The sequence below is a fragment of the Paenibacillus rubinfantis genome, from assembly GCF_001486505.1.
Lineage (GTDB): Bacteria > Bacillota > Bacilli > Paenibacillales > Paenibacillaceae > Fontibacillus > Fontibacillus rubinfantis.
Genome location: NZ_LN909059.1, coordinates 113,721 through 158,767 on the forward strand (window position 1 = coordinate 113,721; position 45,047 = coordinate 158,767).

46 protein-coding genes (1 of these 46 only partly in view) are annotated in these 45,047 nt (G+C 48.0%); 30 read left to right on the forward strand and 16 right to left on the reverse strand.

Annotation, left to right across the window (positions count from 1 at the left end; all coding sequences use genetic code 11):
* The 6 genes from BN3277_RS02265 to BN3277_RS02290 form a co-directional block, all read right to left on the reverse strand.
* Positions 1-432, reverse strand: partial view of an ATP-binding protein gene (locus tag BN3277_RS02265; RefSeq protein WP_059040694.1) — the 5' end (the start) only. The gene continues 2,214 nt to the left of window position 1, outside the view; only the first 432 of its 2,646 coding nucleotides appear in the window; the start codon lies at positions 430-432; its stop codon lies beyond the left edge, outside the window.
* Positions 433-467: 35 nt separating this feature from the next.
* Entirely contained in the window at positions 468-872 is a 405-nt protein-coding gene (locus BN3277_RS02270; protein WP_059040695.1) for a TcpE family conjugal transfer membrane protein, read from the reverse strand.
* On the reverse strand, positions 872-1,183 hold the full coding sequence (locus tag BN3277_RS02275) for a hypothetical protein (RefSeq protein ID WP_059040696.1): 312 nt from the start codon (positions 1,181-1,183) through the stop codon (positions 872-874). The genes BN3277_RS02270 and BN3277_RS02275 overlap by 1 nt, the downstream gene beginning before the upstream one ends.
* Before the next feature lie 21 nt (positions 1,184-1,204).
* Positions 1,205-2,341 (reverse strand): conjugal transfer protein, encoded by a 1,137-nt coding sequence (locus BN3277_RS02280; protein ID WP_059040697.1) that lies wholly within the window; start codon positions 2,339-2,341, stop codon positions 1,205-1,207.
* 21 nt (positions 2,342-2,362) lie between these two features.
* Complete coding sequence (locus BN3277_RS02285) at positions 2,363-2,746, reverse strand: hypothetical protein (protein ID WP_059040698.1); 384 nt, start codon at positions 2,744-2,746, stop codon at positions 2,363-2,365.
* Positions 2,747-2,860: 114 nt separating this feature from the next.
* Positions 2,861-3,850, reverse strand: coding sequence for a replication-relaxation family protein (locus tag BN3277_RS02290; protein ID WP_059040699.1), 990 nt, complete (start codon positions 3,848-3,850; stop codon positions 2,861-2,863).
* A 697-nt stretch (positions 3,851-4,547) separates the two neighbouring features.
* On the opposite strand from BN3277_RS02290, the gene BN3277_RS02295 reads away from it, so the two are divergent.
* Together BN3277_RS02295 and BN3277_RS02300 are read left to right on the forward strand one after the other, a co-directional pair.
* Positions 4,548-4,868 (forward strand): hypothetical protein, encoded by a 321-nt coding sequence (locus BN3277_RS02295; RefSeq protein ID WP_059040700.1) that lies wholly within the window; start codon positions 4,548-4,550, stop codon positions 4,866-4,868.
* Positions 4,869-4,886: 18 nt separating this feature from the next.
* Complete coding sequence (locus BN3277_RS02300) at positions 4,887-6,224, forward strand: FtsZ/tubulin family protein (RefSeq protein WP_059040701.1); 1,338 nt, start codon at positions 4,887-4,889, stop codon at positions 6,222-6,224.
* Positions 6,225-6,445: 221 nt separating this feature from the next.
* Here the strand turns inward: BN3277_RS02300 and BN3277_RS02305 are convergent, their stop codons facing one another.
* On the reverse strand, positions 6,446-7,246 hold the full coding sequence (locus BN3277_RS02305) for a helix-turn-helix domain-containing protein (protein WP_059040702.1): 801 nt from the start codon (positions 7,244-7,246) through the stop codon (positions 6,446-6,448).
* A gap of 580 nt (positions 7,247-7,826) precedes the next feature.
* Here BN3277_RS02305 and BN3277_RS02310 point away from each other — a divergent pair.
* A complete protein-coding gene (locus BN3277_RS02310) occupies positions 7,827-10,316 on the forward strand; it encodes a type IV secretory system conjugative DNA transfer family protein (RefSeq protein ID WP_232436305.1) in 2,490 nt (829 codons plus the stop codon).
* An 8-nt stretch (positions 10,317-10,324) separates the two neighbouring features.
* Here the strand turns inward: BN3277_RS02310 and BN3277_RS02315 are convergent, their stop codons facing one another.
* Positions 10,325-10,639, reverse strand: a complete 315-nt coding sequence (locus BN3277_RS02315) for a hypothetical protein (protein ID WP_059040704.1) — start codon at positions 10,637-10,639, stop codon at positions 10,325-10,327.
* 254 nt (positions 10,640-10,893) lie between these two features.
* Between BN3277_RS02315 and BN3277_RS02320 the strand changes: the two genes are divergently transcribed.
* The 18 genes from BN3277_RS02320 (at position 10,894) to BN3277_RS02405 (ending at position 31,150) form a co-directional block, all read left to right on the forward strand.
* Entirely contained in the window at positions 10,894-11,520 is a 627-nt protein-coding gene (locus BN3277_RS02320) for a hypothetical protein (protein ID WP_059040705.1), read from the forward strand.
* A gap of 109 nt (positions 11,521-11,629) precedes the next feature.
* Positions 11,630-12,109, forward strand: a complete 480-nt coding sequence (locus BN3277_RS02325) for a hypothetical protein (protein WP_059040706.1) — start codon at positions 11,630-11,632, stop codon at positions 12,107-12,109.
* Positions 12,106-12,954 (forward strand): 30S ribosomal protein S1, encoded by an 849-nt coding sequence (locus BN3277_RS02330; RefSeq protein WP_059040707.1) that lies wholly within the window; start codon positions 12,106-12,108, stop codon positions 12,952-12,954. The genes BN3277_RS02325 and BN3277_RS02330 overlap by 4 nt, the downstream gene beginning before the upstream one ends.
* A gap of 11 nt (positions 12,955-12,965) precedes the next feature.
* Positions 12,966-13,874, forward strand: a complete 909-nt coding sequence (locus BN3277_RS02335; protein WP_059040708.1) for a replication-relaxation family protein — start codon at positions 12,966-12,968, stop codon at positions 13,872-13,874.
* A gap of 78 nt (positions 13,875-13,952) precedes the next feature.
* Positions 13,953-15,335, forward strand: coding sequence for a P-loop NTPase family protein (locus tag BN3277_RS25685; protein ID WP_059040709.1), 1,383 nt, complete (start codon positions 13,953-13,955; stop codon positions 15,333-15,335).
* A 15-nt stretch (positions 15,336-15,350) separates the two neighbouring features.
* Positions 15,351-16,493, forward strand: a complete 1,143-nt coding sequence (locus BN3277_RS02345) for an SAF domain-containing protein (protein WP_059040710.1) — start codon at positions 15,351-15,353, stop codon at positions 16,491-16,493.
* Positions 16,494-16,511: 18 nt separating this feature from the next.
* Positions 16,512-17,204 (forward strand): hypothetical protein, encoded by a 693-nt coding sequence (locus BN3277_RS02350; protein WP_059040711.1) that lies wholly within the window; start codon positions 16,512-16,514, stop codon positions 17,202-17,204.
* A 1-nt stretch (position 17,205) separates the two neighbouring features.
* Positions 17,206-18,036, forward strand: coding sequence for a CpaE/TadZ family protein (locus tag BN3277_RS02355; protein ID WP_059040712.1), 831 nt, complete (start codon positions 17,206-17,208; stop codon positions 18,034-18,036).
* Between the two features lie 18 nt (positions 18,037-18,054).
* Positions 18,055-19,947: a pilus assembly protein CpaF gene (locus BN3277_RS02360; RefSeq protein WP_059040713.1), complete on the forward strand. Its 1,893-nt coding sequence runs from the start codon at positions 18,055-18,057 to the stop codon at positions 19,945-19,947.
* Positions 19,944-22,016, forward strand: a complete 2,073-nt coding sequence (locus tag BN3277_RS02365) for a hypothetical protein (protein ID WP_059040714.1) — start codon at positions 19,944-19,946, stop codon at positions 22,014-22,016. The genes BN3277_RS02360 and BN3277_RS02365 overlap by 4 nt, the downstream gene beginning before the upstream one ends.
* A 17-nt stretch (positions 22,017-22,033) precedes the next feature.
* Positions 22,034-22,525: a hypothetical protein gene (locus BN3277_RS02370; RefSeq protein ID WP_059040715.1), complete on the forward strand. Its 492-nt coding sequence runs from the start codon at positions 22,034-22,036 to the stop codon at positions 22,523-22,525.
* A 57-nt stretch (positions 22,526-22,582) separates the two neighbouring features.
* A complete protein-coding gene (locus tag BN3277_RS02375; RefSeq protein ID WP_059040716.1) occupies positions 22,583-22,981 on the forward strand; it encodes a hypothetical protein in 399 nt (132 codons plus the stop codon).
* An 11-nt stretch (positions 22,982-22,992) separates the two neighbouring features.
* A complete protein-coding gene (locus BN3277_RS02380; protein ID WP_316244802.1) occupies positions 22,993-23,544 on the forward strand; it encodes a hypothetical protein in 552 nt (183 codons plus the stop codon).
* The gene (locus BN3277_RS02385; RefSeq protein WP_059040718.1) at positions 23,531-24,559 is read left to right on the forward strand and encodes a hypothetical protein; all 1,029 of its coding nucleotides are present in this window, start codon (positions 23,531-23,533) and stop codon (positions 24,557-24,559) included. Before BN3277_RS02380 ends, BN3277_RS02385 begins: the two co-directional genes overlap by 14 nt.
* Positions 24,560-24,645: 86 nt before the next feature.
* On the forward strand, positions 24,646-25,821 hold the full coding sequence (locus BN3277_RS02390) for an S-layer homology domain-containing protein (protein WP_059040719.1): 1,176 nt from the start codon (positions 24,646-24,648) through the stop codon (positions 25,819-25,821).
* Between the two features lie 13 nt (positions 25,822-25,834).
* Positions 25,835-29,242, forward strand: coding sequence for a DUF5704 domain-containing protein (locus BN3277_RS02395; RefSeq protein ID WP_232436302.1), 3,408 nt, complete (start codon positions 25,835-25,837; stop codon positions 29,240-29,242).
* A 70-nt stretch (positions 29,243-29,312) separates the two neighbouring features.
* Entirely contained in the window at positions 29,313-30,482 is a 1,170-nt protein-coding gene (locus BN3277_RS02400; RefSeq protein ID WP_059040721.1) for a GGDEF domain-containing protein, read from the forward strand.
* Positions 30,482-31,150, forward strand: a complete 669-nt coding sequence (locus tag BN3277_RS02405; RefSeq protein ID WP_059040722.1) for an HD-GYP domain-containing protein — start codon at positions 30,482-30,484, stop codon at positions 31,148-31,150. Before BN3277_RS02400 ends, BN3277_RS02405 begins: the two co-directional genes overlap by 1 nt.
* 89 nt (positions 31,151-31,239) lie before the next feature.
* On the opposite strand, the gene BN3277_RS02410 is transcribed toward BN3277_RS02405, so the two are convergent.
* Entirely contained in the window at positions 31,240-32,406 is a 1,167-nt protein-coding gene (locus BN3277_RS02410) for an IS110 family RNA-guided transposase (RefSeq protein ID WP_059040723.1), read from the reverse strand.
* Between the two features lie 284 nt (positions 32,407-32,690).
* Between BN3277_RS02410 and BN3277_RS02415 the strand changes: the two genes are divergently transcribed.
* The 9 genes from BN3277_RS02415 (at position 32,691) to BN3277_RS02460 (ending at position 40,056) form a co-directional block, all read left to right on the forward strand.
* The gene (locus tag BN3277_RS02415) at positions 32,691-33,314 is read left to right on the forward strand and encodes a sigma-70 family RNA polymerase sigma factor (protein ID WP_059040724.1); all 624 of its coding nucleotides are present in this window, start codon (positions 32,691-32,693) and stop codon (positions 33,312-33,314) included.
* 10 nt (positions 33,315-33,324) lie between these two features.
* Positions 33,325-33,771 (forward strand): PilZ domain-containing protein, encoded by a 447-nt coding sequence (locus tag BN3277_RS02420; protein WP_059040725.1) that lies wholly within the window; start codon positions 33,325-33,327, stop codon positions 33,769-33,771.
* 308 nt (positions 33,772-34,079) lie between these two features.
* A complete protein-coding gene (locus tag BN3277_RS02430; RefSeq protein WP_059040727.1) occupies positions 34,080-34,541 on the forward strand; it encodes a hypothetical protein in 462 nt (153 codons plus the stop codon).
* Between the two features lie 10 nt (positions 34,542-34,551).
* On the forward strand, positions 34,552-34,821 hold the full coding sequence (locus BN3277_RS02435; RefSeq protein WP_082691271.1) for a DUF1294 domain-containing protein: 270 nt from the start codon (positions 34,552-34,554) through the stop codon (positions 34,819-34,821).
* 24 nt (positions 34,822-34,845) lie between these two features.
* The gene (locus BN3277_RS02440; RefSeq protein ID WP_059040728.1) at positions 34,846-35,865 is read left to right on the forward strand and encodes a nuclease-related domain-containing protein; all 1,020 of its coding nucleotides are present in this window, start codon (positions 34,846-34,848) and stop codon (positions 35,863-35,865) included.
* 26 nt (positions 35,866-35,891) lie between these two features.
* On the forward strand, positions 35,892-37,025 hold the full coding sequence (locus BN3277_RS02445; protein WP_059040729.1) for a DUF1173 family protein: 1,134 nt from the start codon (positions 35,892-35,894) through the stop codon (positions 37,023-37,025).
* A 22-nt stretch (positions 37,026-37,047) separates the two neighbouring features.
* Positions 37,048-39,312, forward strand: coding sequence for an OmpL47-type beta-barrel domain-containing protein (locus BN3277_RS02450; RefSeq protein ID WP_059040730.1), 2,265 nt, complete (start codon positions 37,048-37,050; stop codon positions 39,310-39,312).
* A 3-nt stretch (positions 39,313-39,315) separates the two neighbouring features.
* Positions 39,316-39,834 carry a hypothetical protein gene (locus BN3277_RS02455; RefSeq protein WP_059040731.1) on the forward strand — a complete coding sequence of 173 codons (519 nt, stop codon included), beginning with the start codon at positions 39,316-39,318 and terminating at the stop codon, positions 39,832-39,834.
* 24 nt (positions 39,835-39,858) lie between these two features.
* Positions 39,859-40,056: a hypothetical protein gene (locus BN3277_RS02460; protein WP_059040732.1), complete on the forward strand. Its 198-nt coding sequence runs from the start codon at positions 39,859-39,861 to the stop codon at positions 40,054-40,056.
* Between the two features lie 68 nt (positions 40,057-40,124).
* Here the strand turns inward: BN3277_RS02460 and BN3277_RS02465 are convergent, their stop codons facing one another.
* The 7 genes from BN3277_RS02465 to BN3277_RS02495 all read right to left on the reverse strand — a co-directional run bounded on the left by BN3277_RS02465 (position 40,125) and on the right by BN3277_RS02495 (position 44,998).
* Complete coding sequence (locus tag BN3277_RS02465; protein ID WP_059040733.1) at positions 40,125-40,976, reverse strand: Shedu anti-phage system protein SduA domain-containing protein; 852 nt, start codon at positions 40,974-40,976, stop codon at positions 40,125-40,127.
* The gene (locus BN3277_RS02470) at positions 40,969-41,223 is read right to left on the reverse strand and encodes a YolD-like family protein (RefSeq protein WP_059040734.1); all 255 of its coding nucleotides are present in this window, start codon (positions 41,221-41,223) and stop codon (positions 40,969-40,971) included. Before BN3277_RS02470 ends, BN3277_RS02465 begins: the two co-directional genes overlap by 8 nt.
* A gap of 87 nt (positions 41,224-41,310) precedes the next feature.
* Positions 41,311-42,264, reverse strand: coding sequence for a tyrosine-type recombinase/integrase (locus BN3277_RS02475; RefSeq protein ID WP_232436303.1), 954 nt, complete (start codon positions 42,262-42,264; stop codon positions 41,311-41,313).
* 125 nt (positions 42,265-42,389) lie between these two features.
* Complete coding sequence (locus BN3277_RS02480; protein ID WP_059040735.1) at positions 42,390-42,620, reverse strand: type II toxin-antitoxin system HicB family antitoxin; 231 nt, start codon at positions 42,618-42,620, stop codon at positions 42,390-42,392.
* 75 nt (positions 42,621-42,695) lie between these two features.
* Complete coding sequence (locus BN3277_RS02485; RefSeq protein ID WP_059040736.1) at positions 42,696-43,022, reverse strand: YolD-like family protein; 327 nt, start codon at positions 43,020-43,022, stop codon at positions 42,696-42,698.
* Positions 43,019-43,444 carry a DinB/UmuC family translesion DNA polymerase gene (locus BN3277_RS02490; protein ID WP_222860909.1) on the reverse strand — a complete coding sequence of 142 codons (426 nt, stop codon included), beginning with the start codon at positions 43,442-43,444 and terminating at the stop codon, positions 43,019-43,021. Before BN3277_RS02490 ends, BN3277_RS02485 begins: the two co-directional genes overlap by 4 nt.
* Positions 43,445-43,848: 404 nt before the next feature.
* A protein-coding gene (locus BN3277_RS02495; protein WP_089153297.1) for an IS3 family transposase occupies positions 43,849-44,998 on the reverse strand; the annotation gives its coding sequence in 2 pieces (ribosomal slippage) (positions 43,849-44,725 and positions 44,724-44,998; 1,152 coding nt in all).
* Positions 44,999-45,047 lie beyond the last annotated feature (49 nt).

Here is a 45,047-nt window from a genome sequence, read left to right on the forward strand (position 1 = left end):
CTCGACAAGGTCTTTATCGTCGCTCTTTGGGATATAGACGATGACGTAGGGACGATACTCCGCGTTGTTGGAACCATCTGTGGTGTTATAGAGCTCATCGAGGTGTTCTTCCAGTGCAGAGACGTAACGATTACCCCATTTCTTGAGCGGACCGCTATTTCGGGTGCGTAGCTGCTCGTGATGTTTGGCTATGTCGTGGGACTTCGGAAGCCAGAGAATGTGGAATTGATCGGTCAACATGCTCAAGAATGACGTCTGCGCGATTAGGCGATCAATCTTCTGTTGATCACTTTGATGATCGTACACGAACGGCTCTAGCTCGTAGATCGCCCACACTTGCTTATTGTGGTTAAAGAATAGATTGCCTTCAAAATATGCGATTGGAAACTCAATCTGAATCTTGTTTACCTTACTTGGAACGGAAACACTCAAGGATCAACCCTCCTCATTAAACAAAAGGAGCGCGGCTATGCGCGCTCCCGTTGAGTGCGATACACCACTTTGCTACCGTAGGCATAACGCTTCGTATGCTGAATTTGCCGATATCTGCGCAGGTGTTTCGGCCGCATCCAATGAAAGATCATGGACAGCAGCCATTTGTGCGGTGCTTTACCATCGAGCTTTTGCTTCATGATCAGCCAGGTAGATGCAAACGGAAGGACTCCGTAGACATACCCATCGGGGATGAAAAATAGAATCTGTCCGACGATCGCCCAAAAGATCAAGCATGCGAAGAATGTACCCACTGCACGAACGTTGGCGGGTACCGGCAGCTTCTTACCCTCGAATGCATAAATGACCCAATCCCACGTCCAAATCTTCGTGTAGTTGGATACGGTGACACGAGGGGATTCGTGCTGCTTCTCGGCCATCAAATGCTTCCCCCGAATACCTGGTCAAAGAGATACTCACCGAGTTTCTTTACGTCATTCCAGTTGAGCAGAATGGCTACAACAAGTGCAATGCCGACAAAGCTCATCAACTTCATCCAATCTCGTTTAATCAGATGATAGCCGCCAATAAGCGCAAGGATACCGGGAATAACTCCGCCTACGTTTTCCGACAACCAGTCCCCCAACTTTTTGCCAGGCCCATCAGCTGCAAATACTGGGGTAGCGATGCTCATGAGAACGACGGACAGTAAAAGTGCACGAAGTACGATATCCTTTTTCAAAAATTTCATAGAGTTAATCTCCCTTCATCATCAATTCGTATTTTCCGCGGGAGCGGGTTGTTGTGTCGACGCCGGCGACGGGGTGTTCTGTGAATCTGTATTGGCCTCGGCCGGCAAGATCTCCTCACTTTGTGGGGATTTCAGAACATAGAGACGACCGTCTTTCTCGACTACATCGAATGACCATGCGTTTGTGAACGATTCTTCGATATCGCTTTTGACGATTACCGATGCAGTGATGCGCATTACCTCACTTTGTCCTTCCACTCGATGCAATCTGAGATCTTCGACAGAGTCGAATACGAAATCGGATTTGATCAGCGTAGTAGGCGCATCGTTCGCATTGTCGTAGAAGTACCGGAGCTGACTGACATTTCCTTCGTACCAAGCACGCAGGAAGCTGCTGGCTAATTCGGTTGCCATCTCTACCGTCGGAGCATCGGAAACGGATGGTCCAATCGTCGGATCGGTTGCATCGGCTTTCGGTGGTTCGGTAACGAAACGGGGGTACGAACGGATAACCATGCCTTTGTCGGTAACCGTAACCGGCACCACCATGTAAGCCTTCTTGATTGCTATGCCGTTGACCGGCGCTGAAATTGGCGTTGCGATCACTGCATCATTTCCGGTCGCAGAAGAAGCGTCATTCGAAGCCGGAGGGATCTCCACTTCTCTTCGAACCATGACCGTTACCTCAACCCTGTTATCACTCAGTTGCTTCGCGTCATACACTTCGGTTGAAAGTACGCGGCTTGAACCTTTAATATCGAGAGACTTTAACCCCACATCAGAATCAATTCCTGAGACGAAAGGAGCCAGTCTCTCCGACCGTTCAGAGAAACTGTTCTTTGACCAGGTGAAATATTCGGATGCAAAGTCTGCAGCAAAACCTTTCACCTGTTCCTCGATCACCGGAGCGGTGTTCCCTTCAATGATCGTTTGGTTGATTACCCGCTCCCCTCGCACGTATTCCATGCACCCTTTCGCGAATATAAAGCAGGCGAACACCCAAAAGCATGTTCGGATTACTTTCAAGCCCGCTCTCGGTTTGGGGGCTCTCTCTTTAATGGACTTGTCAGACTTCGGCTTTTTGGCGGTCTGCTTGTCCGTTAGTTCAGCGGCTGCGTCCCCCACTTCAGCCGGTTTACGTTTTGAAAAAAGACCCAAAGCAATATTCACCTCCTAACCCTAACGATGATTGGAATTGTTGCGATTCTTCGGATTAAAGACAACGCCAATGAAGAAGAACCCGACGAGAATGATGATAATGGCGTGTTCAGTCTTGAACCCCATGAACCACTCGCCCCACGAAACGAGTTTGTCCCACCAACCCGGAGCCCGTTCCGCAATCGCGGCAGTTGCATCGTCAATGACCTTCCCAATTCTTTCATGGGAATCGTCGTATCCGCCTGTCGCCGTAGGAGCGGGATCGGGGGCCACGGGCTCCGTTATCGCCGGGGGGCTTTCCGTAGGCTCAACCTCTTTCGTTGGACTACGGAATAAGATGACGGATGCGATCAGAAGTAGGAGCACCCCAACGCTTACCAGGACGACCTTTTTGTTCTTGGTCAACAACATCACCCCTAACACTTGTATATTAGTTAATCAATAATCTAACAAACCAATATATTATTTAATATACAACAATGGGAGCGGGAGTTGGCAACATTTTCTTGAATCTCTCTCTCAACCATTAGAGGACGATGCGATATCCGAATATGCGATAAGAATATCTTCTATGCCCCGTCCGGTAAGAACACGATGCCCCTTCCCAAATACTTTATCGGCCGCCTTGGTGATATTGTTCAATCTGGTCTTATACACAGCATCCGGAATGACGAAAGAAATGATCGCATTTCGGATGACTGTATTGGTGGATGTCTTAATCACGTCTCTGTACCGCTCCAGCTTTTTCTGGATGGAGACCTGCTCCGTATAAAAGGGAGACCTCTGCACCGGCTCGGTAGATCGGTCCAACTCAATGAAGAACAGCTGCTCCCCTATCCGTAAGATCGCGTCGGGACGAACTTCCATGACCCCGTTGTCTCCCCATACACTTTCGGATGGATACCAGTCCCAGTCGATGAACTGTTTCAAGTCAGAGAACTGTACCATCCATTTGTAACGGAGATCGAGGTATAGTCTCCCAAGCTCCCAATAGTGGTCTTTCTTTGCCCGCTCCATATCCACTTCCACTTTAGATAGCCTAGATTCCTCGGGAACCTCAAGCCGTTTCTCTACGATCCGCATCCCTCTTTGCGAGAGATAGTACCATGTCTCACCCGTAACACGACCTCTACGATGCGCCGGCATATCGATCAAATCAGGTAGGACGGATGTGGTTTCTACGAGCCCCCGTTGTTTCAGCCGTTTGAATGTCCGCCGCGCTTTTAAGACGGCCCTGTTCCGGTTTTTTTCTTCCATGGAGCGTCTTCCCACTTCGTCGGCTCTGGCGTATTCCGTGTAGTACAGTTCCGGTGTGTCCAAGAAGTAGGTGTCTACCACGACAGATTGAGGAAAGCAACGACACTTGTATAGGTCTACCAATAAGCGCCATTCCCTCTCCGTAAGCAGGTCAATCGTTTCCCCGATGGAGTAGTCTCCCCCTCCCCGCCTCCGTTTTCTGCCGCTTTCTTCTGACGGGTCGCTTCGATCGGAATAAACATTGTCGGCCATTATTATCAGCTCCTTCGTAGCCCATGAGTGGGTTTGGGTTGATTGCCCCCTTCAGGGGTATTAGTCGGGAATTCGTCATGCAGCGGACATGACGCCGCACGCGAACTTTTGGCTTCATAAAGCCGATTGTCACGGTCAATGTGCAAAGTGATTGATGAATAGATAGAAATTCATATAAATGGACAGCAAAAAAGACGATGAACGAAAGGTAATACGACCGATAAACGAACACATTGAAGCATGATGAATGAACACGGTGAACAAAAAATAAAGGACTCGTTTTGGAGACCCCTCCCTCCACTATTAGACCGCTCCCAATCACCTTTTATAGTAAAACACAGCCAAGAAGGAGATCAATTTTTTGGCGCTAGGTAGGCAGCTTCCGTCCCATTCTTGCTATCCTATGCCATCTTGATAGCTTGACAGGAAACAATAACCTCCTCAATAATTATAAGGCGGCGTAACGCAACGCTAATTTCACCATAAATGATTCCGGAAAATACTAGAATCATGCAGGATTTTTAACCCGTCGAGTCAAATAATATAGATAACGCAACGTAAGGATGCGTAAAATTTGCCCAGAGAAGCAATATTGACGCTGCGTTAAGACGCGTTAAATAAGCCCGTATTTATGCGGTTTTCTCGTAGAGCAGCTACGATAACGTAACGTTACGCGGCGTAAAAGGGGGTGAGTTGCTTGAATACCAATGGGGTATCTTATCCTGAAGATTTGTTGGAGTTTATCGCCAGGCGAATCCCACAAGAAATGACCGCTGTGTTTGCAGAAGTATGGAACCATAAAAGCGAAGGCGGCATCACGTGGACGAACCTAGTAAACAAAATTGGGGACCGCTATCTAGTTGAAAAGGCGCTGTTACTCCTTGAAACAAATGGGTTCGTGAATGTAGAGACCTCCCCTCTTGATCGACGGCAGAAAAAATACATACCCGATGAAATTCGAGGGCGGCAACTTGCGAGAACCTTGCGAAATCTCAAGGAACACCAAAATGAAGCATAGTATAAGGAGGCGTAACGTATGGAAATGAACCTTGGATTTATCACGTTGGAAGGCTTTATGCGGAGGAATGACGGTAACCGCAAGAAACTGAAGTTTTGTTTTATTGCTTGCGGTCAATTCGGCGGCCGGCAAGGCGATGAGTTTGCACGACTGGGACATAAGGTCTTTGCTCTCAATACCTCTGAGTCGGACCTTGCGGATCTAAAGGTCGTCGATAAGGAGAATATCCTCAAGCTGGACGGTTACAACGGGGCTGTCAAGGATATCGAGCGTGGACAAGCAGCTGTAAAGGATAACCGGGAGAAAGTGCTTGGGCTCCTCAATAACCCAGACGTTGTTGACGCTGATTTCGTATTTGTGATCGCCGGTATGGGTGGCGGAACCGGGAATGCAGCTGCACCTATTCTCCTTAGCAATCTCAGCCGAGTACGGAAACCGTTCAACGGTAAGCCTTCATTTGGGGCGATCGTTTCTGTTCCGGGGGCATGGGAAAAGCGAGGCATCAAGAAGAATGCTCGATGGGGGCTATCACATATCGACGACCTCATCAAAAAGAACGCTTGCGGTTCTGTCACGATCATCGATAACGATAAGCTGTTTAACATGACGGAAGGGATCCTCAGCGATACGGACACGAAGCTCGAATGGACAGATTACGGCAATAGCACACTCGCGGCACTGCTGACGGAAGTCGCTTTCCTTACCTCCCTCCCATCCAGTAAAACCTTTGACGAGGACGAGCTTCTTGACGTATTGAGCACGCCGGGGTATTTTTCGTCGGGCAAGTGCTATATCCATGAAGATGATCCCATGGAGGTTAACAGCTTGACGTCCCTGATCGCAAAGAGCTTCCGGGAATCACCGACTGCGAACGATTACGATTACGAACTGGATGCTGTTAATGGGTTCGTTGCTGTTGTACATCCGAAGCACAAGAACCCAATCGTCTCTGATTCGGAATTTCGGACGTTAGAGGAACGCTTTGGCCGGTATATCGCGAATGCGGAAAAGCCGCACTCCGGTTTGATTGAGAACAGCAACTGGGGAACGATTACGAGCCGCGGAAGAGTTCAGGAACCCGAAACTAATAAAGCCATCCTTTATACAGGAGTCGTTTGTTCCGCGCTCCCAGAACGGATTGCCAGAATGCTGCAGGAGATCGATCAGGAGGAACAGGAACTGGAGGCGAAGAAAAGCGAACGGAAAAACAAGCCGTCTTTGGATCTCTCCGCATTCAAGACGATTGCTAAGACTGAAGTGGCTGCAACGCGAGAGCCAGTAAACAGCGACTTCGATCTATTTGCCGAGACCGGCAAAGCAAACACTGCTGATGATGACGACAATTTCAAACTGTAAAGACGAAAACCCTCTCCCCTACCAATGGGAGAGGGTTTTCGTTTGTATGATAACGCAACGTAACGCATCGTAAATTGGCGACTACTGTAATACTCAAGAACCCAGTAATATCAAGGTTTTCGGTGAATGAGACCACCAGATTTGATACGTAAAGACGCGTTACGTCACGTAACGCGTCGTTAATTTTAGAGCATAAAAAAGCGGGGTACTTCATTCCCCCGCTAGTCTCCCCCACCAAATAATCCAAAAAATCCTCGTTTCTTCTTCTTTGCGAGCCCCCCAAGTTCATTACGCGAAATTACAGCCCACTCGCTCATTTGGTCCTTCATTTGCTGTTGGATCTCGCTCTTTGCTGAAGCCATAAGCTCTTCCAACTGCTCTTTCGCACCGGCGCTGGATGCCGCGACATGAGATTTCAGCTCTTCTTTGATGCTTTGTACGTTCTGGACAATCTGTTCTTGTTCTACATTGAGTTTTTCTTGGATTTTTGTCTCGATTTCATGAATAATTTTTTCGTCGCGCTGATCCTGGCTTGCTTTTAACGATTCGATTTCCGATCGAACGAATTCTTGAGTGCTCTCAGCGTGCTTTTGCAGTACCTGATCCAGCTGACCAAAGAATTGCTGCATTCGTTGTTCCATTCCAACGACTAACTGCTGCATTTCTTGGAGTTGGATGGCTTGTCCACCCGACTGGGAGACCGCTACAAGAGAGTTGGACCCCCCTTCCCCATCCGTGGGAGGGCTGAAACTACGTGTTGTCGGCCCCGCTTCCTGCATATGGAGAAGCATCTGTTTTATCTGGGTAAAGCTCAATTCGTACTCAGAATCACGCCATTTTTGAATTAGCCGCACCAGCTCCAGATGGCGGTCAGTATAAAAGCGGTTCTCGTGCGGATCGCGCGGCACCACAAAGGCTTCTCCGAGCTTCTCTTCCCAATTCCTAAGCGTATTTTGGGGCACTCCAGTCAATTCGCTAAATTCCTTGATCGTATACGCCTTTTCGTAAATAGATTCGTCCACTTTCTCCCTCCTTTCCTCTCCAATTCTATTGGAGACCCCCTCTCAAATCGTTGAGAGACGCATCCGAATAGCCAAGGACATACCTCTATGTTGAATTATATCTCACTCCTACTGCCGCGGGAAGTCTATTCTTTATAGGGGGAGAGCAATGCAAGAGCTTGAGAGAGGTATATATGCATAATAAGAGAGTGGTACACCTATATTGATAGAGTGGTATATGATTATTATTGGAGAGAGATACCTCTATTGTAAATACACCTACATGGTAAAGTGAAGAAGTGTATTTCCGTACGTGGATAGGGTCTCTCATAGGGTTGGAGGGGGCGATTCTGGACTTAGAGGGGGTCTACAATAGAGTGGGAGGGGGCTGATTTGGGGTTTGGAGGTACGGATCGCATCAGTTTAATACTATTTTCCGAGTGGGAGTGGTCTCCAATAGTGGGGGGAGTACCTTAAAGGTGCTGCCGATCTACTTCATTATCAAGCCAAGTAGGAAGAGTTGATGACAAGATGGGATTTCTGATTGTAATATATCAATTAAGTAATATACAAGAATGGAGGCGATTCATGTTTGAAGTACGTGGGCTTGGTCTTAGGTGGGATCTTCTCGGCGATCGGGCACATGCTGGGTTTCATCTTCAAGAACATATACATAGCCATTCGCCGATTTACCCTTGATCCTGCGAACAAAAACGTAATATGGAACATTCAGGCGTTCTCGTTGCTCTTTTTCCTTATATTGATTTTTTTATGGTTGGTTGGACGATACCAGGATGTGATATATGGAGCAGCGGAGCCCGTATTTTTTCGAGCAATACCTTTGCTTGTTGCCTGCTTTCTGGGACATACGATATATTCATGTCCAGCTTTATTCCAAAATCAGTACGCGAAACCGGTAATTCAAACATTTTTGAATGCTTTCAGCGCCCTCGCGTTGGGGCAGATAATCCTTTGTTATGTGGAGAGGACCCCGGGACTTATCATTGCAGCGTTCTTGCTCGTCCTGGCAGTGTACCTGACACTCCACTACACACTGAAGATGAATGTAAATGCAACGATATTTAGCAAACTTACCGCTACCGCGGAACAAGCAGCTGCCAATGCAAACGTGCAAAAGCAGAAGGCTCCAAAGAAAGGGGACGCTAATACAGGGGATGACAAGGAGGTAGAAAGCGAATCATTCCCAAGGGAAGGGCTAATGGAGCTCGGGGGGATCGACTTAAATCAACCCGGTTGTCTCAGTCACTTGCGGTACTACTCCGAAGCATGCGAATTGGAGCTCTTCTATACGCGGCCCACGAAGGAAAGACAAAGCCAGCTCATGAAACTTTCACGTAATGACCGACCTCAGCACGGTCAAATCATTGCGGGCACCGGCGCAGGTAAAACACTGTTCGCAACAAACCTTATTACGCAAGACCTCTTGAATGACTTCATGGGGAGCACCATTATTGACCCAAAAGGCTCTTTGATTAAACGCCTGGCGAATTTTTTAGATCGCGTCGGCCGACCGTATCACAGACTTGACCCTCAAACCGATGATTCGGATTGTCTGAATCCTTTCTTTGTTCCGGAAGGAAAGGATATTGAACCGATGATCGAGGCAAACGTCGCTGCTTTCCATGCCTACTTAGGACCGGATGCAGTCCAATACTTCAAGAGCCGCGCAACGCAGTTGTTCAGGGTAGGGGTTAAGGCTCTTAAAATGGTTTACGGAAATGATGTTACGTATAACGAGCTCGACCGTCTTATTCAGCCATTGAATGATGACTTTCGCGCGGAAGTCATCCATCAGCTCACATTGCAAGGCAAAGACAACCAAGTCCCGCTCCTGCTTGAATACACAAGGAACATGGCCGGATCTCCGAAAATGCAGGAGCATGCGATGCAAACTTACTCGAACTTATACGACTATCTATCCGAACTTACCTCGAACAAATACATTCAGAAAATCTTCTGCGGGAAGTCGACTTTCAGCATTGACGAGGCATTAGAAAACGGTGAGATCATTCTATTCAACGGGGCTTATGGTACATTGCAAACTCTGACTTATACAGCCGGTCGGTTGTTCCTTAACCTCATGCGGGCAAGTACGTTCCGTCGAAATCTTGATGGAAAGGTTCGCCCTCATCAACTAACCGTGGACGAGCTGGAGATGTTTGCCGATGAGGAGTTTTCTACTTTCTTGGAGATGGCTCGTGAATTTGAAGTGTACGTAAACGTTATCCACCAGGGCAACGAACAACTTAATGACGTCAGCAAGCGACTTGCTGCGATGATAAAGCAGAACGCTGTCCAGAAATTTATCTTGGCGGGCCTCGATCCGGATGACGCAAAATATTATGCGGATTTGATTGGCGAAGAGTATAAGATCGGGCAGAGCAGCGGTACGGACGAAATGTCCACGACTGGATTCAGAACGCAGATTAAGGAAGAAAAGCGCTACACGGTGATGCCGAAAGAAATTCTAAGCCTAAAAGGGTATAACCCAGAAACGGGAGAGCCGGCCGAATGCTTGTTCCGTGGGGTGCATAACAATGTAAGACTTGAGCCTGTCATTGGACTGATCTATCCGCTCCCAAGAGTATTATTCTCTCCAATCAATCGTCCATCGACTGACTTAGACGATGTTGAGGAGCGTCTGGACGAACAAATCGAACGCGGGACGGAGGTTGTTGTGCAAGTCGATATCGAAGAGACCCCGGCAGCACAAAAGGCTGTTGAAGTTGAAAAGGATGAGGCTCGGCTTGAACGAATAAAGAGAAATGCCCAACAAAGAAAAGAACAGCAGTCGGCAGTCGAGGCAGAACACGCCGGAATGGCACCCGTAGCGATTGCTGAAGAGCAAAGCATTAAGCAGGAAACAATCCGAAATCCCCTGTGGGATGAGCCTCGTGAACCGGGGCAGGAAAACTCCGAGAAAGAGGAGAAAGGAGAGGGGATCGTCTCCCCAAGCGGCGTAACATTTAAGCCGGCCAGCATAGACGACAAGGCACTAAAAATCGCTCAACAAATTAAGCGGGATGCGCAGAATGCCCGTAATGCGAAAGAGAGTAGCAAAACGGAGTAATCCGTTTGCTACTCTTTTTGTTCCTCATTCATTTTATGGAACAGATCATTGAATTCCTCGTACACTTTTTTTCCAAGCGGGGTTAAGCTATACAGCTTCTGCCGACCACTCGTATTGAACTGAACAAAACCCAATGCTTCGATCCAACAGAGAGCATAATTGAGTTCCCCGCGGCGCACTCTACTTTCAATCGATAGATCTTCTTTATTGTAGTCCTTATTAGATAACGCCTGCATGATAAGTTTGGGCGCATTTGGTAGTTTAGAGATCATGGACTCCAAATATGGCTTTAACTGCATGGACAGGTCAAAATCTTGAGCCATTTTTACTTCACCGAACCTTTCGGGATACTAGTATATATATTAACACACAGTATAACTAAATAATATATATCAATTAGAGCAATTACTTACCAAATGTTGACTGCATATGGAGCATCAATCTTCCTAGTACATTCTACCTAATTTTAACCTCAATTTATAGAGGGGGATAATAAAGTTTATCAAAAATTTTGTGCTTCAGGGTCTTGGTATTATAATAAGTTTTACAGTAAGGCACTGGAAGGGAGGGCGGCGTAATGCACCACTTTATCGATCCTTCAATCAAACCAATTGTGGTAACCAACATTGACGGCCAGGTACTTTATATACGAACAAATGGCCTTACTCACTATGGTTACCCGGATCTATACCTTGAAGGCACAATAGCAGACTACGAGATGCTTTTCTACTCGATCCTTGATCGGATCTATTCTCTCGATTTTGACGTACAGGGAGTATGGGTTTTTAATGGTCGTTTACTGCGGTTTGAAGTAGACGAAGTGGAAAACGTCGCCCGTATTGTATTCCCAAAAGCCGATGACGTTAGGATTGTTACCATCAACAATCCCGTATCAGAAAAACCAGTCAAATATATGACCAAGGGCCTGACGGAGCTCTTTAACCATCCGGAAGCCTATATTGCCGCCGATGTCCCCTTTGCGAGAGGAATCCTGTTGCACCTTATTGAGCAGGTCGCTGGGGGAGAAGCGTTTGATGCTGATTCGTATATTGTTTACGAAGACTTTGAATATTCGGTTGTGCCGGAGACCGACCGTTATGGCGATGTGATGCTTAATCTCAGGTTCACAGAAAAGCCGAAGGTAAAGCCGGTGACTCAAATCCGAGCCAAAGGATCATCATCACATTTAAGAAGGGTCAAATAAATGCCCTTCATTTTTTTACCATGCTATTGTAGTATATTGATAGATATATATACTAATTAACTAACCAATATACAAGAGAAAGGAGTCCCATGATGAAAGGAGCATTCGATTGGTTGATGAAAAGCTAATCAGCGAATTGGAATTCGTCTTAACTCACCCTTCCTGCAGCGTAGAGAGGATCGAGAACTTTTACAACAACTGCCTCATGTTAAACGAATCGGTCCCAATCTACGCTTTCGTAACAGTGATGAAGCGAATCAATCCCGGCATCTTGCAGGAGTGGTCGAACCGAAATGCAACTATCCGCATGGCCCTTGACGACTTGGGGGTTCAGTTTGATGAACTCGATAAGCCGGAATCATACTCCATTCATATCCAAATTGACTTGTCGCGATACTCGCCGTCTCGTGGTTTATACAAGATTACGTGGCAGTCTGAAATGGACGAGAAGACGGTTAATCGAATGTTTAAGAGAAGGGCGATCAAGGTCACTGACAGGAAGCAAGGAGTTTTGGAGCTCGTTGGTTTCCGAGCTGTGACCGATCAAAAATACACGCTCTATATCAAGGCCAAGGAGGAATCCGCATGATTAACGAAGCGCTGGTCACCAATCCGATGCAAGAATATCGCACGTCACTGCGTCGGAGACAAATCCATCAAGGAGTTGTAATGGGGGTCGAAGTGCACGAGCCGCACGGCAAGAAAATGCAATGTGCACTTGTCCGACTCAATAACGGTCTGAAAGGCTTGATTTATGAGGATCAGTTTGACCGCCACAAGTTCCGATCGCTAGTCGGCTTTATCGATCACACGATCGACTTTATGGTTCTCGATGTACAGAAGATGGGGCTGGACCCCGATAAGGTCCAAGTGTTTGATGAGGAGAAAGGGATCGTCCTCTTATCCCGTATTCAGGCACTTGAAGAACTGCAGGAGGAGTTTTGGGAGACTGCACAGGAAGATCATGTCGTAACCGGTACGGTTTCCGGATGGGAAGATGAGCGACTATATCTCCTTGTGAAAGGCGTGACATGCGTCCTTGCTGTTCAGGATTATGAATACGACTGGACGCCGACTGCCCGGAATCTTGTTCCTCTTGGAACGTCGCTGACCGTCAAGATCAAAAAGATCGACAGGGAGAAAAAGCAGGTTCGCGTTTCTCGAAAAGAGCTGCTTGAAGATCCATGGAATCGTGTACGTGAAAATTACGGAGTCAACAACTACTATTCGGGCGTGATCACGAGCGTCGTGGAAAATGTCGGCATCTTCGTAAAGCTGCAACCTGGAGTAGAAGCGCTGGCATGGTTCCCGCCTAAGTCTCCGCCGCACGGCACGCTGGTAGGGAAGAGCGTGAGCCTCCGCATTAAGAATATCGACATTGAGAAAAGGCGCATCCGGGCAAGAATTATTAAATTCCCTCACGAAGTTTACTAGGGGGATTTGAGATGGAATATCATGTGTCACCGTTGATTAAAACGGAGGACCAACCGACGCTTCAGCCAAAACCTGTGTGGGACGATCCTTATGCCTACATTACGGGTATGGATCCGCTGACACGCCACGAGTTTTACTACATCGAAGAGAAAATTAAGCAAGGTTGGATCACCGACAGAGACATTGAACTCGTTCGATTTTTATTTGTTCATCGGTGGGTAACTCTACCGCAAATCCAGCGCCTTTTCTTCCCAGACGCGGAACGGGAAGAGACGGCGAAGAAGAGGGTTCGTAAACTGCTCAAGCACGGATTGATTCGCAGGATTCAATGGAAAAGCTACTCGAATCCGAACGAAAATCGGCAGAGCTATTATGAACTCGGCGCGAGCGGAGCGGACATTCTGAAATTTCGATACGGCGTATTCTTGGGGCACCGCGATCCGAGAGCGACGCGTCCCACGACAATGCTATACCGTATGAAGTATGTCGTTACAAACGAGCTTTATATTCAGCTCCGCGATAACTTTGACATGACGCACTTCGAATTTCATCCCATTCTAAGCTTAAAAGAAGAGCAACAAATCCCGACTGCTCGATACATTCTCCGGACGCCCAAAGGAAAGGCACTCACGTTCTATTTGGTCGTTCACCGAGAAGATGAGAAGTGGATGAAGACTCTTCGTTACCAGGCGCAGTTCTATAAGCAATACCTGGGCAGTGTAGAGCGGGATGCAATTCTTGTCTTTCTCGTTTCAACCGAGGATAAGGCACGTCTTGCAAACAAAATATTGCTCCAGGAAGGGGCTGCGCAGTCGTCGTGGTTCATTACAGACGAGGATTTATATAATCCCGATATGAGCCTCAAGACGAGCTTTTTTACTTACGAGAATGACAATAGACGGTATTACGACCTGAATTGACGGGTTGGTTTCAGTTGATTCTTGTATATTAACTAATATATTGATATGCAAGAATTAAAGGAGACAAGGGGGGCAAATATGAATCGTATATTTTTGGCCACCCCGGATAGGGACGAAGCAGAATGGTTTGCGGATGAACTTAATGATAGCGGACGCATCGTAAGGACGATCGATTCCCTCGATTTCTTTGTTCCACAGTGGGAATCCGTAGAAGCGAACGTCGTGATTTTCATGGAGAGCATCATTCAATCCGAGGAATCATTCCAACGTTTGATCACGAAAATCCGGGATGATCGTCCGGGCGTTGCCATTATGTTGGTGTATCACCGAGACGAAGACGACTTCATCAGAACATTACTCGATGACGGGATAACCTGTCTAAATTATATGGATTTGGAGCCTGGGATCGTCGAAGTCAGAATGCTTGGGGCACTCGGGGTCGCTGCACCGGTTCATATTCGTCAACCCGAAAGTAATGGTGAAGGTGAGAAGAATGAACAAGTGTACGAGGATGATTGGCGGGCGACGGATAGCGAAGTAGTGGAAGCGGCCGTTGAGACGGTAGTCGACGACCATCAAAACGAAGAAGAGCATTCATCGGAACGGGCGGCATTTAATCTCGGGGAAAGGGCAAGGGAGTTCGGGAGGCATATCTCTGCGACGAGCATTAAGCTATTCTCCAAGATCGAGGAGAAGAAGAAACAAATTACGGAAAGCAAAAAGCAGGCGGCAATAGATACGATACGCACGGAAGATTACGATTTCGAACCGGTCACCAAAGGTAACAACAGAAGGAAGAAGGATCGGTTTGTAGGGGGAACAGCGGTAATTGCGGTTACCGGAGTTAATCAGGGAGTTGGCTGCACGCATACAGCCATAATGATCGCCAATTATCTGGCGAGGGATAATTACCCGGTGCTTCTTATTGAAGCGAATGATTCCAACGACTTTGTTGAAATTGAGGCTGCATACGAGGGCGTTGTAAATCCATCAACACTTAAAAATCCAACATTTACGATTCACGGTGTCAGATACCTTAAAGCAGTAAAAGAACTCAATCTGTATCAGCATCTTTCCGGTAATTACGCTTTTATCATCTTGGATTTAGGTTCGTATTCGACGACGGACTGGTATGAAGAGTTTCTGCGAGCCAATATTTCTATCGTCGTTGGCTCGGGGAGCGATTGGAAGCAGAAAGATATCCTGCGGTTTTTCCGGGAACAAATTCATCTTGATCAGAGCAGGTGGAAGTTGTGCGTTCCAATGGCTACGAAACAGACGATTGGAGATATAAGGAAAAGTCTGCCGAAGCGGAAGATTCACGCGCTGCCTTATCAACCGGATCCATACAAAGCAGATAAAGCACTGAATGCCGTCTTGGAGGACGTGCTAAGGCTTCATCAACACCAAAGATTGTCGGTTCTCAAGAAAAAGATGCAGGCGTACTTCCATGATAACTAAGGAAAGAGAGGGAGAATGGTGTCCTCCATAAGACAACGCACGAAGCACTTAATTTATGCGGGAGTAACCGGCGTTCTTGTCAGCTCGCTTCTGTTCGCCTCGCTTGGTCTGTATGGCTATCAGCAATTGGGCAAGCAGCAGGATGTCATCGTCGAACAATACGAAGCAAAGCTGCGCGAGGCGGAAGAATTCAAGAGAGAGCAAATGAAACAAAAAGCGAAGGTACTACTCGCTTCGCAGGATATTAAAGCCGGCGAAACTTTAACTGCCGAAATGTTTACGGTTGGTGAACTCCCGGCAGAGAATGTTCCTGACAATATTATTTCTGACGTTAATGAAGTGGTCGGGAAAGTCACAAAAATCGAGATCAGCAAGAACGGCACCGTTATCCCTACCATGCTTTACGAAGAGGGCAGAACACCGAGGGATATGCGGGCCGCCGAATACACGATCATCTCGCTTCCAAGCAAGCTGCAGAAGGATGACTACATCGACGTCCGGATTAACTTCCCGACGGGTCAAGATTATACGGTGCTGGGAAAAAAACGGGTGCAAGACTTGGCCGCCGGCACAGTATGGTTGGATGTGAATGAACAGGAGATTCTCACCATGTCGAGCGCAACGGTGGACGCGTACCTTAACGACGGGAAGATTTACGCCCTCGTTTATAAGGATCCGCAAATGCAGGACGCGCCTGTCGTCAATTACCCTGTAAATCTCAAAGTGCTTGACCTCATGCTCGAAAACCCGAATCTAATACGAAACGCGAAACAGACGTTGAGCAGAAATGCAAGGACGTTGCTGGAGAACGATATCAAGGAAATGTCTGCTGAGGAACGGCAAAAAGTCACCACAGGCCGGGCGGCGGAAGTTTCGCCAATCACAAGTGGCGTAGACGGATCGGACGCGGCATCTGAATCGGCTTCGACAACGCAGCATTCCCAGCCGCTTCTATCGCCAAACGGAATTACGCCTGGTAATTCGCAACAACAACCAAGCACGGGTACGTCGCAGAGCGGAAACACGCCGGCAGGGAACACGACGGTCCCGCTCCCGCCCGCAGATGCGGCGCCGGCAACGAGTGAGAGTTCTACAACAACGCAGCAGAAAGAAGAGGCAATTTATCAAGAATCGATCGACGGGGCAATACAGCCATAAGTAAAGGGGGTGCATAGCATGAAGCATCTATTGTTTCTAGGATCGGTTGATAAATCCGATTTCGTGATGTATCTATGCAAAATGCTCACCGCGGCGGGGAGTAAGGTTCTTCTCAACGACGCGACAAAAAATCATTGGTCCACGTTCTACCTGAGTTCGATGGACAATGATCTGATGGAATTCGAGGGATTCGATGTCTATCGGAACGAAAAGTCGTTTGCGCATCTCGTTTCGGGTCAGGTCGCAACCGGCTACGACTTCATCGTAACGGATACGGACCGAGAAGACCACGTTACATTCGAACAATTCCGTTTGGCGGACAAACGATTTCTTGTTACGACATACGAACGGTCAGTTTTGATGATGAACCAGCAAATAATCAAGCGCATCTATTCTACTGTGGAAAAACCGAATCAGCTTGAAGTCGAACGGATCATCCTATCCGCGGTCGAAAGTAACAGCATCGACGAGGAGTACATGAACCTGTTATTCGAGGATATCCTCATCATTTGGCCGGACGAGTCCATTGAAATTCCGGTGGACGAGGTAGACCATGCAATCAAAGTTGAGAATCAGCACAATCATCGGCTGCTTCTAAAAAGACTGTCTCGTCGTTACCGGTCGGCTTTGACTGGCATCTGCCAAGAAGTGACGGAGACCGACCGCCGAACGATGAAGACTGTCTGGAAAACTGCTTTAAGGAGGGCTTGATATGCCGCAAATTGCATTTTGGGGGCCCCTTCACGGACAAGTCGGCACCACAAGCAACACGATTGCCGCGGCCGCTACTTTAGGCACGGTAACGACGCTGAAAACCTTGATTTCGCATACGCATTGGGCGCATTCAACGCTGGAGCGGGCGTTTCTAAAGAACGTTTCCCTCTTCGACAGCAACTTCATCAATTTTACGGACGTCGGCCTGGACGCCTTGGCACGTTTCGCAAAAAGCCGGAAGTTGGAACCGGATATGGTGAAGGATTATACCCATCCGATCATTAAGGACCGGCTCGATCTTCTGTACGGCACCACTAAGAGCGACGAAACCGTTGGCGAGCTCATTCACGTCATCAATGACATTCTTACCAATGCAAGCAGATATTACGACCTAACCCTTGTTGACGTAAATAGCGGAGCGTTTAATTCGCTTACAAGAGCGGTCGTTCAAAATTCCGATTTGGTCGTGATCTGCTTGAATCAGAACAACTCTATATTGGAGCGGTATTTTGGGGGCGAGTGGGATGATTTCTTAGGCGACAAGCCGCGCCTTCTGGTGCTCGGGCAGTACGACAGAGACGTTCACAATACCTACTCCAATATATCGCGGAAGTTCAAGTATAAGGCACCGATCTATACGGTTCCACGGTGCGCCGCGTTTTTGAACGCATATAACGAAAGCGCGATAATGGAGTTCTTCATGCGCAATCGGCATGTGACGAAGCGGGACGAAAACTACTTTTTCTTTGAGGAAGTGCGCCGGCTCGCGCAAGGAATCTGCAATCAAGGCGGTATCAACTGGAAGATGTACAGCGAACGGGGGGCATGATCTAACGTGAATGTCCCAATGCTCATCAACTACGTCTTTATCGCATTTATCGTATTGAGCTCGACTGCGCTGCTTTTTCTTCGATTTGCGGCAAAGAAGGACGAGCCTGACAAGACGGAGGAAATCGACGAAAAGAAGTTCAGTATCGAATCGATTACCGAATATGTCAAAAACACCCTCAACGAAATCACAAATAGCAATTTGTACGATCTTGGATTGTCGGAAGAAGAGTTCCGCCGTAGGGCGCGGAAGAGGGCGGAACTGAAACGCGCATTGAAAGAATGTTCGCTCGGTGATATCCACAATAAAGCCTATGTGAAAGCCTTCATCTATGACCTTCTTCGGCAGACTTACGGATTTAACGAACAGAATATTAACTATGTTATCCATTTTGAAGAGTCGCCGCGGCTGAGCAGCCAAGACAAGTTCGAGATTCTGCTACACGTATTGCAGAAGAAGCATAAGTACAATGCGCTCGACTACATGTTCAAGAAATATCAGCTGGACGAACTGAAGACCGTGACTGAAGGCGAAGAGAGCCCTTCGTATATCGTTACGGCCGACGAAATCGACCATGTGTACCGGAAAGAAGTCAAAGGGCTGACGTTTGAAGACAAGCTCTGGATCATCGTCCAACGGGTTTACCAGCAATATAAAGGCTTCGGAGTGATCGACGAGATCAGGGACATGAATATCGACGGTGTGTCCGGCGGCGTCAGCGGCATACCCGCTTCCAGCGTTTACTTCGGGGAGGATGGCGATATCTATACCGAACAAATGAGCAAGGTCACCATTCCGAAGGATTATGATAGCGTTTGGGTTTTCTATAAGGGAAAGTCAGTTCACCTGTCGTTCCTGTCCTTCGGCTCCGAGTTGGAGTTGAAGCGGGTTTGCCAGAACATCTATAAATTCAATAACCCTGGCCAGTTAACGGAGGTTAACGGCTACAAGGTAAACGAGATGAAAGACGGCTCCCGCGTCGTGGTCGTTCGACCAAACATGGCGGAAACGTGGGCTTTTTTCGTCCGGAAATTTGATATCCCGAATGCAAGCCTTGAAATTTTGATCGATGACGCGAAATTCGGGAATGCGTCCATGGTAAGAAAACTCCTCATCTACTTGATGAAGGGTTGCCGGGTGACTGCCTTTACCGGGGCGCAGGGATCGGGCAAAACAACGCTCATGATGGCAGTCGTGAAGTACATTGCCGCAACGCTCCCGCTTCGGATTCAGGAGATGGCCTTCGAATTGCACCTCCGGAAGATTTATCCGTGGCGGAACATTCTCTCCTTTAGGGAGACCGATACTGTGAGCGGGCAAGAAGGACTGGACCTGCAAAAGAAGACAGACGGTTCGGTCAATATTCTTGGCGAAGTCGCGACGGATCCGGTTGCAGCTTGGATGATCCAAATGGCGCAGGTGGCGAGTCTGTTCACAATCTTCTCGCACCACGCCAAAACATTCCCCGATCTCGTCGAGGCTCTGCGCAATTCGCTGCTGAAAGAACGGATCTTCTCAGACGAAAAGATTGCCGAACTTCAGGTCGTTCGGGTTATTAACTTTGACGTTCACTTGGTCAGGGATTACGACGGGAAACGATACATTGAGCGTATTACCGAATGTATTCCATTGGCGCGAGATGAAGAGTATCCGACGGATTTTACCGAAGCAAAAAGTTTCAAGGAGATATTCAGACTCTTCGCCATGACGATGGCCGAATACTTCAGACGGCGAACCGACCGGAAGACATACGAGTACCGCGATATCATCCGTTACGTGGACGGAAATTATGTGTGGGTCAATGACCTTTCCGAGCACAACCGGGAAGAAATGAAGAAGCATATGTCTGCTACGGATCGACGGGAGTTCGAGGAGTTCCTTGCCTCTCATGCTAAGGGGGATGCGGCATGATTCAAATTGCAGCTATTGTCTTACTGCTGACCCTCCTTGGAGCGCTCGTCCTTTACGTTATGGCTAAACGGGCAGAGAGGAAAGAGGAGTCGGCCGTCGGGCCGGTCTTAGCGACCCGGGCGGAGCTAACACCAATGAAAAAAGGGCGTCAATATTGGAATAACGTCCTCCAGCAGTCGTACATCCGTGCCGTGCGACTTCCGTTCCTGCAAGGGTACGTCATGAAAATCCGAAAGCGCTTGTCCACCTTACAATCATACGATGAATACACGATGAGAAGGGAGACTATGCGAATCACCTTCCTCGCACTGGGCGGGCTCGGGATCGGTACGATAGTGCTCATCCTCTTGACGCGGGACTGGACGTATTTCTTCTTCATCGTCATAACAGCGTTGATCATCAACGGCTCCCTCATTGACGTCTTCGTCAACCGTGTGGAGGACCGGCTGCTTTACCAACAGACCGAATCCATGGCTGATATTCGTCACTATTTTCATCAACATGGCATGGTGGACGAAGCGATTTATGAGGCGGCCGAGATTGCTCCCTACGAGATTTCGTTGCATCTAAAAAAGATTCACGAAATCCTGACGTCCAATAATCCGCAGGAGCAGCTCGACGCTTACTATGAGGTCGCACCAAACCGCTACCTGAAGATATTCGCCGGAATTTCCTATCTGGTGAAAGAGTATGGTGACCGGGTGCTTGAAAAGGGCTCTATGTTCCTCAACTCGCTGAACCGGTTGAAAAACGATATCTTCACCGAGATTCTGCGGAGAAAGAAATTGAGCTACAAGCTGAAAGGTCTCTCGGCTATGGCGGTCATTCCCATTTTTTTTATTAAACCGATTGAGAACTGGGCATCCAATTACTTCCCGCTACTGGCGGATTACTATGTAAGCAAAATCGGATTTTTAACGAAAGTCCTAATCTTCCTGGTCGTCCTTGTTAGTTACACCTTACTACGGAAGATGCAAGAGAATGACGATATCCGATACGTCGCCCAAATATCCAAGCATAGATGGAAGAAAGCTCTCTATCAAAAAGCGTACGTCAAGTGGATCGTTGACCGCTTCGTTCCTGCGAAAAACACGAAGGACTTTTTCAAAATGACGAAGCTGCTCAAGGACACCAATTCTACCTTGACGGTGGAATGGTTCACGATGAACCGTTTGATATATTTCATCCTGGCCACCATCACAGCATTATCCATTTTTATCTATCAGCATTCCGCCGAAATCAATCGAACGCTCAACGCCAACATGACCCCGCTTACGATGTTTGGCAAGCCGACCGCGGAGGAGGCGCTTGCTATTGAGCAGACGAACGATTTCGATCGTGAAGTCATTAAGCAGTTGAAGGGGGTGACAGCGAATTTATCCGACAGAATTGCCGCGATCGTAAACGAGGCGTCCGACGGGGATGCAGACCCATCCGAGATCACCGCAGCGGTAGCCCGGATCGCAGCAAAAGTTGACGCGATCAACTCCGAATATCTGAAGTGGTGGGAGGTAGTGATAAGCCTTGCGGCCGGATTTACAGCTTATTTCGCGCCGCTTTGGATTTTGAATTTCCAGCGACGGCTACGCGAAATGGAAATGAAGCTCGAAGTGGATCAGATGCACACGATCATCGCGATGCTTTCTGAAAATGAACGAGCTTCGGTAGAAATGACCCTTGAATGGATGGAACGGTACGCCATCATTTTCAAGCAACCGTTAAAAACGTGCTTATTGAACTACGAGTCCGGCGCCTATGCAGCGCTTGAAGAACTCAAAATTGATGCACCGTTTACGCCGTTCGTGCGGACAGTCGAACGCCTTCAAAACGCACTTGAGAGAGTACCGCTGAAGGAGGCATTCGATGATCTGGAAACCGACCGGAATTTCTACCAAGAGGAACGCAAGCAGGAGAACGAAAAGACAATCGACGGCAAGAGCAGCTGGGGGAACATCCTTGGATTCGCCCCAATGATGTCAATCGTTATGCTCTATCTTGTAGTACCATTCATAGTCACAAGCGTTATGAACATGAACACCTATTACAAACAGATTCAAATGATTAGTTAAAAGGAGATGGACAGAACATGCCAGGACAAAGCTCCTCGGAAGGATTGAAATTTGGTGCTAATCTGTTTCTTACGGTCGCATTCATCACCCTTTGCGTAATGGTCTTCTTAATCGCGCAGGACGGCTCCAAGTCCGCAACGGCCAAGTTCTCCGGCTTGAACACGGAGCTGTCCCAATCGGAATTCGTCGTATATCAAGGCTCCACCGTGTCCGGCAGCCAAGTATTGAACGCGATCCGGAAATACACAGGGGAAAATAAAGAGTTCGGGGTATCCGTGAAAACGGGAAAAGCACCGACGCCCGTATGGTATGGCCGAACGGTTAACAATACGGTAGCTGCCGGGACGGCCGGATACGGCTCTGTAATGGGACCCGGGACGGGAAACCTTGTCAATGCGCAAGCTGAGACGCACAACGATTATGTAAACCCCAACGGAACGTTTACGTCTAATATCATCAAAGACGAGAACAACATGGTCCGTGGGATCGTCTTCGTGCAAACCAACTAATCCGAACATGGATGTGCCTCTCTTTGAGAGGGGCACATCACCCACACGGGGGATACCATGAGAAAAAATACCCTGGACGTGCTTATCTTTATGGCGATGGCTTTTATGTTCGTCGGTGCGCTGACGAACGGAATCCTCCAATACAATCAAACCTCAAGGACGCTGGATTTAACTTACGATACCGGTCAGAAGTTCGATCGGAACGTCTCAACGACCCGAAAAATAACGCCGGAATACACCGTTACTGGTGCGCAGGTCCTCCAATCCATCAACCTAATTGCAGATATTGGCTGCAACATTATCGTTAGGAGCGGGGCAAGCCAAGCGACGTTTTTACCGACGTTAGACATACATAATACGAACGTTTCGATTGTAAATCTCTCGCGGACCTATAAACCGACTTATAACCGCGGAGCGGACGGATCATTGACAAGTATAGTTTTTGTGATGCAGTAAGGGGGAGCATGATGAACTACTTCGGAAAGGTCTATGTCGCAATCCTCGCTGCGTTGGTTCTGTATCTATGGCCGGCATCCGAGACGTATGAGAGGCAGGATGATGTTTCGTATATGCTTGCCTTCAAAGCCGTAACGAATTTCGTGGATGCTGCCCGCGACAAAGGGTATATTACGCCCCAGGCATACAACGACTTCATTAACGAGCTCCTGCTGACCGGAAACAGCTACGATGTTCAGTTAGAGCATTATCATAAAAGGTACAATCCGGTTTATACGGATCCGGCGAATCCGGCGACATTCCAGAACAAATTTAACGTTGATTATGAGGGTTTCTATACCAATCAGATTATGGCCATTCTTTTTCCAAAAAACACGTTACCCAAAAATTCAGAAGCACGGAAGTACAAAATGTCGGTCGGCGATTATTTCAGTGTCAAGGTGACCAACAAAAACAGGACGAATGCAACGATCATCCGAGATATGCTTAATTTCGGGGACTCGGCTTCAAATACTCGAATCTATGTTCCATATGGGGGAATGGTGATGAATGAAGATTACTAATTTCATCATTATTTTCGTTGTCATTATGCTCCCATTCCAATACATCAACAACCACAAGACGAATTCGGCGAGACTGACGCTTGAAAAGCAGGTTCTTTACGACGCGGCCATAGACGCTGCAGTACGGGATGCGGCAAGGGCTTTGGATTTCAATGTAAATCAAAATTATGAAGTCCAGTATCAATCCCGAAAAAACATCAGGGTCAACCCGAGTGAGGCGATTAAAGCCTTCTGGAACACTCTTTTCCTCAACTTCGAGATCAAGGACGATCGGGTTATGCAGGGAGTTCTAAAGCGTTACGTGCCGGCTTTGGTCATTATTGGCTACGACGGTTCCTATTCCTATGCCATGGAACGGTATCGGAATGCGGCAAACGTGACGGAAATGGAGCACCTGCTTCAGCCGAAGAAGCCGTATGCCTATTCCGACTCAGCTGGAAACAGCATTTCCTTTACGCTGGACGACTTCGTATCCGTTTATGTTCGCAGCACGAATACTTGGCATTACGGGAGAAGAGCAGAGGTCGCGCCCCAATGCCCAACGGTTGCTTTATTACAGAATGCTGACTTGTTTGATCAAGTGCGCAGGGCAACAATCGTAAAGTCGATTCAGAGCGATATTGAATATCACATCAACTATTACAATGAACATGCGACACGATATGGGATATCCTATACGTTCACGCTGCCGAGTATCCCGGATGAGGCATGGAACAACTCCATCGAAGACGTTGGCGTATTGGCATTCATTCAGGGACTCCCGCTCGGACATACAACGTACAATCATTATGCCTTTGGCGGTGCTAGGCTTGTGAAAAAGCCTGAAATAAGGGCTGTCACTCGCAACTCGAACGGAGTCAAATATTACTTTAAGAATGAATGCTCCAGCTACTTCACCAATGCGCATTACACCTTGCAAGAAACGTTCACGAGCGAGAGGGAAGCGGCAGAAGCTGGATACCATCCGTTAAGTTGTAGTAACCCAAGTCTTATCACCCATCCGCACACGCCATAATAGCACGAAAAATTTTGGAGAAATTCAATCTGGTAGTAAAATTATACTATAAAGGTAATTTCATGAATGATTGAGGAGGAGCTCGTATGAAGAAGAAAATTACGATTTTTACTTTGGCGGCAGCGCTGATCTTTTCAGCTGTAATCTGGCAGAAAGGTGAGCACTCGGCTAATGCGGCAGCGGCCTCGTTCCCCGATATAAAAGGACATTGGGCAGAACAAAGCATTAAAGAAGCAGTTGCGAAGGGTTACGTCAATGGATATCCGGACGGCACGTTCGGCCCGAACAACACGCTGTCGCGTGCGGAGTTCGTGAAAATGATCGTCGCTGCTCTCGGGATAAAAGTCAGCGATAACGCCGGCGGAGCTTGGTACAAACCATATTTTGATGCGGCGACGGCGGAAGGGATCTACGTGAATGGGGATTTCGCCTCCAATGACTTCAACAAAGCGATGCCGCGTGTCGAAATGTCGAAGGTAGGCGTTCGTGCACTGGGCGAAAAGAACGTACAGGCAAAAGAGTGGATGTACCGCGCTACGAAACAGGGACTCATCCACGGTACGGCGCCGGGCGTTTTGTCCCCGGACGGAACAACAACACGCGCGCAAGCAATCACCGTTATTGAACGAATTCTTTCGGTGAAAGATGGAAAGAAACTTCCTGTCGATAAGTATGCTGTTAGCGCAGCAGAGCTCTATTGGCACAAGACAAATATCTTCTCGGTAGCACCTGAAATGTTTGATCGACCGGAGAACTACAAGCAAGGTGTTACAAACGGGGGGATGAATTCATGGAAAGAATCTCTGTTAACCTTAACCACGCCTGACGGAAAATATAAAGGGGAAGTTGAACAGTTGGTCGTAATTGATATGGCCGACCCGAAAGATCCAAACAGGAAACTTCTCCCGCCAATCAAGGAGCTTTCTTGGGCATCCTTCTCAACGATTCAAAAATTGCAAGAGGTAAGTGACGACTACATTATTCTATTAAAGACGAAAGACATCTTTAATAAAGACACGAAACTCTACGGCAAAGGCTTGAGAATAATGTTTGGTGGATTTGTGGAAGACGAGACCGGGAAAACGAAAAATTCACCACAACAACTAGTACATGGGGAAGAATCGCTGAACGCTTATATAGTCTCGAAGTCGAAATACAGCGTCGATAGGTCAGGATCCCTTCGAATCAATATTGAGGCGCCAGGGAAACCGGGAGCCCCCTTCACTAATGAGACTATCGTAAGGTCATACTTCGATAAGTAAGGGATGGTTCACGTTGAGAAAATCCATTGCCATTATGATGATCGTCTCCCTCCTAACACCATTGTTAGGGGGGATCATACAAATTGAAACTGCAAATGCGGCACCGGCTGGGACTGAAGTGAAGTATAACCTGATCGACGATCCGAGCGATTATGAGTATGGGGGCTTAATATTTTCAGTAAACAAATCGAAAAACACTGCGCCTATACAGATCACAGCTCCGGCCGGTAAAGTCATTAAGTCCTTGATGATTTACGGTTTGGATGGAGAACCACTAAGGAGTGTAAAAGGGTTCACCCCAGGATCAAAAAGTTTTAATGGCACCGAAACATTTCAAGGAACAAGGCTGAGGGTTCAATCTTTGGATAATGGTCATTACGGAACGATCTACTATTGGGATAGGAGAAGTGGAAGCAACAACTGGAACGCTTCAAACGAACAATTCTCTTCGGATAGTGATGATTGTGGGAGACCTGGTGTTCCTGACGACGAATTTGGATTGCGTAAATTCCCTGGTTGTACTGATAATCGCTTGGAGTCCAAGATACCACTGACAAATGGTTTCTTTCTAACACAGGAAGAGGATAATTCCCCCGGTAAGTTTTGGATTCCAAACAAGGCGGTTTCTCCGGCAGCAGGCGATTTGGATGTCGATTACACTGAAATTAAAACAAGAAACGCTATCGGTGTAACCTTGCACGACAGAGCTTGTACCCACGATCCGACGACAAGCTTCTTAGGGGTTAAATATCCGAGCGAGATCGGGGATTCACTCTCGCTTCGTTACAGCCAATCGTTCGAGTCATTCCCGTTTGATACAACTGGCGATAAACAGTACAAGGACTGGGCAGCACCAGGGGCTAGACAGATATGGTATTGTGCAAAATTTGAAGCCGACTTCTACTCATATACCTATATGTATCAGGACAAGAAAATATATGTGGAGTATCAAGATGAGGATACTCCTCCGGGCGGCGGTGGCGATCCGGGCGGCGGTACGGGCGGCGGAAGCGGAAGTTGCTCTTGGACAATTGCATCCCCAAGCCAAGGTTCTTCTCCGCAAACCAGTTATATGAATCCCAATGCAACCGGAGTCATACGGGCCGACAACAGGGGGAATGAAAGATTTAATGTATTGCAAGGGATTCCTACGTCAGAGACCTTATATGCGAACGTGTTCGCGAATAATTATATCTTTCAACATACATTCGCCAATATGTCCGGTAAGGTTAACTACTCGTGCAGTGTAGATGTTACCTATGTTCTAAACTGGAAAGTAAAGCAACCCGATAAATGCGATGCCGAAGGAAACTGCACACCACAACCGGATAAGCCGATGACGGAGACAACCACTAGGACTTACACGTTTACATTGCAACGGGACTATTCCTATTGGGAGATTAAGAATATTGAAGTTTACGGCATAGATAGGGCTAGTGTATCAAACTACGCCTTGCCGAGCGGCGGAACCGTATTCTTGTACCCAACGGGATATTCGGCACCGACATTATCAACCACGCATAGCTCCAGTGCATCGGATCATGTGCGGCCGAAAAATACCGGAACGATTTCGTACAACCCGCCAGCTATCAATGGGGGCTATTCGAAGCCATCACCACCAAATGATCAATCGAAATTAAAGTCGATGGCTGAGTCACAAACTGGGGATTCGGACGTTCGCAATGATACTGTAACTTTTAACGGCTCGACCATAATGAACGGAAACTGGACAACAAAGACCGGGCCGACTCCGGGTAAGATTCCCGCTCCGTCAACGATAGGTGCAAACGTGCTGTACAGCAGCGGCCTGAACATCAGTAGTTCATTAACGAACGCTAACAACACGCCGAGCAGTGGGACCATCTACTATGATATTGTGCCAGGGTACGTGAACGGGGGAAGCGATAAGCAGTTTTCGATTAACGGGATTAACACCGTTACGGTCCATACGCCAGTCGTCAACTACTCGTCGGTCTCGAATGACAGTGCGCATAATCAAAAAACCGTCCCGACCGCGGGGAGAAGCGCCCTGATTCTCGATCGGCCGTTTACTGTGACCATCCCGACTTCGGGTCAGCATCAAAACTACTTGAACTACGGGAATCGGGACTACGCAAAGTGGACAAGGGATCGCCAGGTGCGCTTTGAATTCGGAGTGCTGACAGCTCCGAACGATAATTCGACGTATATCCCTCCCGGTACATGGATCTCGTTCCCGGCAGGACAAGCAACGCGGACGTTCTATCTTCCTGTATGGGTGGACGAGGGCTATTACAACATCTACACTCGAACGATCGCTGAAAATGCACCATCGAGCTTCACAACGGAAACGGATGCGAATATGAACCTGCAAAATCACGTTGCGACGCGTACTTTGCCGGTTGAAGTCATTGGCCGCATTTATGATTTTCGCGTAACCGACATTGCGGATTTCAACTGGGAAACGGTTTTCCGTACGGCTCAAGGGAGCAGTAACCCGAGAGGCAATTATTATCCCGTCGGTGAAAACGGGATTGATGGCGCGCCGAATGGCAGAGTATTCCCCTATGAGTTGCCGATTCGCCGGGGCAGCCACCCCGCGCAGGGCTATAAAAACGTCGCGGTTAAAATGGGCTATCATTTCAAGTTTGACGTGAAGACGAAGGGGAATATGTTCGGTACCTATGACTCGGTACGGGTTGTCCCAAGGTTCTACTTCGTCGATATGAATGGCAACCGGCAGGAAGTTGATTTGTACTACCATACCGAAAATCAAAAGTTCATCCGGATCGGCTCGGCTGCAGACCTCCAGAAACGGTATGTGACTCTTGATGCTCGATTACGGAATGTCCCGCAGTCAACGATTTCAAATACGGCCGGCACCCTCTACGATCTATTCGCGTCGTCCTCCGGCTGGAGTATGAGCAGGTCACAGTACATTACCGACTACCTCGCAGCGGCCAAAAAAGGGACGGTGACGGGCGGTTACGACGTTAACCTGCTTACGGCTCCACTCCGGACGTTCATCGGTGGTTATGATGTACCTTCCGGGGTGAGCTCGGCTCGTAAAAATGCGGCGGTGCAACAGTGGTATGGAGAGTATAGCATTCCAGCTCAAACATATGTCGTTCCGAAAGGCACGAACCTTGCGGAATACGGCAGGAAAAACAAGCTGGACGAGAAAGCCCCAATCTTCCTGAAAAAAGGATTTATTATCGTAAATTTTGACCTTATGACGATTCGCAACGGCAATCTGAACAGCCCGCACCTGCAGTACATTAACACCGGGATCAGCGCCGCGAACCAATGGCGGCGCGAAGGATTCAACCATCAATTTACCGATCCATATGGGCTTACCGTCAACCTTATTGATGGGGACGTAATTCTCTATCACGCCGATAAATCATCCAACGATGATCTCGGGGCGGGAGGCACTCATTAACAGGGACGAAAGGAAAGAGCCGTCCGTGAAAACGGATGGCTCTTTCAATACCTGACGAGAGGAGGAATTTATGTTGTTCCAACAGTTCGCGGGATCACAAGGAGATATATTGCTTTCCATCATGATGCTGCCTCTGCTCTTTATTATTTGGAGCCTTACGAACAGAATGCCAAAGCGTAAGAATACTAAGGCGCATTTACATCTGACCGTAACTTTGTCCGCATCCGCGATCTACCATGTATGGATTTCCATGAGTGAACCGTCTGATGCGGGAGCGGGACTTCATATTATGCGGGGGATTTTCCTTCTCTGTACGTTTTTTGCACTGTTTCTTACTTTCAACGAGATTGCAAAATGGGAGCAGGCTGTCGTATATGCCTCTTGTGTCGTTACCGTATTGATTAGCGCAGTAGTCCCGCTTCCGGCATTGCAGCCAATCCTCGCGATTTTGCTGGGATGCGCTGCGTGGTACTACCTTGCGCCTGAAATGCCCAACGTAGGAAAGGCCAAAGCGACCCTGAGCCTATTTCTTGGGGCAGAACTTGTAACACTCATTAACTTATTCATTGGATCGACTGGGGCGGTGGGTTTCATCAATGCCGCACTCTTTATTTCGGCATATACGGTACTGATTTCGTTTGTAGCCGATTACCTGGTACAAATCCTACGAGGAACATACGAATCCTCCATTTCAGACCCGTTGACGGGTTTATATAACCGTAAGCAGTTTTCAACTTACGTGAAACGGAGTATCGAAAAGGGTGCGGATTTAAAGGTCATTTTTATTGATATCGACAATTTCAAGAAGTTGAATGATACGTTCGGACATAAGAAAGGGGACGAGGTTCTAAAACAAGTCGCATCCATCATGATGGAGGAGACGGAGGGAGTCGGGGTTGCCGGACGGTATGGAGGCGAGGAGATTGTAGCGCTCGTTGTTGAGCCAGGCGTTGATATGGACGAGCTGACAGAATCTATTCGGTCCCGTATCGAGAAAGAAGCCTCGTTCGACACGTCGCAAGGGGTACATCCCGTGACAGCCAGCATCGGATATTGTCGGTATATCGACGGAATGACTGCAGAAGAGTTGGTTAAGCGTGCGGATGAAGCAATGTATGTTGCAAAACGATCCGGAAAGAACCGGGTCGTACAATATGGGGACCAGGCATTCATCGACTACAACACAACAACTGCTGCATCCACCGCTCAAGGAAAATTACAGGAAGCGGGTGTCAATTAGTGACCAACAATTTAAGGGTGACAGCGGTAAATCGAGCACGACGTTGGAAAGAAAAATCTCTTGAACGTCATCTGGACATAATCGACACATTGTTTGCCTGCATTAAATTGCGTGACGAACCAACCGCCGTACACTCTGTCATTATGGCTCATTATTCATTCGAACTTGCCCAGATACACGCCCGGGAAGAAGCACTGCTGTATTACGCCGGATCGCTGACGCACGACGTCGGGAAAATTGCTATGAACGATACCATCCTAAAAAGCGGTCGAAAATTGTCCACCGAGGAGAGACAGCAGTTGTGGGAGCATGTGAGCTGCGGCACAACTCTTCTGAAGGAGCTGGATTTGCCACGGACGGTAATCGAAATCGCCCAATTCCATCACGAAAGGTTCGATGGAAGCGGATATGTGTCCGGTCTCAAGGGATATGGTATCCCATTGACCGGGCGGATTACGGCCGTCAGCGATACTTACTCCGCGCTCGTATCCAACCGGCCCTATCAGAATGCCCGCCAAGCGCTTGAAGCACTTGAAATCATGAAGCGGGATTCGCATCTATTTGATCCGAACATATTGGAATCCTTCATTGAAATTGTCGAGAGGGAACAGCAGTCTGTGCGGTCAGAAAAAAGCAAAAACCAGCTAATGTTTGTCAAGCCCAAGTAGTTGGATTACGTCACAGATACTGATATACTATTTACGAACAACACGAAGAAGCCTCCGTTGGCGCGGACGCTTCTGGGTAAATATGGAATTTACGTTTTGTAGGGCTCGCCTTTCACAAGGATGGCATGGACGTGATGTAGCAGCTTGTTGGCGCAAGCAATCACGACTACCTTGTATGGCTTGCCCTCTTTCCTTTTTTTATCGTAATAAGCTTGTAACCGCTCGTTGACACCTTTCCTGAGTCCGCATTGGACGGCAACGTACAAAGCTCTGCGCAAACGTTTGGAACCTCTTTTCGAGATGCGGCTACTACTGGCCGTAAACTTCCCCGAGCTATGCACACCTGGATCCAGTCCTGCATAGGCCACAAGCTTTTTTGGATCCTCAAATTGCGTCGCATCTCCAATCTCTGCCACCAAAGCCGCAGCAAGCTTGTCCCCTACTCCGGGAATCGTCTTGAGCAGTCCAACTTCCGGCAGCGACTGTGCCGTCTCCTCAATTGAAATTTCAAGCTGGCAAAGCTGTTGTTGGGCAGTAAGGGCCATTTCTACCATGCATAGCAAGGCCGTCTGCTGCGCTTTACTTGAGTGGCTTAGAGGCGGTAACGCTCGAATCCGCTCAGCTTTTGCCTGGATCCACGCCTTACCGTGTGACGAGCCTGCCGTTTCCCGGATCGTTTCTTGCGTGACGGTGCCGCCACTGAGCATGTGGCGCAATACCTGCAAGGATGTCGTGGAAAACAAATTGGAGAACACGTTCTCATATGCAGGACACACTTGATCCAGTAAGGTCCTGGCATTCAGTTTGGCCTGGACGAGCATAGAGGTCACAAACTCATGCTGACGCGTTAGATGCTGCAGTTCGGTCATCTCCTCCGCCCATGTTCGGTGAGGCCGGACATCCCCGCGGTAAAACATTTCTGCCAGATGCCATGCGTCCACCGCGTCCGTCTTCACCTTTCGCAATTGCGTGCCTCTTGCACGTTTGGATTGCAAGGGATTCACGATGTAGTGTCGATATCCTTCACGCTCCAAATAGGCGACCAAACTGCGATGATAATGTCCTGTTGCTTCTAACACCACAGCAGGCTCAAGCCCCGTAGCTTGTATTAATTCCTCCAGCAAGTCTCCTAGCTGCTCAAACCCTTTCTGCGTATGCTCGATGCTAATGATCTTGCCATACGGATTATTCCGATCCGTAAACGCTTGGAGTATGCTTGTCCCTTTTGATACATCCAATCCAACAACCGGTCCCATGTCATCTCCTCCTAAATAATAGCCGGCACTCCCACGATGGTTCCAATCCCACAGCTTCGCTTGTGATTCGAGGTCTCATGCCTCAACCAGCTCAAACATGGTCATTGGGGGCAGTGGGAGAACAGTTTTTGCTCCGAGGTAAACTCCCCAAATGCCACCACGTTCTCCCGGCTACCGCCATCGTAACCCGACCATGAAAAATGGCCAACCAGAAATTCTGGCTGACCTGATAATACGAAAAATGCCGTGGAATAAGCTCATGGGCGTGCGGGAGGTAACTGTGGATGGTCAGTTATGAAGACGAACAACTCGTGGCCCAATTTAAGTTGGGACAGGAGTTGGCGTTTAACCAGCTCCACCAAAGGTATAGGACAGTTATCGATGAAATAGGACGAAAGTATTTTGCTAGAGGAATTACAAGGCAGGACATTCAACAAGCGGGCAGCATTGGCCTTTATCGGGCGGCAAAAAAGTATGATCCGTCGAGGGGCGTGAAATTTCGTACCTATGCGGGTCTGCATATCCAAAGCTCAATCATCAATACGGTTAAATCCGCGACGCGTAGAAGACAAAGAGCGTTGAATCAGAGCCTTTCCCTGGATCGGCCGTATTCTGATGATCAATCCACGAATATTATCGAAACGATTGCCGGAAACGAGCCTTCTCCGGAAGAACGATTGCTTCAACGCGAGGAACATCGGGAAGCGGTAATTAAGTTGGACTTATTCTTGGCAACTTTAAGCAAACTGGAACGTCTGGTTGTAAAGGAGTTGGCAAAAGGGTTCACCTATAAGGAAGTGGCCGATAACTTAGGTGTAACCTTCAAGACAGTCGATAATGCGTTCCAACGCGTAAAGATAAAGTTCACGAAAAGATGGCATGTAGGCGATTTGCGCTTGTTAAAGTAAAGGAGGAAATATGATACCGAGCAGACGCAAGGAACCATTCCGGTATGAGTTTCCCGAACCCTTAATTGGAGAAGTTCAACTCCACAGTATCGCCGGCCAAGTGGTTGAAGCGGGCGTGCCGGAAGCAATGCGATTGATTAACCTTAGCGTAGGTGGAGCAAGGATCGAAACGTGCCTTGATGTTCAAGCTGGGCTGCGCGCCGTGGATGTTTACGTACATTTTCAGATTCTTGACAAACCGTTCAACCTCCAAGGCAGGGTTATTTATAAAAAAAGACAGCTGGATTGTTTAGCCTACGGCCTTCGGTTGGATACGGACCATACGATGAAGAGACAGATTACGGATGCATTAAAGGCATTCGCACGGCACCTAGCGGACAAGCGCCAGCAGGAACATCATGACAGTGGTGTGACAAAAATTGGCTCAACCAAGGTTAAATCTATGCTAATATATTAGTATATTAGTTATTTAATATAAATGAGGGGATGGTTTAGCTGTGGGACTGTTATACAAAATACCGGTGAAGTACATCAGGATATATCTACTCGTGCTTTGGGTGTGGTCGATACTTGGCCTGCTTTTGTTCCCTGATAAACGGGAGCATTTAATCATCACATTTGCAACCGCAACCATGTTCCTTTTCTTGCGAAAATACAAATATTACAGGCTCGCCAATCGTGAACAAAAAAAGATAATTGCCGGGTGTGTCATTTTCAGTTTGTTCGCCGGTGTCATAATGGCTCTTTAAGGGATGGAGGATAGGTATGGTTCAAATCACCGTTTCATACTATGGGTCCCTTATTGAAATATTGGATGATCTGCTTCGTGATCTACATGTCTCTAACCCGGAATACCGCTTCGCTTTTAACATTGGCGATAACCCGGTTATCCGTACATTAGCAAAAGAACTAGGTTATAATCCGACGTACTTTGCAGAACCGACCGACCGCGGCGTTATATTCGATCTGAAGAAACTTACAGCGCTGCGTTTGCTTTTAGATGAAAAGCATGCGATGGCAGCAGAGCTCGCGCGTGAGGTTGTCGAAAATGAACTAGTCAGATTGAATGCTACCTCCATTCGAGTCTCGGTTACAGCGAGGAAGCGTATTTTGATTGAAGCAACGGACAAAGACAAAGAAATGATCGCCGAGAGTCTCATTAGGTTACTAATGGGATTACCCGACAAGATCGGCCCTCTCGCGCTTTGGGAGCGATTGAACGCATAGGGGGATGACTATGTTCAATGTGGTGGGATACATCGCTATCCTCAATATTATTGGCCTGCTGATTATGTGGTACGACAAGTCCCAAGCGGTCGTCAGCGGGAGAAGAGTCCCTGAGAAGAGAATCTTCTTTATCTGCTTGCTTGGCGGTTCATTCGGTGTTTGGATCGGTATGCGATTATTCCGTCATAAAACGAAGCATTATCGCTTTGTTTTCGGGGTACCACTCATTCTTATTCTTAATATGATTTGCTTCTATTTCTTGATGATAGGCAAGCCATAAAAAAATGGGGCGAAGGTGGATCTGTTGAATTATCAGACCTTAGTCCCGACGGCGCTGATTATCATTGCGCTGGTCTTAACCTGCATCCTGCTATATAAGACCTTGCTTGAACGGAAAGGACAACAGGAACCAAACCCGGGCATTGGGGGAATGCCGGATAGTCCGCCGTCGGGAAATCATATATTCAAAAATGTCCGACTAATTCATGAAAATATAAGTGTACTGATCGAAGAGATACGCGTCCTTGAGAATGGAATCTTTATTATCGTAAGCAAAAATAGATCGGGCGATATCGTCGGATCGGAAGAGGATGAAGTCTGGACGCAGTACAAGCATGACGGTACGAGAAGAGAAATGACACAAAAAACGCTGCGTAACCCCCTCGCGATGACAAGGTTACATACCTTTGTGCTGGCGAAGAAACTCGCTGAAATCGGCTGCAATATGTGGGTGCAGGGGGTAGTCGTATTTACTCACCCTAACGCCGAATTAAACCTGAAACTCAAGAAAAACTCCAACACGGCTGTTCTGACAGGGGATAGACTGGAGGACTACATCAAGGAATACCAACCCAGGGCGACCATAGATTTTCGACAAATTGAGAAGATACGCGACTGGTTGACTAGTATCCAGCACACAGAAACAGTGATCCAAGTGCGCTCAATGGATGAGGCATATGAAGCAACTTACTCGCTCGCAAATGAGTTCGGGTACAAAGTGGGCCCCGTCGGAAGCGACGGCTCATTCCATCTAACGAAAAACCATCAACCATATGCAACGGTCTCTATTACATCGGATTTGTACGCAATAAGTACATACAGGGCGGAGGAAACTGACGTATTACAATTCCTTATTGCTTGGTTGAACAGACTGGGCGTTTGCCCGCCGAGGAACTTCACACATCACTTGGAGACTTATATCGACCAGGATGCCGAAAGAAGATTGGAGCCGCAGACCCTTGAAATCAACGACAGGCTGGTGACGTATTCAGGTTCCATGCGTTACGGCGTTCTAAAGATAAGTGTTTCGGCATCCCCATTGTAAACCGCTGCGAAAGACGGGTGTAGGCAATGAGATTTAGGGTAAACGGAAGAATAATCGATTTCGGATACCTAGAGGAAGAGGAGCACGACAGGCTGCTATCCGAATGGCACAAGTCTCATCCAATTGAATGCCTTTGTCACGGTGACGGCCATTCGCCAAATCCGCTCTTGTATGTAAAGAAGATAAACGACGGCCTCTTTCTCGCCAACTATCCGAGGAACTCAAAAGAAAACATTTTGCATCAATACCAATGTAAATTTAACAGGCAGGGGTACCGCTCGCTTCTCGAATCTAAGGGTCTGAAAATTACCGATAATGAGATCATATGCACCCTTGATCTTGGCGCGCCACGGGAGGAGCGGGCTACTACGGCCCCTCGTCCCGCTTCTGCGGTTATTCCAAAAAAGCAATACATCCGGAAGGAAAGCGTACCAAGAATCAAACTTGAAAGCTTGTTCCTTACCATGCTCCAGGAGTACAAGGTGTCGGAGTACCGCCCGGGGGGACGCCGGAATATTGCTAAACGGCTCTATAAAGTCGCACAGACCGTAAAACTAAATCGAAGGCCGTTAACGGAAATGCTCTATATCGCCTCAACGCCGGGGTGGTGGCCTAAAAAGGATAAACATCAGATGATTATCGGCTGGGGGCACAACAGGGCGAAAGTCACCACACACCCAACAAACCCGCGCTTTGTACGGCTCCCCTTGTATTCCGTGGACGATCCCGAAAAGCATATATGCGATCTTACGCTGCTCAAGAGCGTCTACGATCGCTGCGAAAGAGGAGGAACGGACGTGGGAGAGGGCTATTACGTACTCTTTCGCGGTCCACTCCATAGCCGAGACACGGTTAAATGGGATCGGTTGCTTTGCTTTATTCCCGCAGAAGTGATGACACGGATACCGGTATCGAGTGGGGAGGAGCGGGACCTCGTCCGATTTCTTTATGATTCGAAACGTCACTTTGAGAAGCCGCTTATCGGAAATGTAACGGAGTTGTTTGCCGATGGCCGACCGGACGTGGTCCTGCACGATACGGAGCCCAAGACGATTGTTGAGATAGGAGTAGATCACGACCCTAAGAAACTTAGCGCCTACCGTGAGAAAGGGTACCGTTTCACCTACTGGAACGGACAAGCACTTAATGATCATCAATAATAACAGAGAAAGGAATGTTGTCATGAAACGATTTATTGCAACCCTTACTGCAATCATTATGCTATTAACGGCACTCCCGACGAATGTTATCGCTGCCGCGCCGTCCGTAACCATTACTGGACCATCTCCCGCTTCTTGGCTTACGAGCACGATTCCCACTTTAACGTGGTCATTTACGGATCCGGATGGGCATTCCCAACAGTCTTACCGAATTACCGTCAAACATAATGGAACTTCGATTTATGACTCCCAAGAAGTGCAATCCTCGGCTGCCTCGGCTGGAGTGCCGCTGTTGGGGGACGGCTCCTATGAAGTTAGCTTGACGGTCAAAGACGAAGACGGGGAGACGGCTACCGCAAGCCAAAATTTGAACGTCGATCGAACTGCACCAACAGCTCCAACGTTTCAGGTTACAGGAGCCTCGAACAGCCAATACGTAACGCTGAACATCACGGATGGACAGGACAGCGGAAGCGGAGTTCAGAAAAGCCAGTACATGATAAACGTAAATGGCAGCTGGATTGACTATACAACACCGGTTACGCTTGCTAGGGCAGGCACCACGGTTGTCTACGCAAGAACCATCGACCGCGCCGGTAATATCAGCTCAACGGCTACCTCCACGTTGGAAAATGTTCAGGTAAATCCAAGCGCTCCGAGCATTATGTTAAGCAATTCTGATTGGACGAACCAAAATGTCATTGTCCAAATATCTGGGGGAGCGGGAGGGAGAAACGAATATAAGATCGGATCTTCCGGTACCTGGACAACGTATTCATCGCCTATTCAGATTTCGACGGAAGGGCAGACCGAAGTATTTGCCCGTACCTTTAGCACGACTGGCGAGGAAGGACCGTCAACGTCTGCTATTGTAAAAATAGACAAGACAGCGCCGTCACAACCGATCCCTTGGAAGAGCTCGTCGGGCTGGACAATCGGCAGCGTTACGTTTACCGTAACCGCGGGGACGGATGCCCTGAGCGGCGTTCAGAAAACACAGTATCGGATCGGAAATGGGGTCTGGATTGATTATGTAGGCCCGGTTAACTTTACGCAAAACGGAACGACGACGATCTATTTCCGATCGATCGACAGGGCAGGAAACATCAGCAATCTATCCGACACTACGATTTATCTATACTCGGATGTTCATAGCATACCGGACTTCTCTAAGATGGATGCGGAGTTTCAAGTGACCCAGGATGCCGTTCACATTACATTCGAAAATCAACCGAGAGGATACCAAATTGCGATTGAACGCGATGATGTAGAGATCACCCGGACATATGACAGTTTGTATAAGGACAGTCATATTCAAAGGGGCAAGAGATACGATTACGACATTTACGTCTTGAATGGTGAATTCCGGTACCGGGTAGAGAGTGAGCTTGTGACGATACCATATGCAAAAATGGATTTGTCCAGCTCAAAGCACGTTGTAAAGGTAACAGGAAGCTCGATCCATTTCGCGCTGCCGACGATTGAGAAAGTGGAGAAATACCGCGTTACGAATCAGGCGGGCACCGTTGTGTATGAAGGTAAAGAGCCGAGCTTTACAATTTCGAAGCTGAAGCCGAACACACTATATACTTTCGATGTGGTTTATTACGTCGGGGGCATTACCAGTGAGAAGGCAACGTTTGCGATAAGTACGTTGGGCGCCGGCGCGGGATCGCAGACGAATGGTTCTACAAACGGCAGCGGCAGTACGACAAACCAAAGCGGAGGCACCGGAGGAGGCGTGACGTCGGGTGTAGGCTTTACTGATATCGAGAATGTCTTCAGCAAGGAAGCTATCATTGATCTTTCAAATCGCGGAATCATAACCGGCGTATCGGCAGATCGCTTCGAGCCTGAGAAAACGATCAGCCGCGCCGAGTTTACTGCCCTTATCGTTCGGATGACAGGTCTAAAGTCTTCTCGGCCATACGACGGGAAATTCAAGGACGTAAGCCCGAACGACTGGTTTTTCCCTGAACTGCAGACAGCATGGGAATATCAATTTATCGGTGGCTTGAGCCCGACGAAATTTGGTCCGAACGAAGAGATCACGAGGGAACAGGCAGCCGTTATCATCTACCGCCTCTTTAGGACGAATCAAACTGGCCCGGCACTCACGTATCGGGACTCTAACACGATCGCCGAATACGCTCGCCCGGCCGTCCAGTATCTGCTCCAAAAGGGGATCGTCAACGGGTTTGAGGACAACACATTCCGGCCAAAGAAAGTCCTAACCCGGGCGGAAGCCGCGGCTATTATCCACCGATTCATCAAGGTGGGAGGATAAAGCTTGAAGGTCGTCGAAATTCAAACACCAATGTTCATTTCGAAGTCAGTTTTTCAAAAGAAGCAAGCCATAATGATTGCGGTACTCGCTGGAATTCTGTTTACGTTGTTGGCTGGTGTCTTTTTTTCGCCTTTGATTGGTGGCGTTACGGTCGGGGTTGCCACACTGCTTTATGCGGAACCGGCGGTTACGCTACCCATCATCATCACGGTGCCGACCATCTGTGCGGTGCTGATGTTCCTCATGATCACTCGGTTCTTGTATCGCAGTCTGAAAAGGTCGAATGAGAATGCCGTGTTCCGGTTCTATCACGACAAGATCGTGTTTCCGGAAACTTATCGAATCAAGGTGCTTCCGTATTGCGATATTGAAAGCATCGAGTATTCACCCGTAAAACCCGTCCACGAGGACAGGCAGCTGGGCAATCTCTTCATCCGTGTCAAGAATAGCAGGAAGCGATTGCAAATCATGAACATAGAAAACGGAGAGCAAATCTTACGGACGGTTCGAGGTATTCAATAATAGTAAAATGGGAGGCGACGTCGGTTGAGGGTATTTGCATATGAGCATCCGGGGGGCATCGCAGGCGGAATCAGCGTGGTAGTGGCAGAAGACGAGGAGGAGGCATTCAAACAACTGGCAGCAGAGTTGTGGAAGCATAACATTGAGGCGCGTGTCGATAAGGTCATTGAGATCGACCTGAACCGGCCGGGCGCATATCTTTTGTTTGACGGCGTGTACTAATGAAAAATCCCGCTTCCGGAGCGGGAAAGAAGCAATGGAATCCTGTAAATGCAGGGTTCCATTGCTTTTTACTTTGAGCCGAGTAAAAAGCGTTCGCGTGCCTTCTTGTCATCGAGCGAATCCCATTCCCGAATGGTCTGAAGCAGTTGATCCTTCTCGGGTTGAGTCATGTAGACGTTCTCCATAATCGCCTTCTCTTTGTTTCGAATCAGCCGGTGGTTACCTCGCTGGTTGTAATCATAATAATAGTCTCTGGGAAACTGTACGGCTTCCAGACCACTCGCCTTTTGGTGCACGACAGCAAGTCTTTGGCAGTAGGGGGTGTGGTCATAGCGTAAACGGTCGTAAGACATGACATAGAAAGGTGCTTTATTGTGTCGATGAATACGTCGCATACGTGTTGGATTGCCCTCAAACTCCGCGCGCCGGCCGATAACCAGCACAAATTCTGCATCGACTTCCTTATCCAACTCAAATCCCTTATTTACTCTGGCCAGTTCTTGAATTAACAGTCCTTTGTTGTTGCCGGCATTAAACCAAGACGCCCAATCCTGGAGTTGTTCGTATGCATGATAAAAATGAGCATTGAGTGAATCATCTTGATTAAATATTGGTTTACCCGGATGTTCTATTTCGACGAACACGAAGGTATTCGCTTGGGAATGACTGGTGACAAATAAGAAGTCGGGCTCTCTTTTGAAATGTCCTGCAGCAAGTTGATACTCCGTAAATACGAGGGAACCTACTGGACCGTGATGTCGGTGCATCGTTGCGCCATCCAAGCAAGGGATCATCGCCGGATTTTTTTCAAGGAAATCGTGCATTGCCCGTTCTTTATACGCTTCGGGTGTCGCAGTCATATTTTCAAGCAATGTTCCAAACTCTTCTTCTGTGAGCACCGGAATTTCCCGCTTATCCATGTTCTCCTCCTGGGTTCTGATTATCGATCATCGCTTCGGTTATGCTGGAGAATGGGATCCAATCACTCGGTCCAATCCGTAGCGCCTGACGATGTTGGTCGATCTGTTCGATAATTCCTTTGTGCGGCAATTTCTCGCTGTATGTATATAGGGTGATAGCACGTTCTTCAAGGAAGGAGCACTCGATCGCTCTTGTAATTTTCTGAAGCTTCTCCAAGCTCAACCCGGGGTTCGTTTTACTCTCCATAGACAGGCGACCTCCTTTGACAATCCATTATACCCTTAAAGACACGCAAAGGGAACGAGTGTTCCTGATGGGGGAGGGGCAAGGCGATTACTTCCCTTGCCAATCTGTACCTTTGATTCGCAAGGGGATCGCCGGTCTCACATTATTCATGGCGCGCTCTTTCGCCTCATCCAACACGTGCGTATAAATTTGTGTCGTAGAAATGTCTTCGTGCCCAAGGAGCTCCTGGACGGCGCGCAAATCCGCTCCGTTGCGAAGAAGATCTGTTGCGAATGAATGCCGGAATTTATGGGCGGATAGGGAGAGGCCGGCAAACTGGGGATACTGGATGACAAGTTCGGCAAATGTCTTCTCAGCCACAGTTTGCACCATACGCTTGCTAATTCTTCGCCGGAACTGAGAAATAAAGAAGGCTTGTTCGTCTTTTTTATTCCGCGGCTCGATCCGCTCAGTAAGCGCCTGCTGCAGCAGCTCCTTCATTTCAGGAGGAAGCGGGAGATATCTCCACTTGTCGCCTTTCCCACGGACCGCGAGGGTCGAACCGTCCCTGTCGAAATTTATAATGTCCAGTCGCACGACTTCATTGACACGAAGCCCGCAATAAGCCATCAACGCAATGATCGCTACGTCGCGGACCAAGTACCTTCCTTTAATAAGCATCATGCATGCATCGAGGAACTGCTTCTGCAGAAACGTCGGCTTCCGGTTCTTTTCGATTTTGGCTTTCTCAATTTCCTGCGCAGGGTTTTGGGTTGCCACCCGAAACTTTATCATGACTTTGTAAAATAGTCGGATCGCAGACTGGCAGCGATTCCGATAGCGCGCGCCGGCGCCGGATTCACGAATCTGACTAAGATGATTCATGACGTCGATATCCGTAACGTCGGATACGTTTTTCCCGTTCATGCTCTTCAAAAAATGCCGAACGTCATGTAGGTATCCGGCTTGTGTGTTCCTCGAATATTCACGGTCTTTCATATAGACCAAAAATAGGTTCAATTCACGCTCATAGTGCTCTTGAATTTCGATAATCTCCATCATATCACACCAATCCGACCGCTTATAACGGAAATTGCATTAAACACACATTTAATGCAATTTTATTATAGCAAAAAACCGGCGACTTGTCATTGACGCCGGATGCTGATGCTGCAGATATAGTATTTTCAATCCGTTACAACGGTGATCGAATCCACAATGGCATTGCCCTTCGGAAGCGGCATACCGTATGACTTGGATTCCTCCAACGCTTTTTGGACCAAATCAATGGCGTTCTCCCGAGCTTCCTCCAAGGTTGCCCCGATGGCACCGATGCGGAATGCAGGAATGTAGGCTGTGACATTTTTCTCGATGTAATCTTCCTCGAACAATACCAACAGATCCATAGTATTTGCCATAACGACAATGCCTCCTCACAATAATCACTATTTCCGTTTATTGGATGGTGTAACGCCACAAATGGCGATCGGAAACTACTTTATACGGACATTTATTAGGGAGTCGAATCGGATCCGCACGCGGTCGCCAGCGCAATCGAGAACAAGAACGCCCGAAAGGAGATCGACTTTGAAGATCAGTCCCTCAATGGACCTATGCCGCCGATCTGCGTAATAAGTAACTGTAATGGCCGAACCATGCTCGATCGCTTCTGACAGCGTCTCCTGCAGCTGCTCCACGTGCTGCTCATCCAGCTCTGGCTGTCTCACGTCGTCCTCTGCTTCATACAACTGGGCGATACGCTTTTTGTGCTCAGGAATGAGGAATGGAGACCATTTGATGCGTCCGCGGTCGTTGATCATGCCTTATGCCCTCCCACCTTAGCTGCCCGCTCTATCGCCGTTCCGCCTTCGGTCCTGCTGCGCGCCCAGGTAACCGCTGCAGTGCCGAACTTCTTCCGGATCGCATCCATCGCGGACGCAAGCTGCCGGTCCTTGGTGTCGTCCTCGAAGAGATCGAGCTGGGTGATTTCTTCGGAGACGAGATTGGTCAGACCGACGTGAATATTCCGGACAGCGCGACGGCAGTCGTTCTCAAAAAAGAGATCCTTGCATACTTGAAACACTTTGTGGGTAAGGTTGGTAGGAGTATCGATAGTTCGGGCTTTACTGAAGCCTCCCCCTCCGACATCGTCCGAATAGCCGATTCCAAGAGTTATAGTCCGGCCGTTCATTTTCACTTCACGTGCGCGCCGGCAGACCTCTTCGGTTTGCTCAAGGAGTATCTATAAAACTATGAGCATAATTATATGTGTGCATTAATAAACAGTATAAACCCTTGATTTATCGAGGGTTTATACTGTTTTTATCACATTTTCTTTATGAGCATTATTGATAGCTTAACACGATAACATAGATATGGTAACATACTAATTATAATCGATAATCTATGAGCATAATTGTGAGCTGAAATAGATTCGGGGGTTTTAAAATATAGTGCTACAAGATGTCAAGACAGTTTTTTAAAATATTTAAGGTGTGAAATAATGCACAAGGTTTGTTTCTTTGCCCTAGGAGGGCAGGCTCTTGGCAGAGCCTAGATGGAAAATATTTTTGAATAATTCCTTTGATGATGGTGTCCACAGGTGGAGGACGCAGCCCAAGCGAAGGCGCGGGAGAATGTCCTTTATCATTCACATGTGGATAGAAGTACAACGTCCCGGTTATATACTGAAGCAGGTGTATGGTTCTGCAAGGACTGATGAGGCAAGTAATAATTGTGTAAATGGATGTATCGATCCACACCTTGCCTGGTCTCCCGAGGACTTGTGTAGTCGTTGATGTAGACCTCATTGTACTTCAGGCTGCGCCAAAAGCGCTCGATGACTATGTTATCCGTAGCCCTGCCTTTGCCATCCATACTAATACGAACCTCGTTTTCTTGCAGTAGATCGATATACTTCGGACTCGTAAAGTGGCTGCCTTGATCGCTGTTGACAATCCCGGGCTTACGTCGTGTGAATGCACGTTTCATGGTCTCAAGCACGAAACCGATCTCCAAGCTTTGATCCAGTTGCCAATCTACGATGTAACGGGAATACCAATCCATGACGGCGTACAGGTACATCCAGCCGTATTTCATGCGAATATATGTAATATCCACACTCCACACCTGATCAGGCTCTGTAATATTCAGTTTCCGAAGCAGATATGGATAAACCCTGTGTTGTAGATCCCGCTTACTCAGATTTGGCCCAGGATGAATAGCCATAAGGCCCATTTCGCGCATGTAGCGCCTGACAGTGTTTTCGTGAATACTGTCTCCTTCCCTATTCATAATTGCAGCAATCCTCCGGTAACCCAGAAACGAATGCTCTGTGTAAATCTCATCAATCCGGTGTTTGAGGCGAATTTCCTCCGGGGAGGGAGGGACCGGCTTATAATAAAGGCTGGAGCGATTCAGACTTAATAGATCGGCCTGAACGCTGAGCGAGTGCTCGGGGCAATCCCATTCTAGAAGATCCATACGTTCTTCGCGGGACAGGTTAGAAGCCAGATTTTTTTTTGAGCCACGACAATTGACTGGTCAGCTTTCCAATCTCGGCGTAGAGGTCGTTGATCGTGTTTTCATAATCGTTTTTCATCTTCGTGATGCCTTTGCGATCATCGACAAACAATTGCGCTAGATTCTGGACAGCTTCTGATTTCCACCGGTTGAGGACATTTGCATGAATGCCATGCTCAGATGAGAGCTGCGAAACCGACTTTTCTTCCTTTAAAATTTCCAGTACGATTTGCGCTTTCTCCTCCGGTGTGAACTTTCTTCTACTGGTTGCCATACAACTAAGAAACTCCTTTTTTGCTGTCTAGATTCTATGTAGCATTATA

Excerpts from the sequence above, each read along its gene's own strand:
- BN3277_RS02270 (WP_059040695.1), bottom strand. The coding sequence starts at position 872 with ATGGCCGAGAAGCAGCACGAATCCCCTCGTGTCACCGTATCCAACTAC.
- BN3277_RS02275 (WP_059040696.1), bottom strand. The coding sequence starts at position 1,183 with ATGAAATTTTTGAAAAAGGATATCGTACTTCGTGCACTTTTACTGTCC.
- BN3277_RS02290 (WP_059040699.1), bottom strand. The coding sequence starts at position 3,850 with ATGGCCGACAATGTTTATTCCGATCGAAGCGACCCGTCAGAAGAAAGC.
- BN3277_RS02300 (WP_059040701.1), top strand. The coding sequence starts at position 4,887 with ATGGAAATGAACCTTGGATTTATCACGTTGGAAGGCTTTATGCGGAGG.
- BN3277_RS02315 (WP_059040704.1), bottom strand. The coding sequence starts at position 10,639 with ATGGCTCAAGATTTTGACCTGTCCATGCAGTTAAAGCCATATTTGGAG.
- BN3277_RS02320 (WP_059040705.1), top strand. The coding sequence starts at position 10,894 with ATGCACCACTTTATCGATCCTTCAATCAAACCAATTGTGGTAACCAAC.
- BN3277_RS02330 (WP_059040707.1), top strand. The coding sequence starts at position 12,106 with ATGATTAACGAAGCGCTGGTCACCAATCCGATGCAAGAATATCGCACG.
- BN3277_RS02335 (WP_059040708.1), top strand. The coding sequence starts at position 12,966 with ATGGAATATCATGTGTCACCGTTGATTAAAACGGAGGACCAACCGACG.
- BN3277_RS25685 (WP_059040709.1), top strand. The coding sequence starts at position 13,953 with ATGAATCGTATATTTTTGGCCACCCCGGATAGGGACGAAGCAGAATGG.
- BN3277_RS02345 (WP_059040710.1), top strand. The coding sequence starts at position 15,351 with ATGGTGTCCTCCATAAGACAACGCACGAAGCACTTAATTTATGCGGGA.
- BN3277_RS02350 (WP_059040711.1), top strand. The coding sequence starts at position 16,512 with ATGAAGCATCTATTGTTTCTAGGATCGGTTGATAAATCCGATTTCGTG.
- BN3277_RS02355 (WP_059040712.1), top strand. The coding sequence starts at position 17,206 with ATGCCGCAAATTGCATTTTGGGGGCCCCTTCACGGACAAGTCGGCACC.
- BN3277_RS02360 (WP_059040713.1), top strand. The coding sequence starts at position 18,055 with ATGCTCATCAACTACGTCTTTATCGCATTTATCGTATTGAGCTCGACT.
- BN3277_RS02365 (WP_059040714.1), top strand. The coding sequence starts at position 19,944 with ATGATTCAAATTGCAGCTATTGTCTTACTGCTGACCCTCCTTGGAGCG.
- BN3277_RS02370 (WP_059040715.1), top strand. The coding sequence starts at position 22,034 with ATGCCAGGACAAAGCTCCTCGGAAGGATTGAAATTTGGTGCTAATCTG.
- BN3277_RS02375 (WP_059040716.1), top strand. The coding sequence starts at position 22,583 with ATGAGAAAAAATACCCTGGACGTGCTTATCTTTATGGCGATGGCTTTT.
- BN3277_RS02380 (WP_316244802.1), top strand. The coding sequence starts at position 22,993 with ATGAACTACTTCGGAAAGGTCTATGTCGCAATCCTCGCTGCGTTGGTT.
- BN3277_RS02385 (WP_059040718.1), top strand. The coding sequence starts at position 23,531 with ATGAAGATTACTAATTTCATCATTATTTTCGTTGTCATTATGCTCCCA.
- BN3277_RS02390 (WP_059040719.1), top strand. The coding sequence starts at position 24,646 with ATGAAGAAGAAAATTACGATTTTTACTTTGGCGGCAGCGCTGATCTTT.
- BN3277_RS02400 (WP_059040721.1), top strand. The coding sequence starts at position 29,313 with ATGTTGTTCCAACAGTTCGCGGGATCACAAGGAGATATATTGCTTTCC.
- BN3277_RS02410 (WP_059040723.1), bottom strand. The coding sequence starts at position 32,406 with ATGGGACCGGTTGTTGGATTGGATGTATCAAAAGGGACAAGCATACTC.
- BN3277_RS02415 (WP_059040724.1), top strand. The coding sequence starts at position 32,691 with ATGGTCAGTTATGAAGACGAACAACTCGTGGCCCAATTTAAGTTGGGA.
- BN3277_RS02420 (WP_059040725.1), top strand. The coding sequence starts at position 33,325 with ATGATACCGAGCAGACGCAAGGAACCATTCCGGTATGAGTTTCCCGAA.
- BN3277_RS02430 (WP_059040727.1), top strand. The coding sequence starts at position 34,080 with ATGGTTCAAATCACCGTTTCATACTATGGGTCCCTTATTGAAATATTG.
- BN3277_RS02435 (WP_082691271.1), top strand. The coding sequence starts at position 34,552 with ATGTTCAATGTGGTGGGATACATCGCTATCCTCAATATTATTGGCCTG.
- BN3277_RS02445 (WP_059040729.1), top strand. The coding sequence starts at position 35,892 with ATGAGATTTAGGGTAAACGGAAGAATAATCGATTTCGGATACCTAGAG.
- BN3277_RS02450 (WP_059040730.1), top strand. The coding sequence starts at position 37,048 with ATGAAACGATTTATTGCAACCCTTACTGCAATCATTATGCTATTAACG.
- BN3277_RS02465 (WP_059040733.1), bottom strand. The coding sequence starts at position 40,976 with ATGGATAAGCGGGAAATTCCGGTGCTCACAGAAGAAGAGTTTGGAACA.
- BN3277_RS02470 (WP_059040734.1), bottom strand. The coding sequence starts at position 41,223 with ATGGAGAGTAAAACGAACCCCGGGTTGAGCTTGGAGAAGCTTCAGAAA.
- BN3277_RS02475 (WP_232436303.1), bottom strand. The coding sequence starts at position 42,264 with ATGATGGAGATTATCGAAATTCAAGAGCACTATGAGCGTGAATTGAAC.
- BN3277_RS02480 (WP_059040735.1), bottom strand. The coding sequence starts at position 42,620 with ATGGCAAATACTATGGATCTGTTGGTATTGTTCGAGGAAGATTACATC.
- BN3277_RS02485 (WP_059040736.1), bottom strand. The coding sequence starts at position 43,022 with ATGATCAACGACCGCGGACGCATCAAATGGTCTCCATTCCTCATTCCT.